This window comes from Streptomyces sp. STAM6 (genome assembly GCF_054963715.1).
Genome location: NZ_JBUEFZ010000037.1, coordinates 1 through 57671 on the forward strand (window position 1 = coordinate 1; position 57671 = coordinate 57671).

The window sequence follows — 57671 nt, forward strand, 5'->3', positions numbered from 1 at the left end:
GGACCACGGGCAAGCTGACGAAGGCGAAGACGGCCCAGGGCCGCAACAAGGGCCGCGACGACATCGCCGACGCCCTGGACCCGGTCATCGAGAAGGCCATGGGCGCCCTGGTGAAGTCGGCCAAGACCATGGGCGACCACGTCGGCAAGACACTACCCAAGGCCGTCAAGCAGATATCCAAGGACCACAAGAACAACGACGCCGACACCGCCGCCCGCCTCGCACGACAGCGAAAGGACGCCGACGACGGCAAGAACGGCGGCAGCAGGCCCGGCAAGGGCGGCGGCAAGGGCGGCGACGCGCACCTGAAGCCGGATTCGCTGCGGGATGTGAGGTCCGACCCGCGCCGCAACGGCATCGAGCTGAACAAGAAGAAGTGCGAGAACGACCCCGTCGACGTCGCGACGGGCGAGATGACCCTGCCCCAGACCGACCTGTCCCTGCCCGGCACCCTCCCGCTCGTCCTGCGCCGCACCCATCTGTCGGAGTACCGCTACGGCCACTTCTTCGGCCGCAGCTGGGCCTCCACCCTCGACGAGCGCCTCGAACCGGACACCCTCGGCACCGGCGCGATCTGGGCCCGCGAGGACGGCTCCACCCTCGTCTACCCGAGCCTGCCCCTCCCCGGCGGCGAGCCCGTCATGCCCCTGGAGGGTCCGCGGCTGCCCCTGGCCCACGGCGGCCGGAACGAGGACGAGACCAGCTACACGGTCACCGACCCCCACACGGGCCTGACCCGCTCCTTCACCGGCAGCCCCTACCGCACCTCACCCGCCTACTGGCTGACCGCCCTGACCGACCGCAACGACAACCGGATCACCTTCGCCCGCCGCCCCGACGGCTCCCCCACCGCCGTCACCCACCACGGCGGCTACACCGTCCAGCTCACCACCGAGGACGCCCGCGTCCGCGAACTCGCCCTGCGCACCCCCGACGGCCCCACCACCGTCATGCGCTACGGCTACGACGAGACGGGCAACCTCACCGAGGTCATCAACTCCTCCGGCCTCCCCCTGCGCTTCACCTACGACCCCGAAGGCCGCATCACCTCCTGGACCGACCGCAACGACTCCACCTTCCGCTACGTCTACGACACGGCCGGCCGCGTCGTCCGCACCATCGGCCCCGACGGGTACCTGTCGTCGACCTTCGCCTACGACATCCACCCGGAGACGGGCGACCGCATCACCCGCTACACCAACTCACTCGGCGCCACCACCACCTACGTCCTCAACGACCACCTCCAGGTCGTCGCGCAGACCGACCCGCTCGGCCACACGGTCAGCCAGACCTGGGACCGGTACGACCGCCTGCTCTCCCGCACCGATCCGCTGGGCCGGACGACCCGCTACGAGTACGACCCTCGGGGCAACCGGACCGCCGTCACGCAACCGGACGGCCACCGGTCTCTCGTCCAGTACGACGACGCGGGCCTGCCGGTCACGGTAACCGGCCACGACGGGGCTGTGTGGCGGTTGACATACGACGATCAGGGAAATCGGGCTTCGGTCACCGACCCGCTCGGCGCGGTCACCTCATACGCGTACGAGAGCGGAGGCAGGCTCTCGGCCGTCACCGACGCGCTGAGCCGGACGGTACGCATCACATGCGACCCCGCCGGCTTGCCCGTGGCGGTCACGCAGCCCTCGGGGAGCGTCACGCGCTACGAGCGAGACGCCTTCGGCCGTCCAACGGTCACGGACGATCAGGGGCGCATCACCCGCCTGCGCTGGTCGACCGAGGGGCACCTCGTCGGCCGTACCGGCCCTGACGGCGCCGAGGAAACCTGGGAGTACGACGGCGAAGGGAACTGCGTATCCCGCACGGACGCGGCCGGCGCCGTGACCCGGTTCTCCTACACGCACTTCGACCTGCTGGCGTCGCGTGTCGAACCGGACGGCGCTCGTTACACGTTCTCCTACGACACCGAGCGGCGAGTGGTGCGCGTGGGGCTCCAGGACCGCTCATGGGTGTACGAGCACGACCTGGCGGGCCGTCTCACGTCCGAGACCGACTTCGACGGCAGAACCATCACGTACACCTACGACGAGGCCGGCGGCCTCACCAGTCGCAGCAACGGAGCGGAGCAGACCGTCCGCTTCAGGCGCGACAGCCTCGGCCGGGTTGCCGAGAAGGACGTGGACGGAGCGGTGACCCGCTTCTCCTACGATCCCGAGGGCCGGCTCCTCAGGGCGTCCGGCCCGGGAGCCGAGCTCTCCTACCAGCGCGACGCGATGGGCCGGGTGATCGAGGAGACGTGCAACGGCCGGGTACTCACTCGTGGTTACGACGCTCTCGGCCGGCTCACCCGGCGTACCACTCCCACCGGCCTGACAAGCACGTGGGACCACGAGCCGGCCGACTGGAGCAGGCTCACGGCCGCCTCGGGGCGCGACATCTTTTTCACGTACGACGAGGCCGGCCGCGAGGCGTCCCGTCACATCGCGGACGTGGCCACGGTCGACCACCTTTGGGACGCCGGCGACCGGCTGCTCGGACGAAGGGCCCTCACCCGGGAGGGAACCGTCCAGTCCCGCCGGTACGGCTACCGCCTCGACGGGACGCTCGCCTCCGTTGACGATCAGCTGTCCGGCAGCCGCCGGTTCGAGCACGATCGGGCCGGACGCGTCACCGCTGTCGACGCGCCCGGCTGGACCGAGCGGTACGCCTACGACGAGTCGGGCAACGTGACGGAGGCGGCCTGGCCTGCCCAGCACCCGGGTAAGGACGCCACGGGAGCGCGCGGCTACGACGGCACGCGGATCAAGCGGGCCGGCGACGTCCGGTACGAGTACGACGCTCAGGGGCGCACGGTCTCGCGCACAGTGAGCCGGACCGGCCCGCTCGGCGGCCGGACATGGCGGTACGAGTGGGACGCCGAGGATCGGCTCACTTCCGTCACCACGCCCGACGGAAGCCGGTGGTACTACGTCTACGACCCGCTGGGGCGCCGCATATCCAAACGAGGTGTCACCGCCGACGGCACGCGAACCCTGGAGCGGACCCACTTCACCTGGGACGGTTTCACGCTCGTCGAACAAGCCTCGGAGGACGACTCGCCGGAGGCGACCAGGACGTCCATCACCTGGGACTACCGCGGCCATCATCCCGTCGCTCAGACGGAACGCAAGTACCGAGTCACCGGAACCTCCCAGGACGAAACCGACAGCCGGTTCTTCGCCATCGTCACGGATCTGGTGGGCACGCCGACCGAGCTCATCGGCGAGGACGGAGACCTCGCGTGGCGGGCGCGCGGCACGCTCTGGGGCATAACGTCATGGAACGTGGACGCGTCCGCGTACACACCGCTGCGCTTTCCCGGTCAGTACTTCGACGGTGAAAGCGGCCTGCATTACAACGTGCAGCGCTACTACGACCCGGAAACAGCCCGCTATGTGACACCGGATCCCCTCGGGATCGTTCCGGTGCCGAATCCCCGCACGTATGTCGCCAATCCCCATCTACTCATCGACCCGCTGGGGCTCTCACCGTGCGAGGAAGAGGAGGCGGGAGACGGCAGGCCGCCGCCGACGTACCCCAGCGTCGTCCTCGGGGTGAATCCGCCCTCGGACCAGCTCATGCTGCACCTGCGCAGCCACGGGCACCCCGAGGCGACCACCTTCAACGGCCGTGCCTTCGCCGACGTCGAGGCCGGCTCGCCCGTCTGGATGACCAATGTGATGGCGGCCGTCTCGGATCCCCGTGTCGAACTCCATGTGACGCTGGACGGCATGCCGAAGGCGGGCAGCACTCCGGAGTCGATCGCCGAGGCGTTCGACCTCGCCGTGGAACGCGGAAAGCCGTTCGGTACAGGCGAAGGCCAGAAGCATCCTCCCGAGGGTTACGGAACCGCCTGGGAGATGAGCGTGGTGGCGCGGAACGTCGTGGCCCACAAGGCCGGTCTGGAAGACGGCGAGGACTACGGCGGCAGATCGTGGCAGTCGATCTCCTGGTATTCCGACAATAAGCTCGTCGAGGACGTGCCGGAACCTCAGTCGGTTCAACCACCAGAACCGCCGGGCAAGAAGTCCAGGCGCTGATCCCACGTCGAACGTCCGGGCCGTCCTGCGTCAGCACCGGCCCCAACCAGGAGAACCCAGTGACATTCCATGAGCCGGACCGGCTGTTCAAAGTGTGGAGCTACACCGTCTCCCACAAGACGATGCTGCTGCGCAGCGACACGGATGTGAAGCTCGGCCCGGCCCCTCGCATCGAAATCTATGTCGGGCATGTGGACAGCATGCTCATCAATTCCCAGATGTACGGGCTGTCCATTCACAAGGCCGACGCGGCCGAGGCTTCTCGGATCTCCGAACGCCATGGCGTGGAGAACGACCCCACGGCGACGTACGTACTGGCATCGGGTGACTGGCGCGGTTTCCTCATCTCGGGGCGCCCCTCGTGGCGCAAGGCGGTCCGTGCGATCGACGACCCGACACTGTTCGACTTCTCGCAGCCCTGGCCGCCCGGCGAGGACGTGACCTGGGGTGACATCACCTGACCTCCGTACAGAGGCGCGCGGCGCCTGACACACACCGAAGCCTCCGGCCGGACCGGGCGCTGTCGGTCAATGCGGGGGCTGCGTGACGACGGTCTGTGTGCCCCGTTGGGGTTGTGCAGGCCGTCGGCGGGTCACGGCATTCACCACCGGGTACAGCTCCCGCAAGCGAGGCTGCCGTGCCGACGGCGGCTTCATTGTCCGCCATTCCGACGGGGTCGTCCTGGGCGAGCCGGACACGGCGGAGGAGGCGGTCGGGCTGATCGTCGCCAACCATCCGCCCGGGTGCGGTCCCGCCGTCATCAGCACGTCTGACGACCTGTGACGTCCCCGTACGCCGACGCGCCCGCCCGGGTCCTTCGGGAACGACGTCGGCACCATGTACTCGCTGGCCGGCGGCGGCTACCGCGTGCGCCGGGAATCCGACAAGACGGTGCGGGCGAGACGGAGACGCTGCAGGAAGCGATGGACCTGATCGCCGCGAACCTTCCCGAGGGCTGCCGACCGGCCGTCCTCGGCACCCCGGACGACCTGTGAGCGGCAGCGAAGAGGCCGTCGCGGCCCAGTGGCGCGCCCTCATGGAGGAGGGAGAGGGCATGGTCGACCCGGCCATGGTCCGCGCGGCGTACGCGCAGCCGCGGCTTCGTGAGCTGTACCCCGGGGTGAGCCACGGTGTCCTGTTCTTCGCCCGCGAACCGTCCGGTGCTCCCGTCGGGGGTTCGGTGTACTCCCTGGACACGGGGCGCTCCTGGGTGCGGGGGCACCTGGGGGTGGGCACGCTCGGCGAGGCCGACACTCCGGACGAGGCGTTCGCGCTGGTCGTGGCCGGCCTTCCGGAGAACTGAGGGCACACCGCGGCACGAAGCCCCCGCCCGGACCGGGCGGGGGCTTCGGCGTACGGGGCCGTGCGGGTCCGCGGGGCTCAGCCCTGCGGGTCGAGTTCGATCGTCACCGTGCGCTCCTCGGCCGTCTTGCCGCGCAGGGCCGTCTGCATCGCCTGGGCCACGTCGTCCGCCGAGACCTCGTGCTGCTTGCCGTCGCCCTTGGTGATCGTGATGCCCTCGAAGACACCGTCCAGCAGCTCGTTGATCGCCTTCTTGTCGTAGACCTCGATCAGCTTGCCGTTGATCGGCTTCATCGAAAGGATCTTCGGCAGCGACCGGGCCGGGCCGAACTGGATCTGCTTGCCGCCGGCCTTGATCGTCACCAGGTCGGACATCGCGGGCTTCGCGAACTCGTTCATCGCCCGGTCCAGTTCGGTCTGGGTGATCGCCGGTTCCTTGGTGACCACGGGCAGCTCGACGACGTTCTCCGCGCCCGTCTCCACCTGCGCGCGGTACGCGTCACGGACCGAGATCATCGAGCGCTGGACGTCCAGCGTCTTGCCGGCCTTGCCGGGGACGGGGACCGCCTTGCCCGGTTCGAACCGGATCGTGCCCTCGGTGGCGGAGCCGGACACGCCCGCCAGGTCCCTCAGGGCGACGCCCAGCTTCTCCTCGTCGACCGGGATCACCGGCTGGGCGACCCGCTCACCGCCGAAGAGGGAGCCGATCACCGAGATGGGGTTGTAGTCGGCGCCCGCCGCCGCGCGGACGGTCTCCTGGCTGTCCAGGGACAGGCCGGCCTTGTCGGGTGCCAGCTGCTGCTTCTTGCCGCCCACACTGAGCTGCAGCGGGGCGGTGGCACGGTCGCCGAAGGCGGCCTCCAGCTTGCCGACCGCCTCCTCCTTGGTGCCGCCGCCGATGTCGACGCCCAGCACCGTGGTGCCCTTCGGCACCTCGGAGTGGTTGAGGAGCAGCCCGGCGCCGTAGGCGACGCCGGCCAGGCCGACCACTCCGGCGCCCAGCAGGACCAGCTTGGAGCGGCCCTTCTTCTGGGGACGGGCGGGCGGGGACGCCTGGGGGGCGGGGGCCGGGACCGGGGCGGGCGCCTGCGGGGCCGCCACGGCCTCGTCGGCGTCCATCTGGTCGGCCACGAGCTGCGCGGGGCCACCGGACGGGAACGGCGAGCGGTGCTCCGGCGGGACCACGGGGATGCCGCTGGTGAGCGTGTCGCCGGAGACGTGGCCGCCGGGCGGGGGCCCGGGCGGGCCGACCGGGCCCGGCTCGGGCGCGGGCTGCTGCGGGGTCAGTACCGCCGTGTCGTCCGACATCCGCGGCACCCCGCCCATGGGCGGGGTGAGCGGGATGCTGCCCGTCGCGGGGCCGGTGGTGGGCCCGCTGGGGTGGGCCGGGTGGTCGGTGTGCGCGGCGAGGTCCTGGAGGGAGCCTCCGGGGCGCGGAGCGGGCGCCTCGGGGGCGTCCGAGAAGTACGGCGAGCCGACCTGGCCGGTCCGGCCGCCGACCGGGTCTCCGCCGGTGAGTCCGCCACCCGCGGGGCCGCCCGCCGGTCCGCCGGGGCGTCCGGGGACGCCCTCCTGGGCGCCGCCGCCGACCGGGCCGCCCGGGGCACCGGGGCCGCTCCGGAAGCCCGCACCGTTCGTGCCGGGGCCCGACGGGGCGAAGCCCGTGCCGGGGCCGGCACCGTCGGCCTGCGGGGCCTGCGGCGGGGCTGCCGGCGCGGGAGCCGGGGGCTTGCGCGGGGCGAACCAGTCGCTGGTGGGCTTCTCCTCGGTCTTCGGCTCCTCGGCGGGCCTCGCCGCCTCGGCCGCCGGGCCCGGGGCGGCGCCCGGGCGGGGCGTGCTGCCCGTGCGCTCGGCGTCCCGGCCCGCGTCGCCTGCGGCGCCGGAGCCGGCACCGGCTCTTGATCCGGTTCCGGATCCGTTTCCGGTGTTCGCGCCCGCGCTCGCGCCGTTCTTCGACGGCGCCGCGTCCGTGTCGCTCATGGGCGTACGCATGACGACCGGCGGGATCGGCCGCGAACCCGGGATGTTGATCCGGATGCGGGTGGTCAGCGTGGTCTCGGTCTTCGGCTCGTCCGGTTCCGCATCGGCCCCGGAGACTTCGTCCGGAGCGTCCTGCGTCGGGTGCAGCGACGGATACTGGCGCGATCCGTACGGCGGTGTCCCCGAGGGGTACGCGGCTCCGCCGCGCCCCTGGGGGCCGGAGGACGAACTGTCAGTTTCACGACTCAAAGCAGGTTCTCCCGGTTGGCTCCGCCGCCCGCTCTTACACCCGCGGGCGCCCGGCGGCGCGCACCACCATACTGGCCGCCGCCGAGACGCAACCCGCGACCGGGGGAACGTGAACGGTCATTCCGGTTGAAGTCCGGGCACGTCACTTGCCAAGTCGGCCGGTAGTCCCGCTCGGTTGCGGCAACCGCGTCATGGTGGCACACATCACAGCGACGGCCATGCCTCCGAGCAGAAACACCAGCTCACCGATGCCACCGGCGAAGACGCCGTCGCCCTCCGGACGGCCAAAACTGAGGAGTACGACCGCGGTCAGCCAGCCGGCGCCCGTGGCGGCCACGCCCAGTTGGGTGCCCGTGGCGCGCAGGCCGCCGTAGAAGAGGCCCGCCGTGCCCGCCAGGGCCAGCAGCAACCCGCCGGGGAACCAGCCGCTTTGGACCAGCGCTCCGGCGAGGCCCACGAGGGCGCCGAGGACCGCGAGCCCCAGATACGCGGCGATACGGCCCGGTTTCGGGGACTGCGCGAGCCATGCCCCGGGTTGGCTCATGACGTCACGCCTTCGAACAGATCGTGCTCCCGCTCACCCGCGGGGGCGCCGGACGTCCCGTGGACCAATTGATAGTACTCCCGTACGAAAATCGGCTGGCCCAGATCGTTGGAGAGGGCGAAGAAGGGCCCGTCGACGACGATTTGGGTGGCGTGTGCACGCATCGCGGCCGCCTTGCGCTCCGCGTAGACGCTGCCGTCGATCTCGGTGGTGATCAGCGCGTCGTCCACGACCCCGGGCACGTCCCCGAGCCCGGCGATGCCGGGGAACGGCGTGCCGGTGGCGGCCCGCAGCCGGGCGAAGCCCTCTTCGGCGACGCTGCGCGGCACCCGGTTCCAGTAGACCTTGGAGATGGTGTGCGGGTCGCCCAGGTCACGCCGGTAGGCCCGCTCGGCGGCCAGCTCGGCGGCCCGCGTCGCGACACGGTGCGCCTGGATGTGGTCGGGGTGGCCGTACCCGCCCTCCGGGTCGTACGTCACCAGCACGTGCGGGCGCACCGAGCGGATCACCTCGACGAGGTGGGGCGCCGCGTCGTCGACGTCCGTGTGCCAGAAGGCGCCCTCGCGGTGGTTCTGCGGGACACCCATCATCCCGGAGTCGCGGAAGCGCCCGGGCCCGCCCAGGAAGCGGTGGTCGGTGACCCCGAGCTCCTTCATGGCGGCGGCCAGTTCGCCGACACGGTGAGGGCCCAGCCGGTCCTCCCGGTCGGGTGCCAGATGGGCGAGCGAGGGCGGGATGACCTCACCCTCCTCGCCCCGTGTGCAGGTCACCAGCGTGACCTGGGCGCCCTCGGCCGCGTACTTGGCCATGGTGGCGCCGTTGTTGATCGACTCGTCGTCGGGGTGCGCGTGCACCAGGAGCAGACGACGGGCGGGGAGTTCCGTCATACGGACACCCTACGAGGCAGGGGGCGTCCGGCCGGGACACGACTTAGAACTTGATGCCGCCGATCATCCCCGCCACGTTGGTCGTCAGCTCCCTGACCGTGGGGGCGATGGAGGAACTCGCCAGGTAGAAGCCGAGCAGCATGCAGATCGCCGCGTGTCCGCCTTTCAGACCGGACTTCTTGATCAGCAGGAAGACGACGATCGCCAGCAGCACAACCACCGAAATCGAGAGTGCCACGGCGGTTCACCTCCACACATATTCGGTCGGATCGGGCAGCGCGCATGTGCCAGAGGGTTCTTACCCACATGGCGCTACGGATCATAACTATCCGTTGTGACGCATCGATCGGTGCACGGCAGCACATGGGGGCGCACGCACGCTAGTTTCGGTCACATGACCTTGAGGCAGCAGCTCTCCTTTCCCCGCCAGTACGCGCGGACGCAGCGCTTCACGCTCGGCGCACCCCGCGCGTTCACCGTGTCTCCCGACGGCTCCCGGGTGGTGTTCCTGCGCGCATCCTCCGGGACGCGACGCTCGAATCTGCTGTGGGTCCTCGACCTCGAGGGCGGGGCGGGCGAGAGGATCGCGGCCGACCCGGACGCGCTCCTGGGCGGCGCGGAGGAGAACCTTCCGGCCGAGGAGCGGGCGCGCCGGGAGCGCAGCCGCGAGGGCGGCGGCGGGATCGTCGGCTACGCCGTCGACGACGCCGTGGAGTTGGCGGCGTTCGCGCTGTCGGGGCGGTTGTTCACGGCCGAGCTGCGGGCCGGCACGGCGCGCGAACTGCCGGTACGGGGGCCGGTGGTCGATCCGCGGCCCTCCCCCGACGGGCGGTACGTCGCCTACGTCGCGCGGGGAGCGCTGCGGGTGACCGGCGCGGAGGGCGAGGGCGACCGGCCGCTGGCGGAGCCGGAGGCGGAGCACGTCACCTATGGGCTGGCCGAGTTCATCGCGGCCGAGGAGATGGGGCGTTCGCGCGGCTTCTGGTGGTCGCCCGAGTCGGACCGGCTGCTGGTGGCGCGGGTCGACGACAGCGCCGTACAGCGCTGGTGGATGTCGGATCCGGCGCATCCGGGCCGGACTCCGGTGGAGATGGCGTACCCGGCGGCGGGAACCGCCAACGCGGAGGTGCGGCTCTGTCTGCTGGGCCTGGACGGGTCCCGTACGGAGATCGAGTGGGACCGGGCGCGCTATCCGTATCTGGCGCGGGTGCACTGGTCGTCCGCGGGAGCGCCGCTGCTGCTGGTGCAGGCCCGTGACCAGCGCACCCAGGTGTATCTGGCGGTCGACCCGGCGAGCGGTACGACGCGCACGGTGCACATGGACGAGGACCCGGACTGGCTGGAGCTGCTGCCGGGCGTGCCCGCGTGGGCCCCGGACGGACGGCTGGTGCGGATCGCGGACGAGGGAGGTGCGCGGGTGCTGGCCGTAGGTGACCGCGCGCTGACGAACGCGCAGCTCCACCTGCGGGCGGTGCTGGACGTCGGCTCCAACGACGTCCTGGTGTCGGCGTCGGCCGGCGAGGAGGCGGCGGAGCCGGAAATCGGCGAGATTCATGTGTACCGGGTCAACGAACTGGGCGTGGAGCGCGTCTCGGAGGGGGCGGGCGTCCACGCGGCGGTGCGGTGCGGGGCGGTGACGGTCCTGGCGTCGGCGCGGCCCGGTGAGCCGGGCACGACCGTGCGGGTGCTGCGGGACGGCAAGCAGGTCGCCGTGATCGCCTCGTACGCGGAGGCGCCGTCGCTCTCGCCGCGGCTCACGCTCACCGCGTCGGGCCCGCACCGGATCCCCTGTGCCGTGCTGCTGCCGACGGGCCACCGGGAGGACGACGGGCCGCTGCCCGTACTGCTGGACCCGTACGGCGGCCCGCACGGCCAGCGGGTCCTGGCGGCGCACAATCCGCACCTCACGTCGCAGTGGTTCGCCGAGCAGGGCTTCGCGGTGGTGGTCGCGGACGGGCGGGGCGCTCCCGGGCGGTCGCCGGCCTGGGAGAAGGCGGTCAGGGAGCGGCTGACCCTGACGCTCGACGACCAGGTCGAGGCGCTGCGGGGGCTGGCGGGGCGGTTTCCGCTGGACCTGGACCGGGTGGCGATCCGCGGCTGGTCGTTCGGCGGCTATCTGGCGGCGATGGCCGTGCTGCGGCGGCCCGACGTGTTCCACGCGGCGGTCGTCGGGGCACCGGTGACCGACCAGCGGCTCTACGACACCCACTACACCGAGCGGTACCTCGGGCTGCCCGAGGAGAATCCGGAGGTGTACGCGGCCAACTCCCTGATCACGGACGACGGGTTGTCCGCGCCGGAGAACCCCGCCCGCCCGATGATGATCATCCATGGTCTGGCCGACGACAATGTGGTGATGGCACACACCCTGCGGCTGTCGTCCGCGCTGCTCGCTGCCGGGCGGCCCCATGAGGTGCTGCCGCTGACGGGCGTGTCCCATATGACACCGCAGGAGCAAGTGGCCGAAAATCTTCTGCTCCTGCAAGTCGACTTCTTGAAGAGGTCGCTGGGTCTGGAGCGGCAGGACCCGGGTGCCGATGCCCTCTAGGGCGTGTTACGAAAGTGGCGTCGTCCGCCCGGAGGTCGGCCCCCGGCCGGACGGGACCCTCGAAACACGCCCTGGGGCGTTTCTTTCGGACCTCCGCTCGCACCTCCCCTCACCAGCCCGGCGGTGGTGACGCGGGCGGCGGGGGCGGGAGGGCTCGTGCGACCGGTCCGCTCCGCCCGCCCGACGGCATGGGTGCGCTCCGGCCGGGCAGGGCCGCCGTCAGCAGTGCCAGGGCACCGGCCGTCAGGGCGAACAGCCAGGTGAACACGGCGAGTCGGGTCTGGGCGGGCAGCGTGCCGAGGTGGGCGAGGAGGTCGACGCGGACCGCCGTCGACACACCCGTGGCGCCCTGGGCCAGCAGCAGGGCGGCGGCGACCATCCCGAGGGGCCGGGAGTGGACGGCGCGGAAGAGGGCGCCGGCCGCGGCGGCGAGGCAGGCGAGCACGACGACGGCGTTCGCCCAGCCCGGCGGGACGCTGAGGAGCGGCACCGGGTACGTCTCGCCGCCCGCGAACCGGTCCACGTAGTACGGCCCGGGGACCCTGCCGGTCCAGTGGACCTCCCAGGCGGTCCAGATCAGCGCCGCGGCGCCGAGCAGCACGACGAGGACGGCACGGGCGCCCCGGACCGGGCGGGCGGGTGGCCGGTCGTGCCCGGGCCTGGCGGGCCGGCGGCCGAGGGCGGCGGTGACGACCAGCCCGAGGGCGAGGCCCAGCGCGGCGAACGTCGAGACCAGGGCGGCGGCCTGGAGGTGGTCCGCGGGCCGTGCGCCCATCGGCAGCGCGGTGAGCGTCCACAGGCCGGGCAGCCGCAGGGCGACGGTGACGGCCCCCGTGACGGCCAGCGCGTGCGCGGCGGCCGGGGAACGCGGGACCGTGGCGGCGACGGCCGCGTAGGCGCAGAGCAGGACCGCGTCGACGGCGGAGGTGGCGAACCGGGTGCCGGCGGGCAGCGGACGGCCGGCACCCCAGACCCGTGGGGTGTCCGACGTCCAGTACCACCACAGGTCGGTGGGTTCGGGTGCGACGAGGAGGTCCCGGACCGTCCAGCCCGCGACGAGCACCGCGAGCGCGGCGCACATGGCCGCGCCGGCGAGCCGGGCCGTGCGCGCGAGGGTCACGGAGCCGATGCTCCAGGGCACCGCGGTGGCCGACAAGGGGAACACCGGCCACGGGAGGCACGGGCGGGGGCCGGGCGGGGCGGCGGGCTGCGGGGGCGACCGGCCGGAGCGACATGGTTGCCGCCCGGCCGGCCTACGGCACCCGCACGGCCGTACGGTGTTCAGCGTGACGCGTCCGTATATCGGATGCGGGTCAGCCAAGTGTCGTCGATGTTAACGCGATTGAGGGCCCATCAGCCGATTTGTCCGGGCACCACCTGCTTCTCCTCGGCGAAGTGACACGCCGAGTCGTGCCGCGCCGGGGTGGGCTGGTGGGCCAGCTGGTCCGGCACGGTGAGCGGGGGGATCTCCGCGGCGCACCGGTCGCGCGCCTTCCAGCAGCGGGTGCGGAAGCGGCAGCCGGACGGCGGGTTCGCCGGCGAGGGGACGTCACCGGAGAGCAGGATGCGGTCGCGCTGGTCGCGCGCCTCGGGGTCGGGCACGGGGACCGCCGAGAGGAGGGCCTGGGTGTAGGGGTGTGTGGGGTGGTCGTAGATCTCGGTGTCGGTGCCGGTCTCCACGATGCTGCCGAGGTACATGACGGCGACCCGGTCGGAGATGTGCCGCACGATCGACAGGTCGTGGGCGATGAAGACGTAGGACAGGTTGAACTCGTCCTGGAGTCTCTCCATCAGGTTGACGACCTGGGCCTGGACGGAGACGTCGAGCGCCGAGACAGGCTCGTCGGCCACGATGATCTCGGGGCGCAGGGCGAGCCCGCGGGCGATGCCGACGCGCTGGCGCTGACCGCCGGAGAACTGGTGCGGGTAGCGGTTGATGTGCTCGGGGTTGAGGCCGACGACCTCCAGCAGCTCCTGGACCCGGCGGCGCCGGTCGCCCCGGGGCGCCACCTCGGGATGGATCTCGAAGGGCTCGCCGATGATGTCGCCGACCGTCATCCGCGGGTTCAGCGAGGTGTACGGGTCCTGGAAGACCATCTGGATGTTGCGGCGCACGGCCTTCAGCGCACGGCCCGACAGCCTGGTGATGTCCTCGCCCTTGTAGAGGATCCGCCCGGCCGTGGGCCGTTCCAGGTAGACGAGCATCCTGGCGACGGTGGACTTGCCGCAGCCGGACTCCCCCACGATGCCGAGCGTCTCGCCCGCGCCGAGCGCGAAGTCGATGCCGTCGACCGCCTTGACCGCGCCGACCTGCCTCCTGAGGACGATCCCCTGGGTGAGCGGGTAGTGCTTGACCAGGCCGCGCGCCTCAAGAATGGGTTCCATCGAGGGTCTCCCTCCAGAAGTGGCAGGCGCTGTGCCGGTCGGGGAACACCTCGTACAGCGGGGGCTCCTCGGTCCGGCAGCGGTCCCGGGCGCGCGGGCAGCGCGGGTGGAAGGGGCAGCCGGACGGGACGGCGGTGAGGCTGGGCGGCAGGCCCTTGATGGCGTACAGCTCGCGGCCCTTGCGGTCCAGGCGCGGGATGGAGTCGAGCAGGCCCTGCGTGTAGGGGTGGGCGGGTGCCTTGTAGATGTCGCGGACGGGTGCGGTCTCGACGATGCGGCCCGCGTACATGACGGCGATGCGGTCGGCGACGTCGGCGACCACACCCAGGTCGTGGGTGATGAGGATCAGGCCCATGTTCCGCTCGCGCTGGAGCTCCGCGAGCAGGTCCATGACCTGGGCCTGGACGGTGACGTCGAGCGCGGTGGTCGGCTCGTCGGCGATGATCAGGTCCGGCTCCAGCGCCATCGCCATGGCGATCATGATGCGCTGGCGCATACCGCCGGAGAACTGGTGCGGGTACTGGCCGGCGCGTTCGCGGGCGGCGGGGATGCGGACGAGGTCCATCAGCTCGACCGCCCGGGCGCGGGCGTCCTTCTTGGGCATGCCGCGGTGGACGATGAACATCTCCGCGAGCTGGTCGCCGACGGTGAGCACCGGGTTGAGGGCGGAGAGCGCGTCCTGGAAGACCATCGCCATCTCGGCGCCGCGGATCCTGCGCCGGGCGTCCTCCTTGAGCGTGAGCAGGTCGCGGCCCTTGAACAGGATCCGTCCGCCGCCGATACGGCCCGGCGGGGTGTCGAGGATGCCCATGACCGCCTGGGCGGTGACGGACTTGCCGGAGCCCGACTCGCCGAGCACGGCGAGCGTCTCGCCCGCGTCGACCGCGTACGACACGCCGTTGACGGCGTGCGCGATGCCGTCGCGGGTGCGGAACTCGACGTGCAGGTCGCTGACTTCGAGGAGCATGGGCGCCTACCGGAGTTTGGGGTCGAGGGCGTCGCGCACCGCGTCGCCGAGCATGATGAAGGCCAGCACGGTGACGCTCAGGGCGCCGGCCGGCCACAGCAGCATGTGGGGGGCGTTGCGGATCTGGGGGGCGGCGTTGGAGATGTCGATGCCCCAGGAGACGGTGGGCGGGCGCAACCCGACGCCGAGGAAGGACAGGGTGGCCTCCAGGGCGATGTAGGTGCCGAGCGCGATGGTGGCGACCACGATGACGGGCGCGACGGCGTTGGGCGCGACGTGGCGCAGCAGGGTGCGCCCGCCGCCGGCGCCGAGTGCCCGGGCGGCCTGCACGTAGTCGTGTTCCTTGGCGGTGACGACGGCCCCGCGGGCGATGCGGGCGACCTGGGGCCAGCCCAGCAGCGCGATGAAGCCGACCACGGGCCACACGGTGGAGCTGGTGACGACGGAGAGGAAGACCAGGCCGCCCAGGATGATGGGGATGCCGAAGAACACGTCGGCGACCCGCGACAGCAGGGCGTCCCACCAGCCGCCGAAGAAGCCCGCGAGGCCGCCGAGCAGGCTGCCGAGCAGGGCCGCGCCGAGGGTGGCGCAGACGCCCACGGTGATGGAGGCCCGGGCGCCGTACACGGTGCGGGTGTAGACGTCGCAGCCCTGGGTGTCGTAGCCGAAGGGGTGGCCGGGGGCGGGCCCGGCCTGCGACTTGGACAGGTCGCACCGCAGCGGGTCGCCGCTCGCCAGGAGTTGGGGCCACACCGCGATGAGGACGAGGAAGGCGATCAGCAGCGCGGAGACGAGGAAGACGGGGTTGCGGCGGAGCTGGTGCCAGGCGTCGCTCCACAGGCTGCGCGGCCTGCGGCCGTCGGCCACGGCGCCCGCGCCGAGCGCCTCGGCCTCGCTGATGGCGAGGTCCATGGCGCCGCCCGCGCCGGTGGGGGCGATCGCCTCGCGCGGGGCGGTGTACGGGTCGGACGGCTCAGGCATAACGGATCCTCGGGTCCAGGACCGCGTACAGCAGGTCGACGAGCAGGTTGGCCAGCAGGAAGACGATGACGAGGATCGTCACGAAGCCGACGACCGTGGGCGCGTTGTTGCGCAGGATGCCCTGATAGAGCTGGTAGCCCACGCCATGGATGTTGAAGATCCGTTCGGTGACGATGGCACCGCCCATCAGCGCGCCGATGTCGGCGCCGATGAAGGTGACGACCGGGATGAGCGAGTTGCGCAGGATGTGCCGGGTGACGACGCGGCGGCGCGGCAGCCCCTTGGCGACGGCGGTGCGGACGTAGTCGGCGCGGCCGTTCTCGGCGATGGAGGTGCGGGTGAGCCGGGTGACGTAGGCGAGGGAGACGAGCGCGAGGACGACGCCGGGCAGGATCAGCTCGTCGATCCGGGCCTCGGAGGAGACGGAGGGGCGCACCAGGCCCCACTGCACGCCGAAGAGGTACTGCAGGAGGTAGCCGGAGACGAAGGTGGGGACGGAGATGACGACGAGGGTGAGGACGAGCAGCCCGGTGTCGAGGGGGCGGCCGCGCTTGAGGCCGCTGATGACGCCGAAGGTGATGCCGACGACGACCTCGATGACGACGGCGACGAGGGTCAGGCGCAGGGTGACGGGGAAGGCGCTCGCCATCAGTTCGGTGACGGGCCGGCCGTTGAACGCGGTTCCGAAGTCGCCCTGGAAGATCTGCCCCATGTAGTGCAGGTACTGGGCCCACAGGGGCTGGTCGAGGTGGAGGTCCCTGCGGATGCGGGCGGCGGTGGCGGGGTCGGGCGCCTTGTCGCCGAAGAGCGCCGCGACCGGGTCGCCGAGCGCGTAGACCATGAAGAAGATCAGGAACGTGCTGCCGATGAACACCGGGATCATCTGGAGCAGCCGCCGGATCACATAGCGTCCCATGGGGTGCTCCAGGGGGTCAGGAGACGGTGATCTCGTGGTAGACCGGGACGCTGAACTGGTTGAGGGTCACGCCTTCGATGCGTTCGGAGAAACCGGCGCTGCCGTTCTGGTACCAGAGCGGGATGGCGGGCATCTGGTCGGCGAGGATCTGCTCGGCGGACTGGAAGTCCCGGACGGCGGCGGGCCGGTCGGCCTGGCGGTTGGCCTGGTCGACGAGGCCGTCGAAGCGCTTGTCGCTGAACTTGCCGTAGTTGGAGGAACCGCCGGTGTAGTACAGCGGCTGCAGGAAGTTCTGGATGAGCGGGTAGTCGGCCTGCCAGCCGGAGCGGAAGGGGCCTTCGAGCTTGAACCCGGTCTGCTGGTTGCGGAAGTCGGCGAAGGTGCCGATGGGGTTGACGGTGCAGACGGCTCCCTTGCCGAGCGCGTTGTTGACGCTGTTGCAGACCGCGTCCATCCATGCGCGGTGGGAGCCGGTGTCCACGTTGGAGGTGAGGGTCAGCTTGCCGCCGGGCAGCCCGCCCCCCTCTTCGATGAGCGCCTTGGCCCGGGCGGGGTCGTAGACGCAGGCGTCGCCGCACAGTTCCCGGAAGCCGCCGTCGCCGCCGAGCGCCGGTGAGGTCCAGTCCCGCGCGGGCGTGCGGGTGTCCTGGTAGATCTGCTTGGTGATCTCGTTGCGGTTGATGGCCATGGACAGGCCGCGGCGGACCTTGTCCATGCCCGGCTTGGACCACTCGGGGCGGTAGAGGGGGAAGACCAGGGTCTGGATGATCAGGGCGGGCTGGTTGATGTAGCGGTCGCCGAGGTCGTTGCGGACGTTCTTCAGCGCTTGCGCGGGCACGTCGTCGACGAGGTCGAGGTTGCCGGCCATCAGGTCGGTGTAGGCGGTGTTGTTGTCGGTGTAGACGTTGAGGTCGACGCCGCCGTTCTTGGCCTTGTCGGGGCCCGCGTACCCGTCCCAGCGGCGCAGCTTCATGCCGCTGCCCTTCTGGTACGACTCCACGGTGTACGGGCCGTTGCCCACGGGCTTGTCCAGCCAGCCCGCGTGGTCGGTGAAGAAGGAGCGGGGCAGCGGCATGAACGCCTGGTAGCCGAGCGTCTCGGGCCAGCTGGAGAAGGTGTCCTTCAGGGCGACGGTGAAGGTGCGGTCGTCCTTGACCACCAGACCGCTCATGGTCTTGGCTCGGGGGGCGCCGGAGGCGGGGTGGACGTCGTCGTAGCCGGCGATGTCGGCGAAGAAGGGCGCGTTCTGCTGCTTGTTGTCGAGGTGGGCGCCGTAGTTCCAGGCGTCGACGAAGGAGCGGGCGGTGACCGGCTCGCCGTTGCTGAAGGTCCAGCCGTCCTTGAGGGTGATGGTGAAGTTCTTCGCATCGGTGGTCTCGATCCGCTCGGCCACCATGTTCTGGGCCTCGCCGGTGTGCGGGTCGTAGCGCTTGATGCCGCGGAAGAGCATGTCGAGGACCTTGCCGCCCTGCACCTCATTGGTGTTGGCCGGCTCGATGGGGTTCTGCGGATCGCCCCACGAGGAGCTGATGATGCCTTCGGCACCGCCGGCCGGACCACCGCCGCAGGCGGTCGCGGCGAGAGCGACGGCCACGGCGCACGCGGCCGACCGGATGGGCGTGGCTGCGCGCATGGGTGCCTCCCGTGGTCGTGCTCCTCGGTCTCGCGACCCTAGGCCCACATACCACCCCATAAGGGGCACCGGCGCACGCTGTACCCGCCCGTCCGGGCGCGGCACCACCCGCATGCGCGAGGGCGCCCCCGGCCTTACGGCCGGAGGCGCCCTCCCGGTCACTCACCAGGGTTACGCCGCGTGGACGACGTCCTTCTCCTCGGCGAAGTGGCACGCCGACTCGTGGGCGGCCGGGCTGTCGCTGCCCCGGAAGCGCTCCGGGATCGCCAGCAGCGGGACCTCGTCGGCGCACTTGTCCTCCGCCTTCCAGCACCGGGTGCGGAAGCGGCAGCCGGACGGCGGGTTCGCCGGCGAGGGGACGTCACCGGAGAGGATGATCCGCTCGCGGCCCTCACGGGCCTCCGGGTCGGGCACCGGGACCGCCGACAGCAGCGCCTGGGTGTAGGGGTGCGTCGGGTGGTCGTAGATCTGGATGTCCGTACCGATCTCGGCCATCTTGCCGAGGTACATGACGCCGACCCGGTCGGAGATGTGCCGGACGATGGACAGGTCGTGGGCGATGAAGATGTAGGACAGGTTGAACTCGTCCTGCAGCCGCTCCATCAGGTTGACGACCTGCGCCTGGACGGACACGTCCAGCGCCGACACCGGCTCGTCGCAGATGATGATCTCGGGGTTGAGCGCCAGGCCGCGGGCGATGCCGATGCGCTGGCGCTGACCGCCCGAGAACTGGTGCGGGTAGCGGTTGATGTACTCGGGGTTCAGACCGACCACATCGAGCAGCTCCTGCACCTTGCGGCGCCGGTCGCCCTTGGGAGCCACCTCGGGGTGGATCTCGAAGGGCTCGCCGATGATGTCGCCGACCGTCATCCGCGGGTTCAGCGAGGTGTACGGGTCCTGGAACACCATCTGGATGTTGCGGCGCACGGCCTTCAGCGCACGGCCCGACAGCTTGGTGATGTCCTGGCCCTTGAAGAACACCTCGCCGGCCGTCGCCGTCTCCAGCATCATCAGCAGCTTGGCGACGGTGGACTTGCCACAGCCGGACTCACCGACGATGCCGAGCGTCTCGCCCTGGTAGAGGTCGAAGGAGACCCCGTCCACGGCCTTGACGGCGCCGATCTGCTTCTTGAAGAGGATGCCCTGGGTCAGCGGGAAGTGCTTGACCAGGTTGCGCACCTGGAGGATCGGCTCGCCGCGCTCGACCGGTGCCTCGATCGCCTCGACGGCCGCGGCCTCGGTCGCGGCGTCGACCGTCTCGACCGCAGTGACGTTGGGGGTCGCGTCCACGGCGTCCGACGCGGTGGCGTCGGTCTTCTTGAGCTCAGCCATGGATCGTCTCCTTCCAGAAGTGGCACGCGCTGCCGCGGCCCGGCAGTTCGGTGCCGTCCTGCTCCGTCACCGGGGCGAGGACCGGGATCTCCGTGCGGCAGATGTCGTCCGCCTTGGGGCAGCGCGGGTTGAAGGCACAGCCCGACGGGATCTTCAGCAGGTTGGGCGGCAGACCCTTGATCGCGTAGAGCTCCTGACCCTTCAGGTCCAGACGCGGGATCGAGTCGAGCAGGCCCCTGGTGTACGGGTGCGCGGGACGCTTGTACAGCTCGTGGATCGGGGCGTTCTCCACGATCCGGCCCGCGTACATCACCGCGATCTTGTCGGCGACGTCGGCGACCACACCCAGGTCGTGGGTGATGAGGATCAGGCCCATGTTCTCCTCGCGCTGGAGCTCCGCGAGCAGGTCCATGACCTGGGCCTGGACCGTGACGTCGAGCGCGGTGGTCGGCTCGTCGGCGATGATCAGGTCCGGCTCCAGCGCCATCGCCATGGCGATCATGATGCGCTGGCGCATACCGCCGGAGAACTGGTGCGGGTAGTCGTTGACCCGGGCGGCGGCCGCCGGGATCTTCACCCGGTCCATCAGCTCGATGGCCTTGGCCTTGGACTCCTTGCGGGACAGCCCCAGGTGCACCCGGTACATCTCGCCGAGCTGGTAGCCGACGGTCAGCACGGGGTTCAGCGCGGACAGCGCGTCCTGGAAGATCATCGCGATACGGCGGCCGCGGATCTTGCGGCGCTCCTCGGCGGACATCTTGAGCATGTCCTCGCCGTGGAACAGGATCTCGCCCTTGGGGATCCGGCCGGGGGGCATGTCGAGGATGCCCATGATGGCCTGAGCGGTGACCGACTTGCCGGAGCCGGACTCGCCGAGCACGGCGAGGGTCTCGCCCGCGTCGACGCTGTAGCTGACACCGTTGATCGCCTTGGCGACGCCCTCACGGGTGTGGAACTCCACGTGCAGGTCGCGCACTTCGAGCAGCGGGGTGCTGCTCTTCTCCCCGCGCGGGGCGGGGATGCCACTGGTCTTGTCGATGATGGTCAACGTACGCCCTCCTAGCGCAGCTTGGGGTCGAGGGCGTCGCGGACTGCTTCGCCGAGCATGATGAACGCGAGGACCGTGATGCTCAGGAACAGCGACGGGAAGAGCACCATGTGCGGGGAGCTCAGGAAGCGGTCCTGGCCGTCACTGATCATCAGCCCCCAGGAGATGTTCGGGGACTGCACACCGATGCCGAGGTACGAGAACGCCGCCTCGGCCGCGATGTAGACGCCGAGGTTGATCGTGGTGACCACGATCACCGGGGCGAGCGCGTTCGGCAGGATGTGGCGCATGGCGATACGCCGGCCGCCGGCACCGAGCGCGCGGGCGGCCATGACGTAGTCGTTCTGCTTGTTGGTGATCACCGAGCCCCGCATGATGCGGAACAGCTGCGGCCAGCCGAGCACGGCCATGATCAGCGAGACGGTGATGACGTTGCCGGTGCCGAGCATCGCGAGGACGAGCAGGCCACCGAGCATGGTGGGGATGGCGAACCAGATCTCGGTGAAGCGGGAGACCAGGGAGTCGATCCAGCCGCCGCGCAGACCGGCGATCATGCCGAGCGCACAGCCGACGAGCGAGGTGAGCACCGAGGTGAGCACACCCACGATGATCGAGTTGCGCGTGCCGTAGATGGTCCGCGTGTAGATGTCGCAGCCCTGCACGTCATAGCCGAACCAGTGCGAGCCGCTGGGCGGCACGACCGAGTTGGCGAGGTCGCAGAAGCCCTTGGCGTACGGGTCGCCGCTGGTGAACAGCGACGGGAAGACGGCCATGACCAGCAGGAACACGATCATGAACGCGGAGATCAGGAAGACCCAGTTGCGCATCAGGTCGCGCCGGGCGTCGCTCCACATGCTGGCGACGCGCTCCGGCTTGGCCTTCTTGGTGCCCTTGTCGCTGCCGGGCGCGGTCTGCGGGGCGGCCGCGCTCTCCTCGATGGTGGTGGAGGTGTTCTCAGGCATAGCGGATCCTCGGGTCGAGCACGGCGTAGAGCAGGTCCACGATCAGGTTGGCGGCGATGTAGACGAGGACGAGCGTGGTGACGATGCCCACGACCACGGTCCCCTGGCGCAGATACACGGCCTGGTAGAGCGTGCCGCCGATACCCGGGATGTTGAAGATGCGCTCGGTGATGATCGCGCCGCCCATGAGGGCGCCGAGGTCGACACCGAGGAAGGTGACGATCGGGATCAGCGCGTTGCGCAGCGCGTGCCGGACGATGACCCGGCTGCGGCTGAGGCCCTTGGCGGTGGCGGTGCGGACGTAGTCGGCACGGAGCGTCTCGATCACGCTGGTCCGGGTGAGGCGCGTGATGTACGCCAGTGAGGCCGAGGCCAGCACGAGGCCCGGGAGGATCAGGGTGGTGATGTCCTCGGCGTCGTAACTGATGGGCGCGATCTCCCACTTCACGCCGAACATCAGCTGCAGGACGTTGCCGAGCACGAACGCCGGGACGGAGACCAGGAGCAGGGTCGCGATGAGAACGACGTTGTCGAGGAACTTGCCGCGGCCGAGGGCGGCGAAGACACCCGCGACGAGACCGACGACGGCCTCGATGGCGAAGGCGATGCCGGCCAGGTTGAGCGTCACCGGGAAGGCCTCGCCCATGATCTCGGAGACGTTGCGGCCGGTGAAGTCCGTTCCGAAGTCACCGGTGAACAGGCCCGAGATGTAGTACCAGTAGCGCTGGTACAGGGGGTCATTCAGGTGGTACTGCTCACGCAGGATCTCTGCGATGCCGGGGTCCGCCCGCTTCTCTCCCGCCAGTGCCTGGATGGGGTCACCGGGCAGCAGGAAGACAAGGCAGTACAGAAGAAATGTCGCGCCGAGCAGTACGGGTATCGCCTGCAGAAGACGCCTGATCACATAACGACCCATCAGGTCTCCAGTTGTACGGATAACCGGGAGGGGCACGCCGGCGGCGGCCCGTCCGGGTGAGGGGTAATCGACAAGGAGACGGCAGAAGGGGGGTGACGGAGCAGGTCCCCGTCACCCCCACTGCTGTCAGGCTTCCCGTACGGTCTCACGGACCGCCGCGGGAACCTTCATACCGTCAGGCGGGGTTGACCGTGGTCCAGTCCACCTGGGTCATGTTGTCGATCCGCACGCCCGGCTTGACGTTCTTGCTGATGCCGGCGTTCAGCTTGTAGAAGTACACCGGGATGTACGGCATGTCCTTCAGGATGATGTCGTCGGCCTGCTGGTAGGCCTTGATCGCCGCATCCTCGGTGGTCGCCTTGTCCGCGTCGTCGAGCAGCTTCTCGACCTGCGGGTTGATGTAACCCGAGTAGTTCGAGCCGTGCTCGATGCCCTCTTCGGAGAAGACCGGGCGCAGGTAGTTCTCGGCCGCCGGGTAGTCCATCGACCAGGCCAGGCGGAACGCGCCGCTGTACTTCTTGTCACCCAGGTCGTTCAGGATGGTCTGGAACTGCTCGAACGGCTTCGGGGTGACGTCGATGCCGAGGTTCTTCTCGAGCTGGGCGGCGACGGCCTCGATCCAGTCCTTGTGGCCGCCGTCGGCGTTGTAGCCGAGCTCCAGCTTGTTGCCCGGCAGACCGCCGGCGGCGTCGAACGCCTTCTTCGCCGCGACCGGGTCGAAGTTGCAGGTCGCGCCGCAGGCGCCCTTGCGGTAGCCCGGAACCAGCGGGTTGATGAAGTCGTCCGCCGGCGTACGGGTGTTGACGAAGATCTTCTCGGTGATCGCCTTGCGGTCGATCGCCTGGGAGATCGCCTTGCGGATCTCCGGCTTCTCGAAGGCCTTGTTGTACTTGAACGGGAAGCCGATGTAACCGACGCCGGAGTCCGTGCCCTGGATGTAGCGGTCCTTCAGGTCCTTGGCGACGGTGGGCATCGCGGACAGCGGAACGGTGTCCATGATGTCGACGCGGCCGCCGAGGAGGTCACGGTAGGCCGTGTCCTGGTTGTTGTAGATCTTGAAGGTGACGCCCGAGATCTTCAGCTGGGAGGCCTCGGGGTGCTTGTCGTAAGCGACCGTCTTGATCTGCTGGTTGTGGACGAACTTGCCGTCCATCTTGAACATGCCGTTGCCGATGGGCGCGGTCTCGAAGCCCTTGGGGTCCTTGAAGAACGCCTTCGGCAGCGGGAAGAAGGCGTTGAAGCCCAGCATCGTCTTGAAGGAGCTGAACGGGGCCGCCAGAGTGACCTCGAGGGTCTTCTCGTCGACGACCTTCAGGCCCTTCATCTTGTCCGTGGCGGGCTTCTTGTCCTTGCCCGGGTTCAGGTCGGCGTACCCGTCGATCTTCGCGAAGAGCGGGTTCGTCTCCTGCGCGTTGTTCTGGTTCGCGCCGTAGTTCCAGGCGTCGGCGAAGGACTGCGCGGTGACGGCCTCACCGTTGTGGAACGTGTAGCCGTCCTTCAGCTTGATCGTCCAGACCTTGCTGTCCTTGGTCTCGATCGACGCGGCCAGGTCGAGCTGGGCCTCGTTCTTCTCGTCGTACTTGACGAGGCCGGTGAACAGGGCGTTCAGAACCTCGGAGCCCTCGGACTCGTACGTGTTCGACGGGATCAGGCCGTGCTGGGGCTCGCCGAGCTCCATCACGATCTGGCGGTCGCCGCCGCCCTTGCCTTCACTGCCGCCTCCGCCGCAAGCGGTGGCTGCCAGGGCGACGACTATCGCGCCCGCGACCCACTTGGCGCTCTTGGCACCGCGCATGGGTTCCTCCTCATGAGTCCACTTGTCACTACAAGAAGGGCACTCCTCTGGGTTCGCCGACACCCCTGACGACGAAGACCCAAGTGCCCCGAGTGTGCTCGTGAGTCGGCGCTCCCCACAGCGCGTGACCCATTGACCCGAGCTCAATGGAGCCAACTATTAAGTACGTCCGGGCCGTAAACCACACTTAAAGGGTCTCGTTTTGGCAACATCACCAAGGGGCCGAAGACCGAAATCCGGACAAAGCGAGCACAGACAGACACCCGCGAAACGGACCGTTAACACATGTTCCGGAGAGCGACGGTCGATATCCGGACGCTTCGGGAGAGGAATCGGTTTGACGAACGGTCATTGCACCGTCATGGCCGGCGCGGGTGCGCGCGGGCACGGCGACGGCCGCCGGGGAGACCCCGGCGGCCGTCGACAGTACTGGATGTGGCGGGTCGTCAGCCGTGCTTGGCGCGCGAGGCGGCACGGGCGCGCTCGCGCTGGTCCAGGTTCACCTTGCGGATACGGACGGCCTCCGGCGTCACCTCGACGCACTCGTCGTCGCGGCAGAACTCCAGGGACTGCTCCAGCGAGAGCTTGCGCGGCGGGACGATCGCCTCGAACGAGTCGGCCGAGGACGACCGCATGTTCGTGAGCTTCTTCTCCTTGGTGATGTTGACGTCCATGTCGTCGGAGCGGGAGTTCTCGCCGACGATCATGCCCTCGTACACCTCGGTTCCCGGCTCCACGAAGAGGACGCCTCGCTCCTGCAGGTTCGTCATCGCGAAGGCGGTGACCGCGCCGGAGCGGTCGGCGACGAGCGAGCCGTTGTTGCGGGTCTGGAGCGCGCCGAACCACGGCTCGTGGCCCTCGTGGATGGAGTGGGCGATGCCCGTGCCGCGCGTCTGCGTCAGGAACTCGGTACGGAACCCGATGAGGCCGCGGGACGGCACGACGAACTCCATGCGCACCCAGCCGGAGCCGTGGTTGGACATGTTGTCCATGCGGCCCTTGCGGACGCCCATGAGCTGCGTGACGGCGCCCATGTGCTCCTCGGGCACGTCGATGGTCATACGCTCGACCGGCTCGTGGACCTTGCCGTCGATCTCCTTGGTGACCACCTGCGGCTTGCCGATGGTCAGCTCGAAGCCCTCGCGGCGCATCTGCTCGACCAGGATGGCCAGCGCCAGCTCACCGCGGCCCTGCACCTCCCAGGCGTCGGGGCGCTCGGTGTCCATGACGCGCAGCGAGACGTTACCGATCAGCTCGCGGTCCAGGCGGTCCTTCACCTGGCGGGCGGTGACCTTGCGGTCCTTGACGGCCGCCTTGTTGTCCGCGCCCTTGCCGGTGGCACCCCGGCCGACCAGCGGCGAGGTGTTCGTACCGATGACCATGGAGATCGCCGGCTCGTCGACCGTGATCAGCGGGAGCGCGATCGGGTTCTCCGGGTCGGCCAGCGTCTCGCCGATCATGATGTCCGGGATACCGGCGACGGCGCAGATGTCACCGGGGCCCGCCACCTCGGCCGGCTTGCGGGTGAGCGCCTCGGTCATCATCAGCTCGCTGATGCGCACGTTGGCGGTGGTGCCGTCCCGCTTGATCCACGCGACGGTCTGGCCCTTGCGCAGCTCGCCCTGCTCGACGCGGAGCAGCGCGATACGGCCGAGGAAGTTGTCGGCGTCCAGGTTGGTGACGTGGGCCTGGAGCGGGGCCTCCTCGTCGTACACCGGGGCCGGGATGTGCTCCAGGATCGTGGAGAAGAAGGGCTCCAGGTTGGTGGAGTCGGCCGGGACCGTGCCGTCCTCCGGCTTGGTCAGCGACGCGATGCCGTCACGCCCGCAGGCGTAGACGATCGGGAACTCGATCTGCTCCTCGTCCGCGTCCAGGTCCAGGAAGAGGTCGTAGGTCTCGTTGACGACCTCGTCGATCCGGGAGTCCGGGCGGTCCGTCTTGTTGATGCACAGGATGACCGGCATCCGGCGCTGGAGCGCCTTGCGGAGGACGAAGCGGGTCTGCGGCAGCGGGCCCTCGGAGGCGTCCACGAGCAGCACCACGCCGTCCACCATCGACAGGCCGCGCTCGACCTCGCCGCCGAAGTCGGCGTGGCCGGGGGTGTCGATGATGTTGATGGTGATCGGGGCCCCGCCGTCCTTGGGGTGGTACTTCACCGCCGTGTTCTTGGCGAGGATCGTGATGCCCTTCTCACGCTCCAGGTCGTTCGAGTCCATGACGCGGTCGTCGACGGAGTCGAGCTGGTGCGCGGCGAAGGCACCCGCCTGCTTGAGCATGGCGTCGACGATGGTCGTCTTGCCGTGGTCGACGTGGGCGACGATGGCTACGTTACGGATGTCGTGGCGCGTGGGCATGAGTGGCTTGCGCTTCTCTCGGATCGTGGGTGCGGCGTCTCTTTGTTCCTCGTACGCCCGCCGGGCGGACGCGCCACGGCTGACGTCCATGGTACGGGGCTGCCGCGCACGGGGCCTCCCGGCCCGTCCGGAGAAGATCGAACAGGTGTGTAAATGCACTGGGGGTGCGTGTGGGCCCGGGTCATGGTCCGCACGCGAGCTTGCCCGCCGGAGTGTCCGGCGGGCAAGCAACTTGAGCTGATTCTGAGGTTGTCCTAAGTCCGGACGGGCCCGCCGGCGGGCTTCTTGAAGCCGATGTCCTCGTAACGCGGCGTCGCGAAACCGAACGCGCCCGCGTTCACGACCGCCGCCCGGGCCGCCACCAGCTGCGGCCGCTGGTACAGCGGGATGGAGCCGGCCGCCGCCCAGATCCGGGCGTCGGCCTGGCGCAGCAGGTCACGGGCGGCCTTCTCGTCGAGCTCGGCGGCCGCCTGGTCGAAGAGCTGGTCGATGTGGTCGGTGCCGACCCGGGTGTAATTCTGCTCCACCAGCAGGGAGCCGTCGCCGGCCGGCTCCGGCTTGGCGAAGATCGGCCGCCCGTCGGTGGCCGGATAGGCGGTCGCCGGCCAGGAGTAAAGAGCCAGGTCGTAGTCGCCGGAGGCGATGTGGTCCTTGAAGAAGCTCTCGTCGGAGACCCGGGCGAACTCGGTGCCGATCCCGATCTTGCCGAGCATCCGGGAGATCTTGCTCCCGACGGCCCGCAGGGGCTCGGATCCCGGGCCCGCCGGGAGCACGAAGCGCAGGGTCAGTGGCTCGCCGTCCTTGGCGAGCGGGCCGGGCGCGGGGGCGTGGGTGCCCCTGGGGGCGTAGGCGCCGGGGACGCCGCCCTTGGCCTTGGGCGGGTCGCCGTCGTTCTTCTCGCTGGTGCCGGAGCCGTCGACGGCGGCGGCCTGGCGCATCAGCGCCACGCTCTGCAGGGCGGCGGCGGGTGCCGGGGCGAGGACGTACGTCCCGGCCGGGCCCCTGCTCGGCTTGTCGTCGCCGACGATGTACAGGCCCTCGTCGGAGGCGCGGTCGCCCTCCTTCTTCTTCGCGGTCTTCGCGGCGGGCGAGGCGGAGGCCTTGGGCGACGCCTTGGCGGAGACACCGCCGGGGGACGCCTTGGCCGAGGCCTTGGCGGATGCCCCGGCGGCCGGGGAACCCGTGGCGGAGGCGGCGGCGGAGGCCTCGCCGCCCGCCTTCGTGCCGTCCTTGGTGGCGGGCTTGCGGGCGCCGCCGCGCGTCCAGCCCGCGTCGGCGAGCAGGGCCCGCGCCTCCTCGGTGTCCTGGTCGCCCAGGGCGCCGCTGCTGTCGGCGTAGGCGTCCTGCCCGGCGAGGGCGAGGTGGCTGCCGACCGGCTGGGCGGGCAGTCCGAGCGGCTTCAGCACGGTTTCGGCGAGCTCCTGCCGGTCCAGCGCGCGGGCGACGGCCCGGCGCACCCGCTCGTCCGCGAGCGGTCCTGATTCGCCGTTGAGGGCGAGCTGGGTGTACGCGGGCTCCAGCGACTTGCGGACCACGAAGCCGCGCAGTGCCTTCTGGGCGGCGGTCGTGGCGGCGGGACCGTGGGCGGCCTTGGCCTCCCGGACCGCGCGGGCGACGCGGTCCGCGGTGGTGCGGTCGATCTCGGCGAGGTCGACGGTGCCGCGGGTGAGTGCGACGGCGCGGCCGGAGCGGGGGACGGCCTGCAGGACGAGGGTGTCGAGCTTGGCGGGCTCGCCCCACCAGCGGGGGTTGGGCACCAGGGTGGTCGCGCCGGCCTTGACGTCGACCCCCTTCAGCCGGAAGGGGCCGGCCGTGGTCTTCAGCTGGGTCCTGGCGCCGTCGTTGAAGGCGCTGGGCGATCCCATGACGTCCTTGGGGTAGAGCGGGGTGAACAGCGCGCGCCAGTCGCCGTACGGCTTGGCGAAGGTGACCCGGACCTCCAGGTCGCTCTTGCCGCGCTCGATCTTCTCGATCCGCTCGTAGCCGGCGTTGCGGGCGGTCCAGTAGGCACTGTCCTTGCCGCTGAGGGCTCGCCACTGGGCGAGGAAGTCGGGCGCCCCGATCTCACGGCCGTCGCTCCAGACGGCCTGCTGGTTGAGCTTGTAGAGGACCACCTGCTTGGGCTCGCGCTCCACGATCTCGGCGGATTCGAGGTAGTCCGGGTTGCGCTGGGGCCGGCCCCGCTCGTCGAGCGTGAACAGGGACGGCAGGACGGCCTGGGTGATCCGGGCGGTCGTGGCGTCGGCGTCGGCCTGGAAGGCGTTGAGTGTGGTGGGCATCGCGTCGACGGCCCAGCGCAGGGTGCCGCCGTCGGCGACCCGGTCGCGCGCGACGGGGGCGGTGTCGGGGCGGACGGTCTTGGCGGCGCTTTCCTCCTCGTCCCCCGAGCTGCATCCGGCCAGTACGGAGACCGCGAGTACCCCGCTGGTGAGGAGGGCGGCGGACCGGAGCGTGCGGAAGCGGGAGCTCCGGGAGCATGTCCTCCCGCGAGGGGCGCCGACGTGGGACATGTCGTGTACCTCTTTGTCCTGTTTTCTGGAATTTAGAGATGATCACACCTATTGCTCATACACTGAAGACGACAAAACGGACCCCGTGGCGACGACACGGCGAGATGGCCCACAAAGGCCACTCGTGCGGCCCAATCGGCGGGGGTCGCGCGCCCGGAAGGGTGGAATCCGTGCACACGGCTTCACAATGAGGGATGTGACACGCAACACTCGCAGGCGCGTGTTTGCCACCCGCGATCGCGGAAGTGAGGGCAATTCATGGCACTTCAGGACGATTTGACAGCGGTCCAGCGCCGCCTGGACGACCTGGTCCGCCGGGTCGGAGAACTGGAACGCAGCCTCGCGCAGCAGCGCGAGGGGAAGCCGCTGCCCACCACGGCGCCCGGCCGGGGGCCGGCCGACAGCCTGGTGACCATCCCCGACACGCCGTACGACTCCACGCTGTGGACGGACTCGGACGACGAGGGTCTGGGAGCCCGCGACCGCCGCGCACCCTGACACACCCCGCCCCGGACCGGGGCAGGGCACTGGGAGGGCGCCGAGCGAGCCGAATGGGGTCCCCGCCGAAGACGGGGGAAGCGCGGGCGTCGAAAGAGAGCGCGCGGAGAGTCCCGGGGTACGGGCGGCCCGAGCGGGGGGACCTCCCACACCCCCGGGCCTGGGGGAGGTCGGCCGCCGAGGCACCCGGCGGGCGCCGCGGTGGGGGTCCCCCGGCGGAGCCAGGGGGAGAACCGAGCCAAAAAAACATAGGGGAGACCTCGTTGGCCACAGGTACCGAACCACCTCGAACCGACTCGGGCCGGGGCGGCGTCCACAGCGCGTCCCGCGCCGCCATCGCGCCCCGCCATCTGCGGACCGACCGCTGGTGGCTCGCGCCCGCCGCCACCGCCGCCGGACTGCTGGCGTTCGTCGTCTACTCGACCTGGCGGGCGTTCGCGAACAGCGACTACTACGCGGCTCCTTACGTGTCGCCGTTCTACTCGCCGTGCCTCGCGGAGAACTGCGTACCCATGAAGGACGGCCCCAACTGGGAAATCTTCGGGAGCTGGTGGGGCCTTTCTCCTGCGCTCCTGATCCTGATCTTCCCGCTGGGTTTCCGGCTGACCTGCTATTACTACCGGAAGGCCTATTACCGCGGTTTCTGGGCTTCGCCCCCGGCCTGCGCGGTGGCCGAGCCGCACACCGCGTACACCGGTGAGACGCGCTTCCCGCTGATCCTGCAGAACATCCACCGGTATTTCTTCTACGCCGCTCTGCCGGTCGCCGGAATCCTGACCTACGACACGGTGCTGGCCTTCCGCGACGCCGACTACGAGTGGGGCCACATGGGTCTGGGCACCCTGGTCTTCCTCGTGAACATCGTGCTGATCTGGGCGTACACCCTCTCCTGCCATTCCTGCCGGCACATCGTCGGCGGCCGCCTCAAGCACTTCTCCGCACACCCGGTCCGGTACCGGATGTGGACCTGGGTGGGCAAGCTGAATGCCCGTCACATGCTGCTGGCCTGGACGTCGCTGATCAGCGTCGCACTCGCCGACTTCTATGTGTATCTGCTCGCCAGCGGCGCTTTCGACGATCCGCGCTTCTTCTAGAAAGGTGCCTGATGACGCAAGCGGAACGGCAGAAATGGGACGTCGTCGTGGTCGGGGCCGGTGGTGCGGGTCTGCGGGCCGCGATCGAGGCCCGTGAGCGGGGCGCCCGTACGGCCGTCATCTGCAAGTCGCTGTTCGGAAAGGCCCACACGGTGATGGCCGAGGGCGGTATCGCCGCCTCGATGGGCAATGTGAACGCCGGCGACAACTGGCAGGTGCATTTCCGCGACACCATGCGCGGCGGCAAGTTCCTCAACCAGTGGCGGATGGCGGAGCTGCACGCCCGGGAGGCCCCGGACCGGGTCTGGGAACTGGAGACGTGGGGCGCGCTCTTCGACCGCACCAAGGACGGCCGGATCTCACAGCGCAACTTCGGCGGGCACGAGTACCCGCGCCTGGCACACGTCGGTGACCGGACCGGGCTGGAGCTGATCCGCACGCTCCAGCAGAAGATCGTGGCGCTGCAGCAGGAGGACGAGAAGCGGTTCGGGGACTACGAGGCGCGGCTGAAGGTCTTCCAGGAGTGCACGGTCACCCGGGTGCTGCAGGACGACGACGGCCGGGTGTCGGGGGCGTTCTGCTACGAGCGGGAGTCCGGCCGCTTCTTCGTCCTGGAGGCCCCGGCGGTGGTCCTCGCCACCGGCGGCATCGGCAAGTCCTTCAAGGTCACGTCCAATTCGTGGGAGTACACCGGCGACGGGCACGCGCTGGCGCTGCTCGCGGGCGCCCCGCTGGTGAACATGGAGTTCGTGCAGTTCCATCCGACGGGGATGGTCTGGCCGCCGTCGGTGAAGGGGATCCTGGTCACCGAGTCGGTGCGTGGCGACGGAGGGGTGCTGCGCAATTCCGAGGGCAAGCGGTTCATGTTCGACTACGTCCCGGACGTCTTCAAGGAGAAGTACGCGCAGTCCGAGGAGGAGGGCGACCGCTGGTACGACGACCCGGACAACAACCGGCGCCCGCCCGAGCTGCTGCCGCGTGACGAGGTCGCCCGGGCGATCAACTCCGAGGTGAAGGCGGGGCGCGGTTCGCCGCACGGCGGGGTCTTCCTGGACGTGTCGACACGGATGCCGGCCGAGACGATCCGCCGCCGGCTGCCCTCGATGTACCACCAGTTCAAGGAACTCGCGGACGTCGACATCACCGCGGAGGCGATGGAGGTCGGACCGACCTGCCACTACGTGATGGGCGGGGTCGCCGTCGACTCGGACACGGCCGCCGCGGTGGGAGTGCCGGGCCTGTTCGCCGCCGGTGAGGTGGCCGGCGGTATGCACGGCTCCAACCGGCTCGGCGGGAACTCCCTGTCGGATCTCCTGGTCTTCGGGCGCCGGGCGGGCCTGTACGCCGCGGAGTACGCGGCCGGGCTCGGTACGCGGCCGGTGGTGGACGCGGGGCGGGTGGACGCGGCGGCCGCGGAGGCGCTGCGCCCGTTCAGCGCGGAGGGCGGCGAGGGTGCCGAGACGGGCCGCCCGCCGGAGAACCCGTACACCCTCCACCAGGAGCTGCAGCAGACCATGAACGACCTGGTCGGCATCATCCGGCGCGAGGCGGAAATGGAGCAGGCCCTGCGGAAGCTGGGCGAGCTGCGGCTGCGGGCGCGCCGGGCCGGTGTCGAGGGGCACCGGCAGTTCAACCCCGGCTGGCACCTCGCCCTGGACCTGCGCAACATGCTGCTCGTCAGCGAATGTGTGGCGCGGGCGGCGCTGGAGCGCACGGAGAGCCGGGGCGGTCACACCCGCGAGGACTGCCCGGCGATGGAGCGCGAGTGGCGGCGGGTGAACCTGCTGTGCCGGATCGCCGACCCCGACGCCGCGGCGCAGGGGCAGATCGCCCTGGAACGTACGACGACCGAGCCCATCCGTTCCGACCTGCTCGCCCTTTTCGACAAGGAGGAGCTGGTCAAGTACCTCGCCGAAGAGGAGCTCTACGAGTGACGACGTACGACGCGAGCTTTCGGGTCTGGCGGGGCGACACGGACGGCGGGGGGCTGAAGGACTTCACCGTCGAGGTCCATGACGGCGAGGTCGTGCTGGACATCATCCACCGGCTGCAGGCCACCCAGGCGCCGGACCTGGCCGTGCGCTGGAACTGCAAGGCCGGCAAGTGCGGTTCGTGCAGCGCGGAGATCAACGGGCGGCCGCGGCTGATGTGCATGACGCGGATGTCGGTGTTCTCCCGGGACGAGGTCGTCACGGTCACGCCGCTGCGGGCGTTTCCCGTGGTGCGGGACCTGGTGACGGATGTGTCCTTCAACTACGAGAAGGCACGGGAGGTGCCCGCGTTCGTCCCTCCCGAGGGGCTGGCTCCGGGCGAGTACCGCATGCAGCAGATCGATGTGGACCGCTCTCAGGAGTTCCGCAAGTGCATCGAGTGCTTCCTGTGCCAGGACACCTGCCACGTGGTGCGTGACCACGAGGAGAACAAGGCCGCCTTCGCCGGTCCGCGGTTCCTGATGCGGGTGGCGGAACTGGACATGCATCCGCTGGACGCGGCCGCCGAAGCCGGCCTGGACCGCAAGCGCACGGCACAGGACGAACACGGGCTCGGCTACTGCAACATCACCAAGTGCTGTACGGAGGTGTGCCCCGAGCAGATCAAGATCACGGACAATGCGCTGATCCCGCTGAAGGAGCGCACGGTGGACCGGAAGTACGACCCGCTGGTCTGGCTGGGCAACAAGATCAAACGGCGCGGGGAGTGAGCGGAAGGGGCTGTTAGTCTGCCCTCGCCACTGAAGAGGGGGGACTCATGATGCCCGGGACGTCCGCGTACAGCCTGGAGCTGCCGCCGGAGCGCGGAGCGCGCACCCGGCGTCAGCTGCCGTTCGCGCTGATACCGACGGCGATCTGCGGGCTGTTCGTGGTGGCGACGGCCCGCCCCGTCGATCCCCCCTGGTTCCCCTTCCTTCCGGTGTTCGTGTTCGCCCTGACCTGTCTGGTGCTGCTGGGGCAGAACCGGATGGTGAGGCCGCTGCGCATCGACCAGCACGGCATCACCGGGGGGCGCGGCGAACTCGTCCCGTGGGACAACGTCCTGCTGGTGACGTTCAGCGCCGCGACGCTGCAGGTCCGGCTGCACCGGCACGAGTCGTCGGCCCGCATGCTGCCGGTCCACCACGAAGGCTTCGGGCTGTCGCGCGACCGGCACGCCGAGCGGCGCCGGTCGATCGTCGCCGCGGTCGAGCACTTCGCCCCCGGCCGCTACGTCGACGACCCCAAGGCGGCGCTGCGCCGTCTCGGCCACTAGGGCGTTTCGGATCTTGCCGGACTCGCGACGCCCCGGGCACTGATCCGGCCCGATGGACAAGGCCCCCAGGACGATTTCCGAAAGTCCCGTCCGGCCGGGGGCCCCGCCCTCCGGGCGGACGACGCTACTTACGAATACGTTCTAGTGCCAGCCGTTCCGGTAAGCCGTCCAGTCCCCTTCCTCGGCGGCGAAGTCGACGTACAACGCGACTCCGAACCGCTCCCGGTCGCGGTCCGTGCGGCCGAGACCCAGCCGGGTACCGCGGACCGCGGCGGCGACAGTCTCCGCCGACTCGTGGTGGCCGAGGTCGTCCTCGTGGAAGAACGGCAGGCCCATCAGCAGATCGGTGTCCTCGGGGGTCACTTCCAGGGCCAGCGCCGTCTGCTGCGCGACGTACCCGCCGTACAGCCCCTCCAGCGGCATCCAGGTGTCGTACGACATGACGGCGATCTGGTCCACACGCCGGGCCACCTCGCCGAAGAACTCCTGCGACCACCACTTCTCCCGGCCGGTGACCGCGCCGTTCACGGCGTGCGCGGCCGGCAGTGGGTCTATCTGGTGGGCGGCCACCGACAGCGGTACCTTGCGGGCCCTGGTCAGCTCCCTCAGATCGTCGAGCAGTGACAGATAGTCACGGTCGCCCGAAAGCAGCGGCTCCAGGTCGAAATGGACGCCGTCGAACCCGGCGTCCAGGATCTGCCGCGCCGAGCCGACCACCGCGGCCCTGGACGCGGCCCGGTCGAGACGCAGCCCGTTCGGCGAGTGGGTGGCGAGGACGTCCCCGAGCCAGGCCTGGACCCTGATGCCGGGCATGGTGCGGTGCACGGAGTCGATCAGCCACCGCGCCCGGGGGTACCGCGCGGCGGGCAGGGTGCCGTCGTGCTCCAGCGGCCCCGCGTGGACGTACAGATCGCGGATTCCCGTTCCCTTGATCCGGGCGGCGAACGCGGCGAGGTCGGCGTCCTTCTTCCGCCCGTCCACCCAGGCGTGGCCCAGCCAGATGGCGTCCTTGCCCCGCGACTTCGTGCCCTCCGACGGCTCGCCCGTGTAGTTCAGCCGCAGGGCCGCCCCCGCGGTGAGCAGGGGAAGGACCGTCAGCAGGACCAGGGCGAGCGCGATGCGCCGGGGCCATTTCAGCCGCGGGCTTCGGACACCCGCCCACAGGCGTCTCGGGAGTCCGCCCGGCCTCGCCGCCGCCCCACCCGCTCGCGCGTCCCTCGCTCGTACGTTCACCCGCAGCCCCCCGTCAAACGTGCCGTAACGATCTCCACCCTAGCCGCCACTACTGACAGTGACCTCTGTCCCGTTCCCCCTGTCCGGTCGCGGACGTACAAACACCGTCATAGCCTCACGAATGTGACGCGCTTGGCCACCTACGTCCTTCTCACCGTGCCGCCCGGCGACGGCACGGCGATCGGCAGGTGGACGGTCGACCTGATCCTCCCGCTCGTGCTGGTGGCCGTCGCCGGGGTGGTCGCGGTGTACGCGTACGCCAAACGCCGGCGCCGCACGGCGACCCGGACGACACCGCACGGAGACCGCGAGTGGGGGCGACCACAGGTACCGGGCGAGGTCCCGCCCGGTGAGCTCGACGCGCTGGTGCGCAGGGCCCTGGTGGACGCCGACGACGCCGTGCGGACCAGTCAGGAGGAACTGGGCCTCGCCCTGGAGGAGTTCGGCGAGGAGGCCGCTCGGCCCTTCATCGAGGCGGTGGCGTACGCGCGGGCCGAGCTGACCTCCGCGTTCCGGCTGCGGCAGCGGCTCGACGACTCCCCCGCGGAGGACGACGTGTCGCGGCGCCGGACGCTGGAGGAGATCCTGGGCCGTTGTGAGGCGGTCGACCGGCGGCTGGACGCCGAGTCGGAGGCCTTCGACCGGCTGCGCGACCGGGAACGCACCGCCCCGCGGGCCCTGGCCGCCGCCGAGGCCGCGTACCAGGAGCTCTCCGGGCAGCTCGGCACGGCCGGGGCCGCGCTCGTCGCGATGCGCGAGCGGTACACGGAGTCGGCCGCCGCCCCCGTCGCCGCGTGCGCCGAACAGGCCGCGGGCCGACTGCTGTTCGCGGGCACCCAGCTGGAGCGGGCCCGGGCCGCGGTGGACGGCGGCGACAACGGCGCGGCGGTGGTGCCCCTGCGGGCAGCGGAGGGCGCCCTCGGGCAGGCGGCCCGGCTCATCGGGGCGGTGGACCGGCGGGCGGTCGAACTCGCGGCCGCGGCGGGCCGTCTGCCGGGCGTTCTCACGGCGACCCGCACGGATCTGGCCGACACCCACGGCATCCTCGGAGACGCGCCGCCGGGAGTGCCCACGGCGGATCTGCACGGCCGCATCGCCCGCGCCGAGTCGGTCCTCGCGGACGTGCGGCACGGCATGGACACCGAGCGGTACGACCCGATCGACGCCCTGCGCCGGGTCGAGGAGGCGGGCGCCGCGCTGGACGAGGCCGTGCCGGACGCGGGTGAGCGGGAGCACGGCCCGCGGCGTACCGCGACGCTGCTCGAACCGGCCGTGCTCGCGGCCCGCTCGGCCGTCGGGGCGGCGGAGGAATACCTCACCACGCACCGGGGCGCGGTGGGCAGCCGGGCCCGCACCCGCCTCTCGGAGGCCCGGCGCCGGCTGGAGCGGGCCACGGAGATCTCCGGGACGACGGGCGGTACGGCCGGCGGAGGCGGAGGCGGACGTCCCGGGGAGGCGCTCGCGGAGGTGCTGCGGGCGGACGCCCTGGCCCGGCAGGCACAGAGCCTCGCCGAGCAGGACGTACGGGCGTACGGGAACCCCGAGGGCCGTCTCGGCACGGGAGACGTCGCGGGACCGGGAGGGACGGCGCGCGGGGGCGGGGGGCTGGGCGGGGCGGTGCTCGGCGGCATCCTCCTGGGCGGTCCGGCCGGCGGCGGTGGACCGGCGGTATTCGGCGGCGGGGGTACGCGCGGACGGCTGGGCGGCGGCGACCGGTTCTGATCCGCCCCCTCCGCCCGCCCGTCCCCGCTCCCCCGCGCCCGGTGGGGCGGTCGTCGCCCGCTCGTCGCCGCGTCCGGTGGGGCGGTCGTCGCCCCCTGTCGTCGCCGGCGCCGTGCGGCCGCCCGGACCGGGCCCTTCTCAGAACATGCTCAGGAGCTGTTCGACGGTCGGTTCCGCCGTCGCGTCGCCGTCCGGCAGGGCGAGTTCGAACCAGACCGTCTTGCCGCGCGGGGTACGGCGGGATCCCCAGCCCGCGCTGAGCAGCCCGACGAGCTGGAGCCCCCGGCCCCCCTCGTCGGTGTCGCGGGCCCTGCGCCGCCTGGGCTGGACGAGACCGGCGTCCCACACCTCGCACACCAGGCTGCGGTCGCGCAGCAGCCTGAGCCGTATCTCGCCCTCGCCGTACCGCAGGGCGTTGGTGACCAGCTCGCTGACCAGCAGTTCGACCGTGTCGACGAGCGGTTCGAGGTCCCAGCCCGTCAGCTGGGCGCGGGTCAGTTCGCGGGCGCGGCCGACCGAGCGCGGCTCCCGCGGCAAACGCCAGTCGCCGACGGCTTCGGTGGGAAGCCCCTGGATACGGGCCATCAGCAGCGCGATGTCGTCCTCGCCGTGCCGGGTGTCGAGGGTGTTCAGCACATGGTCGCAGACGTCCTCGAGGGGGCGCCCGGGGTCGGTGAGGGCGCTGCGGAAGGCCTGCAGGCCCTCGTCGAGGGGGTGGTCGCGGGACTCGACGAGCCCGTCGGTGTAGAGGGCGAGCAGCGCTCCTTCGGGGAGTTCGACCTCGACCTCCTCGAAGGGCTCGCCCCCGACGCCCAGGGGCATGCCGGGCGGCACGTCCAGCAGCAGTGCCTCCTCGCCCGGTTCGACGAGGACCGGCGGCAGGTGTCCGGCGTTGGCGAACGTGCAGCGGCGGGTGACGGGGTCGTACACGGCGTAGACGCAGGTGGCGAGGTAGACCTCGGAGAGTTCGGGTCCGCGGGCCTTCTGGGCGGCGCGGGAGGCGGCCCCGCCGGGTCCGGGGGTGCCGAGGCCGCGGGCGATCTCGTCGAGATGGGAGAGGACCTCGGCGGGCTCCAGGTCGAGCTGCGCCAGGGTCCTTACTGCGGTGCGCAGTTCACCCATGGCGACGGCGGCCCGCAGGCCGCGGCCCATGACGTCGCCGACGACGAGGGCGGTGCGGTGGCCGGGCAGCTGGATGACGTCGAACCAGTCGCCGCCCACTTCGGTGGCGGTGTTGCCGGGCAGGTAGCGGCAGGCGATGTCCAGGCCGGCCGCCTCGGGGTCGCCGGGCGGGAGCAGGCTGCGCTGGAGGATCAGGGCCCGTTCGTGCTCCCTGCGGTAGAGGCGGGCGTTGTCGATGCAGACCGCGGCGCGGGCGGCCAGTTCGACGGCGAGGGCGCGGTCGCGCTCGCCGAAGGGTTCGCTGCCCTTGGCCCGGGAGAACTGGACGAGGCCGACGACGGTGTCGTGGGCGACCATCGGCACGGCGAGCGTGGACTGCACGAGGCCGCCGTCGGCCGCCGGGACGACCTGGGGCCGGCCGGTGCGCAGGGCCCCGGCGCAGGGCGAGTTGAAGGGGTAACGGTGGACGGCGCCCAGTTCCGTCGGGCCGGGCTCGCGGCAGTCGGGTCCGGATGCCCGGCGCATCAGCGGGGTGTCGGACACGGCACTGGCGAAGGCGACGCGGCGCAGCTCGGCGCTGCCGCCGCCGTAGTCCGCCGGGGAGGTGCCCCATCGGCCGGGCGGCGCCTCGTCGCCGGTGAGGAGGCCTTGGTAGAGGTCGACGGACGCGAGGTCGCAGAAGCCGGGCACGGCGACGTCGAGGAGTTCGCGGGCGGTGGTCTCCAGGTCCAGGGAGTGGCCGATACGGGCGCTGGCCTCGTTGAGGAGGGCCAGGTTGCGCCGGGCGCTGGCCGCTTCGCGGGCGGCGATGTGGCGGCGGGTCACGTCGGTGCCGAGTCCGGCGACACCGACGGGGCGGCCGGAGCCGCTGTGTACCCGGTAGAGGTTGATGGACCAGTGCCGGCGCTCCGAGCTTCCGGGGACCGCGCCGACGATCTGCAGGTCGGTGACGGATTCGCCGGTCTCCAGGACGCTTTGGAGGGCGGCGGTCATCCGCTCCGCCTCGGGCCGGGACAGGTAGTCGTGGACGGTGCGGCCCCGGTGGTCGTCGACGGAGCCGCCGAAGACGGTCGCGAAGCGCCTGTTGGCTCGCTGGACCGTCAAGTCGGTGCCGAACAGGAGGAACCCGAAAGGCGATTGGCCGAAAATCGCCTGCGCGGCGGCGAGATCCGTCTCTATTCGCCGCAGAGCGCGCACGTCGACGACGATGCAGAGCGCGGCACGCTCGCCGCGTTCCGTCTCGGTCGGCATCACATAGACCTCGGCCACCCCGTGGGTATGCCGGTCCCCCGGCATCCGGAACGGGACGAGGCCGGTCCACTCCTTGCCGTCGAGGATCTCGGCGACCTTGCGGTGGCCGCGCGGGCGGAGGTCGGGCGGCATGAACGCCTCGACGGGGTCCTTGCCCCTGACCTCTTCCGCCGTGATGCCGAACAGGTCCGCGGCGCGGAGACTCCACTGGTCGACGAGCCCGTCGGGGCCGATCGAGAAGGAGGCCACCCTGATGTAGTCATAGATCGAGCCAGGCGGACTGCTCTGCCACATGACGCTGTTCGCCGTCTCAGGTATCTCGCTCACGCGACCGTCCCCTCCAGCTCACCGCACCGGACCGGCCATTCCCGCAGTATTCAGCACTACGGCCCCCGGCGGCACGACGTTCACGATCACAGGGTGGTCTCGGTCGTTTTGAGCCGGGCCCCGGATTGATCGTTGTCCCTTCACTCTTCTAACCAGGCAGGGCCAGCTCGAACCACACGGTCTTGCCCGACCTGCCCTTCCTGGTCCCCCACCGGCGCGCCGAGCAGGCCACGAGCTGCAGTCCGCGGCCCCCTTCGTCGTCCGGATCGGCCGCCCGTTCGAGAGGCGGATCCGGAAGCGGATCGGAGACTTCGACGAGGAGGGCCGAAAGGGGTGGGGAGGAGTCGCCGTCGCGATGGAGCACGACGAGCCGGACACCGATGGGGCCGGAGGCGTAGCGCAGGGAATTGGTCACCAACTCGCTCACCAGCAACACCGTCACATCCCCCACCGCCTCTTCGAGCCGCCAGCCGCGCAGGGTGTCGCGAACCGCGTGACGGGCGGTGCGGACGGCGCCGGGCACACCGGGAAAGGTCCACTCGGCGCAGTCGCCCTCGGTGTCGATCACGTCGACCACTTCCCCAGACCCAGCGCCAGACCACGTCCTTTTTCGGGTGGTTAATCGGCACATACCCGATATGTGGGGCGGGCTATCGCGAGAGCGGGCGCGCGGTGGCGCGAACGGCGTACAGCATCAGCCACACGCCCCGTCGGAGGGGGTGCCGGCGTGCGCCGCGCCGTCCGGTCCGGGCATGAGCCGCGCGACCTCGGCGACGGCGGGACGGTCCTGATCGAGCCAGTTGACACTGTCCAGTTCCCACCGGGGCAGCCAGCGCAGTTCATCGTGGTCCTGGAGGGGGCGCGGCTCGCCGGAGACCCGCCGGGCAGTCCACACCTGGAGGACGTAGCCGGGCTTCAGCGGCCATTCGCCGGGGATCCGCTCACCCGGCTCCGCCTCGATGCCCAGCTCCTCGCGCAGCTCGCGGATCAGCGCCTCGTCCGGGCTCTCGCCCGGCTCCAGTTTGCCGCCGGGCAGTTCCCACCGGCCGGCGAGCTCGGGAGGCGCACTGCGGCGTGCCGCGAGCAGCCGCCCTCCCTCGAACACGGCTCCGGCGACCACCACACGATCTGTCATGCGCCGGAGCGTAACCCGCGGCGGGCCGGGTGCTCGCGCCGAGGCCGGCCCGCCGGTGAGCGTTCAGCGGGTGGGCTGTCCGATGTGCTCCACCCAATAGAGCTGCTTGTGTCCACGACCGTCCAGGCTGTCGGCGATCTTCTGCGCCTCGTCCCTGGTCGCGTACCTGCCGACCCGGTAGTGGTTGCCGTTGTCGTCCTGCCGGATCACCAGCCAGGGGAGGACCGATCCGTTGTCACTCACCACACCCCGCCCTTCGCCGGCCTGCCTGTCTTTAAGGATCCCGAGGAAACCGCAATCCGCATATGCCTGAGCCTACGCCTGACCTTTACGGAGCGGATACGTGTTTTCACAAAGAGATACGCATCCGGCCAACAAAAGGGCACACAAAGGGGGCGCACCCGGCCGAGTGCGCCCCTTGTGTCCCGCCGTGAGGCCGGTCACCGACCTCTCGCGGGGCTCATGTCACCGGTGGACCCGCGTCACTTCACCGGCAGGTGGTACGCGATCCGGTACCGGTCGGCCGGCACGACCACGTCGGCCGTCTCCACCGCCCGCCCCGACGCGTAGTACGTGCGCTCCACCACCATGACCACGTGCCCGGGTACGCCCCCGAGCGCCAGGAGCTCCTCCGCGAGCCCCGGCCGCGCGCCGACCTCCTCCACCACGTTGTCCACGACGACGTCGATCGCGGCCATCCGCTCGACGACGCCGCAGCCGCCCAGCGGGCCCTCCTCGGGAAGCATCACGGGCGTGCGCCCGGTGACGGAGAGCGGCTCCCAGGAAGTGGAGAGCATCATCGGCTCGCCCGCGTCCCGGAACACGTAGCGCGTACGCATCACCCGGTCCCCCGGAGTGATGCCCAGCCGCCCGGCGATCGCGGCGCTCGCCCGGTCCTGTTCGCTGCTGGACTCCCAGGTGCCCCGGGCCCCCTCGGCGGCCTGCTCCTGGCGGAAGGGGTTGGCGCCGACGGGCGGCCGGTATCCGGAGCGGGCGATCCGGCGCGGCACCGGCCGCTCCCTGACGTACGTCCCCGATCCGGAGCGCCCCTCGACGAGCCCCTCGGCCATCAGGACCTTGCGCGCCTCCAGCGCGACCGTGTCCGAGACGCCGTACTCCTCGCGGATGCGGGCCTGCGAGGGGAGCCGGGTGTGCGGCGGCAGCGAGCCGTTGACGATCTTTTTCCGGAGATCGCTCGCAACACGCAGATAGGCGGGCTGCTCACCGAAAGTCACGGGCCACTCCCATCAGGTTGACAGACAGCTACAGAGTCGCAACGTTCGGTTGCCCCCCGCAAGCATGGGGCAGAGATTCACCCCAAGTGATGACGCGCTGTTCGGCCAGGTGCTTACCGCGGGTATCGGTGCCCGGGCCCGGCCCCGCGCCGGCCGGACCGGCATCACGCCGTGGTGCCACCGGTGCCGGAGCTGCCCGGCGGCTGGGGACGCAACTTCAGCGGGCCACGCGCCTTCGCGCCGAGGTCGCCGGGGATCGCGTCGTAGCCGGGGTCGTAGTGCTCCCAGAACGTGTCGGCGTCCTGCGCGGCTGCCGCCTTCCGCCAGTGCTCGTCGGCCGCCTCGATCTCCTCGACAAGGTCGGCGACGGGCTTCTCAGCGGCGGCGGGCCACTGGTGCCCCTCCAGCCGGCGCACGGTCGCCCTGAGGGTCTCCGTCAGCTTCTTCGCCCACGCCCGGTTGGCCGTCAGGTCCTCGTCGGCGTCCTCCTCGGGCTGCTCGAGCATGACGTCGTCGATCGGGTTCATCGCCCCGAGGAACGCCAGCTGGTGCTGGTCGAGGGTGGCGCCGTCGCCGCGCACCGAGCCGGTCAGCTTGCCCTCCTCGGCGGCGAAGGCGCAGGTGACCGCGCGGTCGCCGATCGCCCAGCTCTCCTTGCTCGGCTGGTAGTAGTACGTCCACGCGTGCTCCGGTACGGCCCAGGTGTCGAGCGCGTACTCGGCGTTGATCGTGTCGCAGCGTTCCTCGGCGATCGGCTCGATGGGCTTGTCGCCCGGCCACTTGTCGAACTGGGTGATCTTGAAGGAGCCGGTTATCTCACCGTCGTGCGGCTCGGAGCACTTCACTATGTGCACATCGGCGGTCTCCGTCTCGATGGCCCCGCCGGGCGCGTTGAAACACTGCCCCTTGCGCAGGTCGAACGTGGAGCGCGAGCGGGACGCCTCGTCGACGCCCTCCTGGAACGTGTCGTAGACCTTGGTGAAGGAACCGGTGGCGAACCCGACCGCCACCAGGAGGGTGCTCACCAGGGACAGGGCCATGCCGGCGACCGCCAGGCCCTTGCCACGGTCACCCCGCTTCCTGATCTGAGCGAGGGCGAACCCGCCCAGGATCATCCCGAGCGGCGGCATGCAGCACGCGATGCCGGTGACGAGCGAGCCGATGGCGAGCCCGTTGACGTTCGGGACCGGCGGCGGGACGGGCATGCCGTAGGGCTGCCCGGGCACCGGCGGGAACGGCTGCTGCGGCGGGGGCCAGCCCTGGGAGGACGATTCCACGGTCTGCGGTGCTCCTGTCGGCGCGGATGGGGCGAACGTTCGAACGGCGCGCGCATCGTACGCGGTCCGTGACAGGAGGGGGAACGCGGGTGACGAATGCCGCGATCCGGGCGTCCGTCGGGACGGCGGCCGGTGGCGGGCGGGCCCGACACGACAGCAGGGGCGGCCGCCGGGATCGGCGACCGCCCCGTCATTCGACGGTGCTCGGCTGTGCGGTGGTTCAGAACTGCAGCGCCCAGGAGTCGATCTTCCCGGTGTCCCAGTTCGCGTTGTCGCTCACGCGCAGCTTCCACGTGCCGTTCGCGACCTCGGAGGAGGCGTTGACGGTGTACGTGGTGTTGATGTTGTCCGCGCTGCCGCCGGAGCCGTAGGCCTTGAGCGTGTACGCGGTGCCGTCCGGCGCGATGAGCTGGATCTGCAGGTCGCCGATGTAGGTGTGGACGATGTTCACGGGCACCTGGAGTGCGGACGGGGCGTTGCCGGTGATCCCGCTGACGGTGACCGGCGACTCGACGGTGCTGTTGTCGGCGATCGCGTAGTCGGCGGTGTTCTCGAAACGCTTGCCGGGCGGCTGGGTCGAGCCGCCGCCGACGTACAGCAGGCGGTTCGGGGAGCCGGTGCCGGGGTTGCCCACCACATTGGGCGTGGCGGCGGTCGTCAGGGCGGTGGCGACCTGCGCCGGGGTGGCCGTCCGGTTGTCCGCGAGGTACAGCGCCGCGGCACCCGCGACGTGCGGGGTGGCCATCGACGTGCCGGAGATGGTGTTCGTCGCGGTGTCGCCGCTGTTCCAGGCGGAGGTGATGGACGAGCCGGGTGCGAACAGGTCCAGCACGCTGCCGTAGTTGGAGAAGCTGGAGCGTGCGTCGGAGCTGGTCGTGGAGCCGACCGTGATGGCCTCGGCGACGCGGGCCGGCGAGGTGTTGGACGCGTTGCCGCCGTCGTTGCCCGCGGCGATGGCGTAGGTGACGCCGGAGGCTATGGAGTTGCGCACGGCGGTGTCGAGGGCGGAGTCGATGCCGCCTCCGAGGCTCATGTTGGCGACGGCCGGCTTGACGGCGTTCCGGGTGACCCAGTCGATGCCGGCGACGACCTGAGCGGTGGTGCCGGAGCCGGAGTTGTTGAGCACCCGGACGCCGACGACCCTGGCCTTCTTGGCCACGCCGTAGGAAGAGCCCGCGACGGTGCCGGCGACGTGCGTGCCGTGGCCGTTGCCGTCCTGCGCCGTGTTGTCGTTGTCGATCGCGTCGTAGCCGTACGAGGCCCGGCCGCCGAAGTCGCTGTGGCTGATGCGTACGCCGGTGTCGATGATGTACGCGGTCACACCCTCGCCCGCGGTGTCGGGATAGGTGTAGCTCTGGTTGAGCGGGAGCGCCCGCTGGTCGACCCGGTCGAGGCCCCAGGACGGCGGGGAGGGCTGGGTGCCGGAGATGGTGAAGACGCGGTTCTGCACGACGGAGTCGACGGCCGGGTCGGCGGCCATCTTCCGGGCCTGCGCCTCGGAGAGCTCGACCGCGTAGCCGTTGAGGGCCGAGGTGTACGTCTTCTTGATCTTCGCGCCGTACTGGGCGGCGATCTCCTTGCCCGCCCTGGACTCCGCGTCGGCGGCCGACTCGTCGAGGGTGACGATGTAGCTGCCCGCGACGGCGCCCGGGGCGCCGGCGTTCTCGATGACTCCTCGGGGGGCGGTGTCCGCGGCGGCGGCCGGCAGGGCGGACACGGTGCCGAGCGCGAGCGCGGCGACGGCGACGGCACTGGCCGAGGCCAGTCTTCGCCGCGGGGTACGCATCACTGACATGTGAGGGGTCCTCCTCATTGGTGGTGCGCCACTGTGGGGGTTTTGGCAGGAGCATGACAAACGAGCACGCGGTGTACGGCGCGTTTCCCGTGCCCCTCCGCCAGCCAAAGATTGACCGATCCATAGGAATCCCACAAGGGTCCTGACGCGTCGGTAACACGTGCGCCACACAACTGACATGCTGGCGTTCATGGTGAACGACGCGGCTGATGCGACCTATTACTGCCCCGACTGCGGGGTCCGTTCCTCCGTTTCCTCGCTGACCTGGTGCTGCCCGAAATGCCGCGGCCCGTGGGACCTCGAATTCGCCACCGCTGCGGTCCCCCTGGACGCGCTGGCCGGCCGGGCGAACTCACTGTGGCGCTACGAGGAAGCGCTACCGCTGTCGCGTCCCGCGGCCTCCCTCGGCGAGGGCCGGACCCCGCTCGTCCCCCTCACGGACACCGTGTCGGCGAAGCTCGACTTCCTGATGCCCACGCTCTCCTTCAAGGACCGCGGGGCGGTCATGCTGGCCGAGCTCGCCCGCCGGCTGCGGCCGCGGCGCGTCATCGCCGACAGCAGCGGCAACGCGGGCACCGCGATCGCGGCGTACAGCGCCCGTGCGGGACTCGACTGCGCGGTGTACGTCCCCGAGGGCACCTCACCGAAGAAGCTGGAGCAGATCCGGGCCCACGGGGCGAGCCTGACGGTCGTTTCCGGGGACCGCGAGGCCGCCGCGCGCGCCGCCCGCGAGGCCGCGGACGAACCGGGCACCTTCTACGCGTCGCACGTCTTCAACCCGTACTTCCTGCACGGCACCAAGACCTATGTGTACGAGCTCTGGGAGGACCTGGGCGGCCGGCTGCCCGACACGCTCGTCGTCCCCGCCGGAAACGGCACCCTCCTGCTGGGCGCCGCCCTGGCCACCGCCGAGCTGCACGCCCACGGCCTGATCGACACCCGCCCCGCGCTGGTCGCCGTCCAGGCCGAAGCGGTCGCCCCCCTGGCGACCGCCTTCCGCGCGGGCGCCGAGGACCTGGCGGAGCCGGTGCCCACCGCCCCCACCCTCGCCGAGGGCATCGCCATCGCCCACCCGCCCCGCGCCCGCCGCATCCTGCGCGCCGTCCGCGAATCGGGCGGCACCTTCCTGACCGTGACGGAGGACCAGATCCGCGCCGCTCAGCTGGACCTGGCCGCGCGCGGCCTGTTCGTCGAGTCCACCGGAGTGGCCTGCTGGGCCGCGATCGGCACCGCCCCGCCGCAAGGCACCACGGTGGTGCCCCTGTGCGGCGCCGGAGCGAAGACGGGCCTGGCGGCTCCCGCGGGTACGTGACCACGCGCCCGCGCCCGGTGGGCCGTGCCCGGGGGACCGTGCCGGGGCCGGTGTCCCAGGGGGCCCATGTCGGCGGGCCCGTGCCCGGGGGCCCATGTCCGGGGCCGTGCCCCGGCGCCGCGCGCCAGGGCCTCGCGCGCTAGGCCACCCAGCTCGCCGCACCTGGGCCGGGCGGCCTCGGCTGTCGCCCTGCTGACGAGCCTCCCGCGCACGACGGGCGCATCCAAGGAGATCACCGACCAGGCCGCCGCGCTTCTGCGCACCCATCACCTCCACGGCCACAAGTACGCCGTCGACGCCGCCTTCGCCGTCATCGCCCGCAACGCATCCCGGCCGGTCACGGCCTCACGTGCGACCCCGGGAGTCTCACACTCCTGTGCGGCCCTTCCGTGGAGGTCGTCAAGCTCTGAGGCAGTCTCACCGCCACGCCGACCAGACCTGCCACCCCCCATCACGGGAACGAGGACCCCCTGCGGACAGAAGCTTGTTCCCGACCCACCAACAAGCGGGTCGGGAACAGTCCTTGACGAGACGTCACACGTTGAAGCGGAACTCCACCACGTCGCCGTCCTGCATCACGTATTCCTTGCCCTCCATGCGGGCCTTGCCCGCCGCGCGGGCGTCGGCGACCGAGCCGGTGGCGACCAGGTCGGCGAAGGAGATGACCTCGGCCTTGATGAAGCCCTTCTGGAAGTCGGTGTGGATCACACCGGCCGCCTCGGGGGCCGTCGCGCCCTTCTTGATCGTCCAGGCGCGGGACTCCTTGGGGCCCGCCGTCAGGTAGGTCTGCAGGCCCAGGGTGTCGAAGCCGACGCGGGCCAGGGTGGCGAGGCCCGGCTCCTCGGCGCCGACGGACTGGAGGAGCTCCATGGCGTCCTCCTCGTCCAGCTCGGCGAGGTCCGCCTCCAGCTTGGCGTTGAGGAAGATCGCCTCGGCCGGGGCGACCAGGGCGCGCTGCTCGTCCTTGAAGGCGTCGTCGGTCAGTTCGTCCTCGTCCACGTTGAAGACGTACAGGAACGGCTTCGTGGTGAGCAGGTGCAGGTCGTGCAGCAGCTCCGCCTTCTCGCTGCCCTGGACGATGCCGTGCGAGAAGAGGGTGTCGCCCTTCTCCAGGATCTCCTTGGCCGCCTCGACGGCCGCGACCTTCGGCGCGACGTCCTTCTTGATCCGCGACTCCTTCTGGAGGCGCGGGAGGACCTTCTCGATGGTCTGGAGGTCGGCGAGGATCAGCTCGGTGTTGATCGTCTCGATGTCGTCCTTCGGCGAGACCTTGCCGTCGACGTGGACGACGTTCTCGTCCTTGAAGGCGCGGATGACCTGGCAGATCGCGTCGGACTCGCGGATGTTCGCCAGGAACTTGTTGCCCAGGCCCTCGCCCTCGGAGGCACCGCGCACGATGCCCGCGATGTCCACGAAGTCGACCGTCGCCGGCAGCACGCGCTGGGAGCTGAAGATCTCCGCCAGTTTGGTGAGCCGGGCGTCGGGCACGCCGACGACGCCGACGTTCGGCTCGATCGTGGCGAACGGGTAGTTGGCCGCCAGCACGTCGTTCTTGGTCAGGGCGTTGAACAGGGTCGACTTGCCGACATTCGGCAGACCGACGATTCCGATCGTGAGCGACACGTTGGCGACTTCCCTAGAAATGTGGATGGTGGGCCGATCCCCCAGTTTACGGGCGTGCCGGGAGGCGCCGTGACGGGAGCCGGAGGGTGGCGGGGCGGTGCTCGGCGGACGAACTCTGCGTCAAGGTCACCCAAAGGGCGTGTCCGATGCCGGTTTCCCGCCTCGTCGCGACCTACGTTGTCCATGTGGAGCAGCACAGGAACAGTCCCGCGCAGCGCCGGCAGCGGCCGCAGCCCCCGGTCCTGCCCCAGGGCACGCTCGTCGAGGGCGCGGCCGCCTACCAGGCCGGCCCACGGGCCGGCGCGGCGCCCCGGCCCGGGCGGCCGGGCCGCCGGCCGGTCCCGCCCGGGGGCATGGCCGGGCGGCCCCTCGGCGGGCCGGGGCGGCGGCCCGCCCCGGTGGTGCTCGCCCTGCGCAGACTGCCCAACCCCCGGCTGACCGGACTGGGCGCCGGGCTCTTCGCCGCCACGGCGATGTTCGTGCTGGGCTGTCTGGACTGGCTGCTCCTCGACGGGTCCCCGCTCGTGTACGGGTTGCTGTTCCTGCCGGTCAGCGCCATGACGGCGCTGTGGGTGCGGGGGCCGGACCTGGTCACGGCGCCGATCAGCGTGCCGATCGCCTTCGCCGTCGGCGTCGTACCGATCGCCGGCGGCGAGGGCGGGATCGGCGGCCAGACGATGGCCATCGTCACCGCGCTCGCCGTCCACGCGGGCTGGCTGTACGGCGGCACGCTGGTGGCCGGGGTCATCACGTCCGTACGGAAGCTGCGGCTGATGGGCCGCCGCCAGAGGTCGGCCGCGGCCCGTATGGCCCAGCGCCGCGTCCCGTAGGGAGCCGTCCGCCCGCCGGACGGGCGGACGCCTCCGTCAGCGGGCGGCGGCCGCCATGGCCGCGCCGACGATGCCCGCGTTGTTCTGCAGCTCCGCCGGGACGATCTCGGCCCGGACGTCCGTGATCAGCGGCAGGAACTTCTCGGCCTTGCGGCTGACGCCGCCGCCGACGATGAACAGCTCGGGCGAGAAGAGCATCTCGACGTGCGCCAGGTACTTCTGCACCCGGTGCGCCCAGTCCTCCCAGCTCAGGTCCTTGTCCTCCTTGACCTTCGTGGAGGCCCGCTTCTCCGCCTCGTGGCCGTTCAGCTCCAGGTGCCCGAGCTCGGTGTTCGGCACCAGGCGGCCGTCGATGAAGAGCGCGCTGCCGATGCCCGTACCGAAGGTCAGCATGATCACCGTGCCCTTGCGGCCGCGGCCCGCGCCGAGGGTCATCTCGGCGACCCCGGCCGCGTCCGCGTCGTTCAGCACGGTGATCGCCGTGCCCGGCAGCCGCTCGCCGAGCAGCGCGGCCGCGTCGACGCCGACCCACGCCTTGTCGACGTTCGCCGCCGTGCGGATCGTGGAGCCCGTCACGACGCCGGGGAAGGTGACGCCGATGGGGCCCGACCAGCCGAAATGGGTGACGACCTCAGCAACGCACCCCGCGACGCCGTCGGGCGTCGCGGGGTGCGGGGTCAGTACCTTGTGGCGGGGCTCGGCCAGATCTCCGCGCTCCAGGTCCACTGGGGCGCCCTTGATCCCGGACCCGCCGATGTCCACTCCGAAGACGTTCATGGACTCAACGTTACGGGGCGGCGCTGACAGTTACCGCCTTTACGGGGTCATCGCTCCTCGGTGAGGGCGGCGGCCTCGGCGCGCAGATCGCGGCGGAGCTCCTTGGGCAGCGAGAAGGTGATCGACTCCTCGGCCGCCTTCACGATCTCCACGTCCTCGAAGCCGCGCTGCGCCAGCCACTCCAGGACGCCCTCGACGAGCACCTCGGGGACGGACGCCCCGGACGTGACACCGACCGTGGCGACGCCCTCCAGCCAGGCTTCGTCGATCTCCTCGGCGAAGTCGACCAGGTGGGCGTCCTTCGCGCCGGCGCCGAGGGCGACCTCGACGAGCCGGACGGAGTTGGAGGAGTTCTTGGAGCCCACGACGATGACCAGGTCGGCCTCGGCGCCCATCTGCTTCACCGCGGTCTGGCGGTTCTGCGTGGCGTAGCAGATGTCGTCGCTCGGCGGGGAGATCAGCTGCGGGAACTTCTCCTTCAGCTTGTCGACCGTCTCCATCGTCTCGTCGACGGAGAGGGTGGTCTGGGAGAGCCAGACGACCTTCGACTCGTCGCGGACGGTGACGTGCTCGACGTCCGCCGGGCCGTCCACGAGGGTGATGTGGTCCGGGGCCTCGCCGGAGGTGCCGATGACCTCCTCGTGGCCCTCGTGGCCGATCAGGAGGATGTCGTAGTCCTCCTTGGCGAACCGGACCGCCTCCTTGTGGACCTTGGTGACCAGCGGGCAGGTCGCGTCAATGGTCGCGAGCCGGCGCTCGGCGGCCTCCTGGTGGACGGTCGGCGCCACACCGTGCGCGGAGAACATCACGATGGACCCCTCGGGGACCTCCACCGTCTCGTCGACGAAGATCGCGCCCTTCTTCTCCAGGGTCTGCACGACGTACTTGTTGTGGACGATCTCGTGCCGCACGTAGATCGGCGAGCCGTACTGCTCCAGCGCCTTCTCCACGGCGATGACGGCACGGTCCACGCCCGCGCAGTAGCCGCGGGGAGCGGCGAGCAGGACGCGCTTTTCGGGCGACTGGCGGGAAGGCGCAGAAGTCATGGTCCCATCGTAAGGGCGCGTATGAGCGGCGCCCGATCCGCCGGGTGGCGAGACCGGGGGAGCCGGTCGGCCCGGGTGCGCGGGGTACGGAGCGGCACCGCGGCTGCGGCGGACGCTCGGGTTCCGGGATCTTGTCGTCCACGGCCCGCTCCGCGTCGCGCGGGCGGCCCTCTCCCCGGGTTCGTGGCGCTGGTCCACGGGGCGGCGCCGTCGCGACGGCTTTCACCGCATTCAGCTACGCCCGGACGGTCCGGGTGGTCCCGTGGGGCCGGTCCGGTCGCCGGGTACGCCGCAGGGTGCTGCCGCCACCGACACGGCGTTGCGGCGCGGCCCGGCGGGGGCCGGAGGGATGTCGTAGCCGGCGCGTACGCTCGCCCTCATGGCTCTCACTACGTCTGCCGAAGCTCCGCTGCCCGTCGGACAGGTGTCGCGGCTCATCGGGGGGTGGATCGACCGGCTCGGCTCCATCTGGGTGGAGGGGCAGATCACGCAGCTGTCCCGGCGGCCGGGCGCGGGCGTCGTGTTCATGACGCTGCGGGACCCCTCGCACGACATCTCGGTGGCGGTGACCTGCTACCGGCAGGTGTTCGACGCGGTCGCGGACATCGTGTCCGAGGGCGCGCGCGTCGTGGTGCACGCCAAGCCCGAGTGGTACGCGCCGCGGGGCCAGCTGTCGCTGCGGGCGGCCGAGATAAGGCCGGTCGGCATCGGTGAGCTGCTCGCCCGGTTGGAGCAGCTCAAGCGGTCGCTGGGAGCGGAGGGCCTCTTCGCGCTCGACCGCAAGAAGCCGGTGCCTTTCCTGCCCCAGCTCGTCGGGCTCGTGTGCGGCCGGGCTTCGGCCGCCGAGCGGGACGTGCTGGAGAACGCGCGGCGGCGGTGGCCGGCGGTCCGGTTCGAGGTGCGGAACGTCGCGGTGCAGGGCGTGCACGCGGTGCCGCAGGTCGTGCAGGCCGTCAAGGAGCTGGACGACCTGCCGGACGTCGACGTGATCATCGTGGCGCGGGGCGGCGGCAGTGTGGAGGACCTGCTGCCGTTCTCCGACGAGCAGCTCGTCCGCGCGGTGGCGGCGTGCCGTACGCCGGTGGTGTCCGCGATCGGGCACGAGCCGGACACGCCGCTGCTCGACCTGGTCGCGGATCTGCGGGCGTCGACGCCGACGGACGCCGCGAAGAAGGTCGTCCCGGACGTGGGCGAGGAGCTCGACCGGGTGCGGGCGCTGCGGGACCGCGCGCTGCGCACGGTGCGGGGGCTGGTGGAGCGGGAGGAGCGCGGGCTGGCGCACGCGCTGGGCCGGCCGGTGATGGAGCACCCGCAGCGGATGGTGGAGGAGCGGCAGGCCGAGGTGGACGCGCTGCTGGCGCGCAGCCGGCGGGTGCTCGGTCATCTGCTGGACCGGGCGGACTCGGAGCTGTCCCACACCCGCGCGCGCGTGGTGGCACTTTCCCCCGCGGCGACCCTGGAGCGGGGGTACGCGGTGCTGCAGCGGACGGACGGGACGGTGGTCCGGTCGCCGGAGGAGGTCGCGGCGGACGAGGAACTGAGGGCGCGCGTCGCGGAGGGTGAATTCGCGGTGCGCGTGGGCCCCGGCGGTGTCGGACCCCGCCCTTAGGGTGGAGCGCATGGCGGACACGAAGACCGACACGGACACGAACGCGGCGGCGGCCGCGGAGGCGGCGCTCGGGTACGAGCAGGCGCGGGACGAGCTCATCGAGGTCGTCCGGCGGCTGGAGGCGGGCGGCACGACGCTGGAGGAGTCGCTGGCCCTGTGGGAGCGGGGCGAGGAACTGGCCAAGGTGTGCCGCCGCTGGCTGGAGGGGGCGCGTGCCCGCCTCGACGCCGCCCTGGCGGACCCGGAGGGCACGGCCGGCCGGGAGGCCTGAGGGGCCCGGGAATCACGGTTGTCTCTGTGAGTTGGATCACCGCACCCGCGTTTTAGTTGAAACTTAACCTATCTCGGGCGTACGTTTGGGGACAGCTCGAACCCCTCTGCACATCCGAAAGGTACGCAGCATGTCCCTCGCCCTTGACCCCGCCGCCCAGGACCTTCTCTTCCGTGAGGCCCGCACCGCCAACACCTTCACCGACGAGCCGGTCACGGAGGAGCAGGTCCAGGCGATCTACGACCTGGTGAAGTACGGCCCGACGGCCTTCAACCAGACGCCGCTGCGCATCGTGCTGGTCCGCTCCGCCGAGGCCCGCGAGCGCCTGCTGCCGCACATGGCGGAGGGCAACCGCGCCAAGACCGCCGCCGCGCCGCTGGTCGCGATCCTCGCCGCCGACAACGAGTTCCACGAGGAGCTGCCGAACCTGCTCCCGCACTTCCCGCAGGCCAAGGACATGTTCTTCGCCGAGCGCCCGGTCCGCGAGAGCTCCGCCGGTCTCAACGCCGCGCTGCAGGCCGCGTACTTCATCGTGGGCGTCCGCGCCGCCGGCCTGGCCGCCGGCCCGATGACCGGCTTCGACCACGCGGGCGTGCAGAAGGAGTTCCTGGACGGCGACCACACGCCGCTGATGGTCATCAACATCGGAAAGCCCGGCGAGGACGCCTGGTTCCCGCGCTCGCCGCGGCTGGCCTACGACGAGGTCATCACCACCGTCTGACGGCCACGTAGCTGGGGGTCCGGGGGTCGCCCCCGGACAAGCACAGCCCGCGCTCGCCGCGGCCGGCCTACGACGAGGTCATCACCACCGTCTGACGGCCACGTACCGAGCGCTGCCGGGAGTCCGGGGGTCGCCCCCGGACAAGCACAGCCCGCGCTCGCCGCGGCCGGCCTACGACGAGGTCATCACCACCGTCTGACGCGCCCCCCGCGCCGGACGGGGCGGCGCGCGGACCCACCGGTCCCGCGTACGCACGGACGACGGCCCCGGACACCGATCCCCCCTCGGTGTCCGGGGCCGTCGCCGTGCGCGGGCAGGTGGACCGCTCAGGCCTTCTTCGACTGCAGCGCGGCGGCCATCTCGGCCAGCTGCGCGTACGGCGCGGTACCGGTGACCACCGTCGTCACGCCCTTCTCCTGCCGGACCAGGGCGTCGTACTTCGGCCCTTCCCAGCGCTGCCACTGCTGCCCGGCGACGGCCTGCGTGCGTCCGGTGTCGGCCGCGCCGTGCGTGACCCCGTCGATGTACTTCGCGGCGGGCGCGGTCGACTGCTCGACGGCCACGTACTCGCGGTCCGGGGTCAGGAAACCCAGGTGCCAGGCGTCGGACTCCTGGCGGTCGTACGAGACGGAGGTCGGCATCCAGTCCTTGGCCAGCCCCTGGGGCGCCAGCACCGCGTAGGGAGCCGCACGCTGGGCCGTCACCAGCTCGACCCGGTAGTCGACCGGCTTGATCGGGTCCGCGTTCTCGTCATGCGGAACGAAGAGGTAGATCACGCCGGCGACGGCGCAGATGACCGCCATCGACTGGAACATTCCGCGTACTGTCTGCTTGCCTCGCATACCTGCCACGCCCCCTATGGTCGCATCAGGGCGAGCTGCTCAGACGTGGGCCCCACTGCTCAATATGTCGACCTGGGGATAGAGTCACAGCACCCTCTTCACTTCCGGCATCGCCGTACAGAAAGGTGCGCTCCGATGACCGAGCATCATCTGCCGTCCGAGCTCGAGGTCTCCCCCGAGGCTCCCGACCGCAACCTGGCCCTGGAGCTCGTCCGGGTCACCGAGGCCGCCGCGATGGCCGCCGGCCGCTGGGTCGGCCGCGGCGACAAGATCGGTGCCGACGGCGCGGCGGTCAACGCCATGCGGACCCTTGTCTCCACCGTTTCGATGAACGGCGTCGTCGTCATCGGCGAGGGCGAGAAGGACGAAGCGCCCATGCTGTACAACGGGGAGCGGATCGGCGACGGCACCGGCGCCGAGGTGGACATCGCGGTCGACCCGATCGACGGCACCACGCTCAACGCCAAGGGCATGCCCAACGCGATCGCCGTGCTGGCGGCGGCCGACCGCGGCACCATGTTCGACCCGTCCGCGGTGTTCTACATGGACAAGCTCGTCACGGGCCCCGAGGCGGCCGACTTCGTCGACATCAACGCCCCGGTCTCGGTCAACATCCGGCGCGTCGCCAAGGCCAAGAGCATGTCCCCCGAGGACGTCACGGTCGTCATCCTGGACCGCCCCCGCCACGAGGGCATCGTCAAGGAGATCCGCGAGACCGGCGCCCGGATCAAGTTCATCTCGGACGGCGACGTGGCCGGCTCGATCATGGCCGCCCGCGAGGACACCGGCGTGGACATGCTCCTGGGCATCGGCGGCACGCCGGAGGGCATCATCTCCGCCTGCGCCATAAAGTGCCTGGGCGGTGTCATCCAGGGCAAGCTGTGGCCGAAGGACGAGGCCGAGCGCCAGAAGGCACTCGACGCCGGCCACGACCTGGACCGTGTCCTCTCCACGAACGACCTGGTCAGCGGCGATAACGTGTTCTTCGTCGCGACCGGCATCACGGACGGCGAGCTGCTGCGCGGGGTCCGCTACCGCTCGGAGACCGCGACCACGTCGTCGCTGGTGATGCGCTCGAAGTCGGGCACGATCCGGCGGATCGACTCCACGCACCGGCTGTCGAAGCTGCGCGCGTACAGCCAGATCGACTTCGATCGGGCCAAGTAGGCGCCAACGGAGAGGGGCGCCCCCAGGTGCGGTGGGAGCGCCCCTTTCCGTACGGGCCGGGCCTCGCGTGCCGTGCGGGAGCCGCGCAGGTCAGCCCGCCGCGGCGATCTGCTGCGAGGCGGCCTTCCTGAGCTCGACCTCACGACGGCGCCGGCGGGCGAGCACGACGCGGCGCTCGGCCGCGGTCAGGCCGCCCCACACTCCGTACGGCTCGGGCTGGAGCAGCGCGTGCTCCCGGCACTCGACCATCACCGGGCAGCGGGCGCAGACCCGTTTGGCGGCCTCCTCGCGCGCCAGCCGGGCGGCCGTGGGCTCCTTGGACGGGGCGAAGAACAGTCCGGCTTCGTCCCGGCGGCACACCGCCTCCGTATGCCAGGGCCCGCCCTGGTCCTCTCGCGCGGAAATCCGCTGGGAGGGTACGGCGGCTACCTGGAGGGGCTGATGCGGCAGTTGCAGCACGGTCTACTCCTGACGACGGCTTCGCGAGCGAGAGACGATGCAGCAAGGCCTACCCGCTGTGCGCGCGCCTATGCACTGCGTTCCCTGGGGCGAATTCCGGTCGGCCGAAACCCGCCGCCGCCTCAATGGCCCAGGTGCTTGCGCAGTTTGTCGTGGAGATCGGCGATGCGCTTGCCGCGCTTCGGCTTGGCTTCGACGTTGCCGAAGACGGAGTACCCGTTGACGACGATGACCGGGGCCTCGGGGTCGGCCGCCTCCAGGGTGACCACTTCGAAGTTGCCGAAGACGCCGGTGCCGCTGCCGCGCAGGGTGATGTTCTCCGGGACCCGGACCTCGACGTTGCCGAAGATCGAGGTGGCGTTGATGGTCGTCAGCCGCTGGGTGAAGATCGCCTCCGTCAGGTCGATCTCGATACTGCCGAAGAGGGAGAAGGCGTTGGTCCTGCGGCCCACCCGCCAGCGGCCCTTGCGGGTGGAGCTGGAGAAGACCGCGACCAGGTTCTCCGCGGGCGCGCTCGTGTCGTCCGGGCCGTACGCGTAGCCCCGCTCGGCCTCGCGGCGCGCCCCGGCCGCCGGCAGGTCCCGGACGATCGGCTCCAGTTCCCCCACGGTCTTGGCGCGATACACGGCGTCGATGCGCTCCGAGTGCTCCTCGGCGTCGAGCCGCCCCTCGGCGAGGGCGTCGCGGAGGATGTCCGCGATCCGGTCGCGGTCGGCGTCCGATGCCCGGATGTCCGCGTGGGCGACCGGCTTCTGGGGCTGCTTTTCGAGGTCCACGGAAGCAGACTAGCGAAACGCGATAGATCGCGACTAGGGGACGCGTCGCGGGAACTGAGCCTTACCTCACAGACCCGGTGCCGGTGCGGCGTCTTACGCTTGTGAACGCGCCGCCAACGGAGGTGGCGCCGCCGTCTGCCGAGTGAGGAATGGCCGTAATGCCAGAGTTTGCGTACTCCGACCTTCTCCCCCTGGGAGAGGACACCACGCCCTACCGCCTGGTGACCGCCGAGGGCGTCTCCACCTTCGAGGCCGACGGCCGTACGTTCCTCAAGGTGGAGCCGGAGGCGCTGCGCAAGCTGGCCGCCGAGGCGATCCACGACATCCAGCACTACCTCCGCCCGGCGCACCTCGCGCAGCTGCGCAAGATCATCGACGATCCCGAGGCCAGCTCCAACGACAAGTTCGTCGCCCTGGACCTGCTGAAGAACGCCAACATCGCGGCCGCCGGCGTCCTGCCCATGTGCCAGGACACCGGCACGGCGATCGTCATGGGCAAGCGCGGCCAGAACGTGCTCACCTCCGGCCGCGACGAGGAGGCCCTCTCCCGCGGCATCTACGACGCGTACACCAAGCTGAACCTGCGCTACTCGCAGATGGCTCCGCTCACCATGTGGGAGGAGAAGAACACCGGCTCCAACCTCCCGGCGCAGATCGAGCTGTACGCGACCGACGGCGGCGCCTACAAGTTCCTCTTCATGGCCAAGGGCGGCGGCTCCGCCAACAAGTCCTTCCTCTACCAGGAGACGAAGGCCGTCCTCAACGAGGCGTCCATGATGAAGTTCCTGGAAGAGAAGATCCGCTCGCTCGGCACCGCGGCCTGCCCGCCGTACCACCTGGCGATCGTCGTCGGCGGCACCTCCGCCGAGTTCGCCCTGAAGACCGCGAAGTACGCCTCCGCGCACTACCTGGACGAGCTGCCCTCCGAGGGCTCGGAGCTCGGCCACGGCTTCC

50 protein-coding genes (1 of these 50 running past the window's edge) are annotated in these 57671 nt (G+C 70.9%); 19 read left to right on the plus strand and 31 right to left on the minus strand.

The window, feature by feature from the left end:
- The 5 genes from ACY34K_RS28980 to ACY34K_RS29000 form a co-directional block, all read left to right on the plus strand.
- On the plus strand, nucleotides 1–4040 hold a 4040-nt coding region (locus ACY34K_RS28980), incomplete at its 5' end, for a DUF6531 domain-containing protein (RefSeq protein WP_462752336.1).
- Nucleotides 4041–4099: 59 nt separating this feature from the next.
- On the plus strand, nucleotides 4100–4501 hold the full coding sequence (locus tag ACY34K_RS28985) for a hypothetical protein (RefSeq protein ID WP_462752338.1): 402 nt from the start codon (nucleotides 4100–4102) through the stop codon (nucleotides 4499–4501).
- Nucleotides 4502–4598: 97 nt separating this feature from the next.
- A complete protein-coding gene (locus tag ACY34K_RS28990; protein ID WP_462752340.1) occupies nucleotides 4599–4823 on the plus strand; it encodes a DUF6193 family natural product biosynthesis protein in 225 nt (74 codons plus the stop codon).
- Between the two features lie 140 nt (nucleotides 4824–4963).
- Nucleotides 4964–5035, plus strand: a complete 72-nt coding sequence (locus ACY34K_RS28995; protein ID WP_462752424.1) for a hypothetical protein — start codon at nucleotides 4964–4966, stop codon at nucleotides 5033–5035.
- Nucleotides 5032–5343 (plus strand): DUF6193 family natural product biosynthesis protein, encoded by a 312-nt coding sequence (locus tag ACY34K_RS29000; RefSeq protein WP_462752342.1) that lies wholly within the window; start codon nucleotides 5032–5034, stop codon nucleotides 5341–5343. The genes ACY34K_RS28995 and ACY34K_RS29000 overlap by 4 nt, the downstream gene beginning before the upstream one ends.
- Nucleotides 5344–5420: 77 nt before the next feature.
- On the opposite strand, the gene ACY34K_RS29005 is transcribed toward ACY34K_RS29000, so the two are convergent.
- The 4 genes from ACY34K_RS29005 to ACY34K_RS29020 form a co-directional block, all read right to left on the minus strand.
- On the minus strand, nucleotides 5421–7571 hold the full coding sequence (locus ACY34K_RS29005) for a peptidoglycan binding domain-containing protein (RefSeq protein WP_462752344.1): 2151 nt from the start codon (nucleotides 7569–7571) through the stop codon (nucleotides 5421–5423).
- Between the two features lie 142 nt (nucleotides 7572–7713).
- Nucleotides 7714–8115, minus strand: coding sequence for a DUF6113 family protein (locus tag ACY34K_RS29010; RefSeq protein ID WP_462752345.1), 402 nt, complete (start codon nucleotides 8113–8115; stop codon nucleotides 7714–7716).
- Nucleotides 8112–9002 (minus strand): N-acetyl-1-D-myo-inositol-2-amino-2-deoxy-alpha-D-glucopyranoside deacetylase, encoded by an 891-nt coding sequence (mshB, locus tag ACY34K_RS29015; RefSeq protein ID WP_462752347.1) that lies wholly within the window; start codon nucleotides 9000–9002, stop codon nucleotides 8112–8114. Before mshB ends, ACY34K_RS29010 begins: the two co-directional genes overlap by 4 nt.
- A 43-nt stretch (nucleotides 9003–9045) precedes the next feature.
- Nucleotides 9046–9240 (minus strand): hypothetical protein, encoded by a 195-nt coding sequence (locus ACY34K_RS29020; protein ID WP_462752349.1) that lies wholly within the window; start codon nucleotides 9238–9240, stop codon nucleotides 9046–9048.
- A 156-nt stretch (nucleotides 9241–9396) separates the two neighbouring features.
- Between ACY34K_RS29020 and ACY34K_RS29025 the strand changes: the two genes are divergently transcribed.
- Nucleotides 9397–11550, plus strand: a complete 2154-nt coding sequence (locus tag ACY34K_RS29025) for a S9 family peptidase (protein WP_462752351.1) — start codon at nucleotides 9397–9399, stop codon at nucleotides 11548–11550.
- 109 nt (nucleotides 11551–11659) lie between these two features.
- On the opposite strand, the gene ACY34K_RS29030 is transcribed toward ACY34K_RS29025, so the two are convergent.
- The 13 genes from ACY34K_RS29030 to ACY34K_RS29090 all read right to left on the minus strand — a co-directional run bounded on the left by ACY34K_RS29030 (nucleotide 11660) and on the right by ACY34K_RS29090 (nucleotide 29349).
- Nucleotides 11660–12670 carry a hypothetical protein gene (locus ACY34K_RS29030; RefSeq protein WP_462752353.1) on the minus strand — a complete coding sequence of 337 codons (1011 nt, stop codon included), beginning with the start codon at nucleotides 12668–12670 and terminating at the stop codon, nucleotides 11660–11662.
- Between the two features lie 233 nt (nucleotides 12671–12903).
- The gene (locus ACY34K_RS29035) at nucleotides 12904–13935 is read right to left on the minus strand and encodes an ABC transporter ATP-binding protein (RefSeq protein WP_462752355.1); all 1032 of its coding nucleotides are present in this window, start codon (nucleotides 13933–13935) and stop codon (nucleotides 12904–12906) included.
- The gene (locus tag ACY34K_RS29040) at nucleotides 13919–14902 is read right to left on the minus strand and encodes an ABC transporter ATP-binding protein (RefSeq protein WP_462752357.1); all 984 of its coding nucleotides are present in this window, start codon (nucleotides 14900–14902) and stop codon (nucleotides 13919–13921) included. The genes ACY34K_RS29035 and ACY34K_RS29040 overlap by 17 nt, the downstream gene beginning before the upstream one ends.
- 6 nt (nucleotides 14903–14908) lie before the next feature.
- Nucleotides 14909–15883: an ABC transporter permease gene (locus ACY34K_RS29045; protein WP_462752359.1), complete on the minus strand. Its 975-nt coding sequence runs from the start codon at nucleotides 15881–15883 to the stop codon at nucleotides 14909–14911.
- On the minus strand, nucleotides 15876–16799 hold the full coding sequence (locus tag ACY34K_RS29050) for an ABC transporter permease (protein ID WP_462752361.1): 924 nt from the start codon (nucleotides 16797–16799) through the stop codon (nucleotides 15876–15878). Before ACY34K_RS29050 ends, ACY34K_RS29045 begins: the two co-directional genes overlap by 8 nt.
- Before the next feature lie 16 nt (nucleotides 16800–16815).
- A complete protein-coding gene (locus ACY34K_RS29055; protein ID WP_462752363.1) occupies nucleotides 16816–18432 on the minus strand; it encodes a peptide ABC transporter substrate-binding protein in 1617 nt (538 codons plus the stop codon).
- Nucleotides 18433–18603: 171 nt separating this feature from the next.
- Nucleotides 18604–19764, minus strand: coding sequence for an ABC transporter ATP-binding protein (locus ACY34K_RS29060; RefSeq protein WP_462752365.1), 1161 nt, complete (start codon nucleotides 19762–19764; stop codon nucleotides 18604–18606).
- Nucleotides 19757–20812, minus strand: a complete 1056-nt coding sequence (locus ACY34K_RS29065; RefSeq protein ID WP_462752367.1) for an ABC transporter ATP-binding protein — start codon at nucleotides 20810–20812, stop codon at nucleotides 19757–19759. The genes ACY34K_RS29060 and ACY34K_RS29065 overlap by 8 nt, the downstream gene beginning before the upstream one ends.
- Nucleotides 20813–20823: 11 nt before the next feature.
- On the minus strand, nucleotides 20824–21774 hold the full coding sequence (locus ACY34K_RS29070) for an ABC transporter permease (protein WP_462752369.1): 951 nt from the start codon (nucleotides 21772–21774) through the stop codon (nucleotides 20824–20826).
- Nucleotides 21767–22690, minus strand: coding sequence for an ABC transporter permease (locus ACY34K_RS29075; RefSeq protein ID WP_462752371.1), 924 nt, complete (start codon nucleotides 22688–22690; stop codon nucleotides 21767–21769). Before ACY34K_RS29075 ends, ACY34K_RS29070 begins: the two co-directional genes overlap by 8 nt.
- Nucleotides 22691–22865: 175 nt before the next feature.
- On the minus strand, nucleotides 22866–24485 hold the full coding sequence (locus ACY34K_RS29080; RefSeq protein WP_462752373.1) for a peptide ABC transporter substrate-binding protein: 1620 nt from the start codon (nucleotides 24483–24485) through the stop codon (nucleotides 22866–22868).
- A 446-nt stretch (nucleotides 24486–24931) separates the two neighbouring features.
- A complete protein-coding gene (gene typA, locus ACY34K_RS29085) occupies nucleotides 24932–26839 on the minus strand; it encodes a translational GTPase TypA (RefSeq protein ID WP_462752426.1) in 1908 nt (635 codons plus the stop codon).
- 254 nt (nucleotides 26840–27093) lie between these two features.
- Entirely contained in the window at nucleotides 27094–29349 is a 2256-nt protein-coding gene (locus tag ACY34K_RS29090; RefSeq protein ID WP_462752374.1) for an ABC transporter family substrate-binding protein, read from the minus strand.
- 258 nt (nucleotides 29350–29607) lie between these two features.
- Here ACY34K_RS29090 and ACY34K_RS29095 point away from each other — a divergent pair, with 258 nt between their 5' ends.
- From ACY34K_RS29095 to ACY34K_RS29115, 5 genes are all read left to right on the plus strand, one after another.
- Nucleotides 29608–29847 (plus strand): hypothetical protein, encoded by a 240-nt coding sequence (locus ACY34K_RS29095; RefSeq protein ID WP_462752376.1) that lies wholly within the window; start codon nucleotides 29608–29610, stop codon nucleotides 29845–29847.
- Nucleotides 29848–30110: 263 nt separating this feature from the next.
- On the plus strand, nucleotides 30111–30941 hold the full coding sequence (locus ACY34K_RS29100; protein ID WP_462752378.1) for a hypothetical protein: 831 nt from the start codon (nucleotides 30111–30113) through the stop codon (nucleotides 30939–30941).
- 11 nt (nucleotides 30942–30952) lie between these two features.
- Nucleotides 30953–32875 carry a fumarate reductase/succinate dehydrogenase flavoprotein subunit gene (locus ACY34K_RS29105; RefSeq protein ID WP_462752380.1) on the plus strand — a complete coding sequence of 641 codons (1923 nt, stop codon included), beginning with the start codon at nucleotides 30953–30955 and terminating at the stop codon, nucleotides 32873–32875.
- Nucleotides 32872–33642: a succinate dehydrogenase/fumarate reductase iron-sulfur subunit gene (locus ACY34K_RS29110; RefSeq protein ID WP_462752382.1), complete on the plus strand. Its 771-nt coding sequence runs from the start codon at nucleotides 32872–32874 to the stop codon at nucleotides 33640–33642. Before ACY34K_RS29105 ends, ACY34K_RS29110 begins: the two co-directional genes overlap by 4 nt.
- Before the next feature lie 47 nt (nucleotides 33643–33689).
- Nucleotides 33690–34187 (plus strand): hypothetical protein, encoded by a 498-nt coding sequence (locus ACY34K_RS29115; RefSeq protein ID WP_462752384.1) that lies wholly within the window; start codon nucleotides 33690–33692, stop codon nucleotides 34185–34187.
- Between the two features lie 141 nt (nucleotides 34188–34328).
- Here the strand turns inward: ACY34K_RS29115 and ACY34K_RS29120 are convergent, their stop codons facing one another.
- The gene (locus ACY34K_RS29120) at nucleotides 34329–35351 is read right to left on the minus strand and encodes a glycoside hydrolase family 18 protein (RefSeq protein WP_462752428.1); all 1023 of its coding nucleotides are present in this window, start codon (nucleotides 35349–35351) and stop codon (nucleotides 34329–34331) included.
- Nucleotides 35352–35543: 192 nt separating this feature from the next.
- On the opposite strand from ACY34K_RS29120, the gene ACY34K_RS29125 reads away from it, so the two are divergent.
- The gene (locus ACY34K_RS29125) at nucleotides 35544–37142 is read left to right on the plus strand and encodes a TPM domain-containing protein (protein ID WP_462752385.1); all 1599 of its coding nucleotides are present in this window, start codon (nucleotides 35544–35546) and stop codon (nucleotides 37140–37142) included.
- Between the two features lie 138 nt (nucleotides 37143–37280).
- Here ACY34K_RS29125 and ACY34K_RS29130 read toward each other — a convergent pair whose 3' ends face one another.
- The 7 genes from ACY34K_RS29130 to ACY34K_RS29160 all read right to left on the minus strand — a co-directional run bounded on the left by ACY34K_RS29130 (nucleotide 37281) and on the right by ACY34K_RS29160 (nucleotide 45284).
- The gene (locus ACY34K_RS29130) at nucleotides 37281–39842 is read right to left on the minus strand and encodes a SpoIIE family protein phosphatase (RefSeq protein WP_462752387.1); all 2562 of its coding nucleotides are present in this window, start codon (nucleotides 39840–39842) and stop codon (nucleotides 37281–37283) included.
- 148 nt (nucleotides 39843–39990) lie between these two features.
- The gene (locus tag ACY34K_RS29135; protein WP_462752389.1) at nucleotides 39991–40419 is read right to left on the minus strand and encodes an ATP-binding protein; all 429 of its coding nucleotides are present in this window, start codon (nucleotides 40417–40419) and stop codon (nucleotides 39991–39993) included.
- A 117-nt stretch (nucleotides 40420–40536) separates the two neighbouring features.
- Nucleotides 40537–40977, minus strand: a complete 441-nt coding sequence (locus ACY34K_RS29140) for a (deoxy)nucleoside triphosphate pyrophosphohydrolase (RefSeq protein WP_462752391.1) — start codon at nucleotides 40975–40977, stop codon at nucleotides 40537–40539.
- 63 nt (nucleotides 40978–41040) lie between these two features.
- Entirely contained in the window at nucleotides 41041–41220 is a 180-nt protein-coding gene (locus ACY34K_RS29145) for an SPOR domain-containing protein (RefSeq protein WP_462752393.1), read from the minus strand.
- 239 nt (nucleotides 41221–41459) lie between these two features.
- Nucleotides 41460–42212, minus strand: coding sequence for a GntR family transcriptional regulator (locus ACY34K_RS29150; protein ID WP_462752395.1), 753 nt, complete (start codon nucleotides 42210–42212; stop codon nucleotides 41460–41462).
- 164 nt (nucleotides 42213–42376) lie between these two features.
- Entirely contained in the window at nucleotides 42377–43489 is a 1113-nt protein-coding gene (locus ACY34K_RS29155; RefSeq protein WP_462752397.1) for a DUF4190 domain-containing protein, read from the minus strand.
- A gap of 220 nt (nucleotides 43490–43709) precedes the next feature.
- Complete coding sequence (locus tag ACY34K_RS29160; protein ID WP_462752399.1) at nucleotides 43710–45284, minus strand: S8 family peptidase; 1575 nt, start codon at nucleotides 45282–45284, stop codon at nucleotides 43710–43712.
- 190 nt (nucleotides 45285–45474) lie between these two features.
- Between ACY34K_RS29160 and ACY34K_RS29165 the strand changes: the two genes are divergently transcribed.
- Nucleotides 45475–46596 (plus strand): threonine synthase, encoded by a 1122-nt coding sequence (locus tag ACY34K_RS29165; RefSeq protein ID WP_462752401.1) that lies wholly within the window; start codon nucleotides 45475–45477, stop codon nucleotides 46594–46596.
- A gap of 534 nt (nucleotides 46597–47130) precedes the next feature.
- Here the strand turns inward: ACY34K_RS29165 and ychF are convergent.
- Nucleotides 47131–48219 (minus strand): redox-regulated ATPase YchF, encoded by a 1089-nt coding sequence (gene ychF / locus ACY34K_RS29170; RefSeq protein WP_462752403.1) that lies wholly within the window; start codon nucleotides 48217–48219, stop codon nucleotides 47131–47133.
- A gap of 185 nt (nucleotides 48220–48404) precedes the next feature.
- On the opposite strand from ychF, the gene ACY34K_RS29175 reads away from it, so the two are divergent.
- Entirely contained in the window at nucleotides 48405–49049 is a 645-nt protein-coding gene (locus ACY34K_RS29175) for a DUF6542 domain-containing protein (protein ID WP_462752405.1), read from the plus strand.
- A 36-nt stretch (nucleotides 49050–49085) separates the two neighbouring features.
- Here ACY34K_RS29175 and ppgK read toward each other — a convergent pair whose 3' ends face one another.
- Together ppgK and ACY34K_RS29185 are read right to left on the minus strand one after the other, a co-directional pair.
- Nucleotides 49086–49826, minus strand: coding sequence for a polyphosphate--glucose phosphotransferase (gene ppgK / locus ACY34K_RS29180; protein WP_462752406.1), 741 nt, complete (start codon nucleotides 49824–49826; stop codon nucleotides 49086–49088).
- 47 nt (nucleotides 49827–49873) lie between these two features.
- Nucleotides 49874–50872: a 4-hydroxy-3-methylbut-2-enyl diphosphate reductase gene (locus tag ACY34K_RS29185; protein ID WP_462752408.1), complete on the minus strand. Its 999-nt coding sequence runs from the start codon at nucleotides 50870–50872 to the stop codon at nucleotides 49874–49876.
- A gap of 379 nt (nucleotides 50873–51251) precedes the next feature.
- Here ACY34K_RS29185 and xseA point away from each other — a divergent pair, with 379 nt between their 5' ends.
- The 3 genes from xseA to ACY34K_RS29200 all read left to right on the plus strand — a co-directional run bounded on the left by xseA (nucleotide 51252) and on the right by ACY34K_RS29200 (nucleotide 53473).
- Nucleotides 51252–52481, plus strand: a complete 1230-nt coding sequence (gene xseA / locus ACY34K_RS29190) for an exodeoxyribonuclease VII large subunit (protein WP_462752409.1) — start codon at nucleotides 51252–51254, stop codon at nucleotides 52479–52481.
- Between the two features lie 10 nt (nucleotides 52482–52491).
- Nucleotides 52492–52752: an exodeoxyribonuclease VII small subunit gene (locus ACY34K_RS29195; protein ID WP_462752411.1), complete on the plus strand. Its 261-nt coding sequence runs from the start codon at nucleotides 52492–52494 to the stop codon at nucleotides 52750–52752.
- Nucleotides 52753–52882: 130 nt separating this feature from the next.
- Nucleotides 52883–53473 (plus strand): malonic semialdehyde reductase, encoded by a 591-nt coding sequence (locus tag ACY34K_RS29200; protein WP_462752413.1) that lies wholly within the window; start codon nucleotides 52883–52885, stop codon nucleotides 53471–53473.
- Nucleotides 53474–53799: 326 nt separating this feature from the next.
- On the opposite strand, the gene ACY34K_RS29205 is transcribed toward ACY34K_RS29200, so the two are convergent.
- Nucleotides 53800–54324 carry a DUF4245 domain-containing protein gene (locus tag ACY34K_RS29205; RefSeq protein WP_462752415.1) on the minus strand — a complete coding sequence of 175 codons (525 nt, stop codon included), beginning with the start codon at nucleotides 54322–54324 and terminating at the stop codon, nucleotides 53800–53802.
- Nucleotides 54325–54450: 126 nt separating this feature from the next.
- Between ACY34K_RS29205 and glpX the strand changes: the two genes are divergently transcribed.
- Nucleotides 54451–55482, plus strand: a complete 1032-nt coding sequence (gene glpX, locus ACY34K_RS29210; RefSeq protein ID WP_462752417.1) for a class II fructose-bisphosphatase — start codon at nucleotides 54451–54453, stop codon at nucleotides 55480–55482.
- A 90-nt stretch (nucleotides 55483–55572) separates the two neighbouring features.
- Here the strand turns inward: glpX and ACY34K_RS29215 are convergent, their stop codons facing one another.
- Nucleotides 55573–55941 (minus strand): WhiB family transcriptional regulator, encoded by a 369-nt coding sequence (locus ACY34K_RS29215; RefSeq protein WP_462752418.1) that lies wholly within the window; start codon nucleotides 55939–55941, stop codon nucleotides 55573–55575.
- A gap of 122 nt (nucleotides 55942–56063) precedes the next feature.
- Nucleotides 56064–56717, minus strand: coding sequence for a DUF1707 SHOCT-like domain-containing protein (locus ACY34K_RS29220; protein WP_462752420.1), 654 nt, complete (start codon nucleotides 56715–56717; stop codon nucleotides 56064–56066).
- A gap of 149 nt (nucleotides 56718–56866) precedes the next feature.
- Here ACY34K_RS29220 and ACY34K_RS29225 point away from each other — a divergent pair, with 149 nt between their 5' ends.
- Nucleotides 56867–57671, plus strand: partial view of a fumarate hydratase gene (locus ACY34K_RS29225; protein WP_462752422.1) — the start only. The gene runs 869 nt beyond the window's last position; the window shows 805 of its 1674 coding nt (coding positions 1–805); its start codon is at nucleotides 56867–56869; its stop codon lies beyond the right edge, outside the window.

Coding starts and splice junctions, on each gene's coding strand:
- ACY34K_RS29195 (WP_462752411.1), top strand. CDS start 52,492: ATGGCGGACACGAAGACCGACACGGACACGAACGCGGCGGCGGCCGCG.
- ACY34K_RS29200 (WP_462752413.1), top strand. CDS start 52,883: ATGTCCCTCGCCCTTGACCCCGCCGCCCAGGACCTTCTCTTCCGTGAG.
- ACY34K_RS29090 (WP_462752374.1), bottom strand. CDS start 29,349: ATGTCCCACGTCGGCGCCCCTCGCGGGAGGACATGCTCCCGGAGCTCC.
- ACY34K_RS29115 (WP_462752384.1), top strand. CDS start 33,690: ATGATGCCCGGGACGTCCGCGTACAGCCTGGAGCTGCCGCCGGAGCGC.
- ACY34K_RS29060 (WP_462752365.1), bottom strand. CDS start 19,764: ATGGCTGAGCTCAAGAAGACCGACGCCACCGCGTCGGACGCCGTGGAC.
- ACY34K_RS29075 (WP_462752371.1), bottom strand. CDS start 22,690: ATGGGTCGTTATGTGATCAGGCGTCTTCTGCAGGCGATACCCGTACTG.
- mshB (WP_462752347.1), bottom strand. CDS start 9,002: ATGACGGAACTCCCCGCCCGTCGTCTGCTCCTGGTGCACGCGCACCCC.
- ACY34K_RS29035 (WP_462752355.1), bottom strand. CDS start 13,935: ATGGAACCCATTCTTGAGGCGCGCGGCCTGGTCAAGCACTACCCGCTC.
- ACY34K_RS29025 (WP_462752351.1), top strand. CDS start 9,397: ATGACCTTGAGGCAGCAGCTCTCCTTTCCCCGCCAGTACGCGCGGACG.
- ACY34K_RS29055 (WP_462752363.1), bottom strand. CDS start 18,432: ATGCGCGCAGCCACGCCCATCCGGTCGGCCGCGTGCGCCGTGGCCGTC.
- ACY34K_RS29050 (WP_462752361.1), bottom strand. CDS start 16,799: ATGGGACGCTATGTGATCCGGCGGCTGCTCCAGATGATCCCGGTGTTC.
- ACY34K_RS29095 (WP_462752376.1), top strand. CDS start 29,608: ATGGCACTTCAGGACGATTTGACAGCGGTCCAGCGCCGCCTGGACGAC.
- xseA (WP_462752409.1), top strand. CDS start 51,252: ATGGCTCTCACTACGTCTGCCGAAGCTCCGCTGCCCGTCGGACAGGTG.
- ACY34K_RS29070 (WP_462752369.1), bottom strand. CDS start 21,774: ATGCCTGAGAACACCTCCACCACCATCGAGGAGAGCGCGGCCGCCCCG.
- ACY34K_RS29080 (WP_462752373.1), bottom strand. CDS start 24,485: ATGCGCGGTGCCAAGAGCGCCAAGTGGGTCGCGGGCGCGATAGTCGTC.
- ACY34K_RS29160 (WP_462752399.1), bottom strand. CDS start 45,284: ATGTCAGTGATGCGTACCCCGCGGCGAAGACTGGCCTCGGCCAGTGCC.
- ACY34K_RS29045 (WP_462752359.1), bottom strand. CDS start 15,883: ATGCCTGAGCCGTCCGACCCGTACACCGCCCCGCGCGAGGCGATCGCC.
- glpX (WP_462752417.1), top strand. CDS start 54,451: ATGACCGAGCATCATCTGCCGTCCGAGCTCGAGGTCTCCCCCGAGGCT.
- ACY34K_RS29010 (WP_462752345.1), bottom strand. CDS start 8,115: ATGAGCCAACCCGGGGCATGGCTCGCGCAGTCCCCGAAACCGGGCCGT.
- ppgK (WP_462752406.1), bottom strand. CDS start 49,826: ATGAACGTCTTCGGAGTGGACATCGGCGGGTCCGGGATCAAGGGCGCC.
- ACY34K_RS29105 (WP_462752380.1), top strand. CDS start 30,953: ATGACGCAAGCGGAACGGCAGAAATGGGACGTCGTCGTGGTCGGGGCC.
- typA (WP_462752426.1), bottom strand. CDS start 26,839: ATGCCCACGCGCCACGACATCCGTAACGTAGCCATCGTCGCCCACGTC.
- ACY34K_RS29040 (WP_462752357.1), bottom strand. CDS start 14,902: ATGCTCCTCGAAGTCAGCGACCTGCACGTCGAGTTCCGCACCCGCGAC.
- ACY34K_RS29185 (WP_462752408.1), bottom strand. CDS start 50,872: ATGACTTCTGCGCCTTCCCGCCAGTCGCCCGAAAAGCGCGTCCTGCTC.
- ACY34K_RS29140 (WP_462752391.1), bottom strand. CDS start 40,977: ATGACAGATCGTGTGGTGGTCGCCGGAGCCGTGTTCGAGGGAGGGCGG.
- ACY34K_RS29165 (WP_462752401.1), top strand. CDS start 45,475: ATGGTGAACGACGCGGCTGATGCGACCTATTACTGCCCCGACTGCGGG.